Source organism: Nocardia otitidiscaviarum NBRC 14405, from assembly GCF_000308635.1.
Classification (GTDB): Bacteria; Actinomycetota; Actinomycetes; order Mycobacteriales; family Mycobacteriaceae; genus Nocardia; species Nocardia otitidiscaviarum.
Map to the genome: position 1 here is coordinate 57,672 of NZ_BAGD01000100.1, position 41,705 is coordinate 99,376.

Sequence of the window (41,705 nt, forward strand, 5' to 3'; positions counted from 1 at the left end):
GCCATGGTCGCCATGCCGAACAGCACCGCCGCGTCCACCTCGCGATCGGAAACGGTCAGCCGCACATCGGCCTGGCGCAGACCGGTTTCGGCGCACGCCCGCCCCGCCAGCCATACCGCGCGGGACGCGGCGGCCATGCCGGCGGCCACCCGGGGGCCGCGCGGATGGGCGTGCTCGTAGTCGGAATAGGGTCCATACCACAGGGCGGTACCTTCGCCATCACATACCGCGAACGTTCCGGATCTCGGATCCCCCGCGGCGGCGACCGCGATATGCGGCACCAGCCTGATCATTCTCGACATCGGTGACTCGCTTTCGAAACACGGCCGCCCCGCAAAAGATGACGTGACCGCCCGGATCATCGAAATGCATTCTGGTGAACCGCTTCTGGTTGCGGCTTCAATGCATGTGATTGATCTAAAAGCGACAAGACCGACTTGTCCACCCGCAGCCAAGGTTTGAGCAAACCCCTAGCAGTACCCACACTGACCAGTGGTGGTACCGATGCGAGTAGCCACTCGAAGGAGAACCGCACTCTTTCGGCAAACACTGTCGCGCACCGCGTTCAGACCTTACGGTCTCCTCATGCCATATGTGCACTCGGGTTCGGCAACCGTCCACTTCCGCACGTCAGAGGTATCGGGACCCACCCTGGTGGGCGCGCACGGATTCTTCCTGGACGGGTCCGCGTTCGAACCGCTGCGCAAACCCCTGGCGGCGGCCGGGATAAACCTCGTCACGATCGACGCGCGCGGCCACGGCCGCACTCGGACGCCCGACGGTGAAATCTTCAGCTACTGGGATCTGGCCGCCGATATCCTGGCGGTCCTGGATGAACTCGATATCGACGGGGCCGTGATCGGCGGCATGGGTCAGGGCGGATTCTCCGCATTGCGCCTGGCCCTCGCCGCACCGCATCGGATTCGGGGCCTGGCGCTGATGGACACCGAGGCGGGTGAGTGCACACCGGCGGAATTGGCCTGGTACCGCGTATTCTTCGAACGCTGGTGCGGAAGTGAACCGCTCGCACCGCTCATCGCGGAATTGGCCCCGCAGCTCATCGGCGGCCAGGATCCGCGCGCCTGGCGGGAATGGACGGTGCGCTGGAGCGAATCCGATCGCACGATCGTGGGCGCGGCGGCGCGATGCCTGATGGATCGCCGCTCACTCCTGCATCGACTGCCCGAGATCACCGCACCCGCACTGGTATTGCGCGGCAGCCACGACGGCGTCAGCACCGCGCAGAAATCGGAGGCACTGGCGGCGGGGTTGCCGGGAGCCGACGGCGTGGTCACGATTCCCGGCGCCGGGCACGGCGCGGTGTGGACACATCCGGAATCGATCGCACCCCTGCTGATTCAGCTGGTGCGCCGGGCGGAGGGCGATATCGATTCCGTGCGGACGCCGCGCACCGCGCCGGGCCGCGGTGCGCGAGTCGCCGTGCCGCCCGCCGCGATCGCCATGTGACGCGCGGCCGCACCGGAACGCGGACGCGGCGGCGCGGGCGGACTCAGGAACGCACGTCGACGGGATGCGTCCGCTCCGAACACCAGGTGGGCAGTCCGAGGAAGATCTGAATCTGGTCCGGATTGCTGGCGCTGTAGACCTTGAACAGTTGCACGGCGATGGAGCGGCAGCGCCCGGTCTCGGCGTCGCGCACATGCATGATGGGCCGGTCTCGCCCGTAGGCCGCCACCCCTTCGTCCCACAGCTCGCGGAACAGGTCGTAGCGGCCGAGTTCGGCGAGGAATTCGGTGGACCAGGCGGTGTCGCCGGTGCTGCCGATGAGCCCGCGCAGCCAGCGCACCGTGGTGCGCACCTCGGCTTCCCATTCCACCATGACCTGCCGGGATCTCGGATTCGCGAAGAACCAGCGCAGCATGTTCACGTCCTCGGCCAATCCCGGGAATGCGCGGTTGTAGCTGTCATTGCAGGCCAGCACATTCCAACGGGTGTCGATATAGGCTGCCAGGTGCGGTTCGTGCAATTCCAGCGCGCGGCGCATATCCGGGCCGACCTCGTCGCGCAGTCGATCGACGGAGGGAAATTCCCCGGCACCCAGTCCGGCCAGGTCGAGCAGATGTCGGCGCTCCACCTGGGAGAGAGCGTCGATGCGGTCGAGATAGCGCACCAGCGCGTCGACCACCTCACGGGTGGGGTGGTCGCGGTCGCCCTTTTCCAGATGGCTGATATAGCTGGCGCTGACTCCGGCGTTGAAGGCGAGGCGTTCCCGGGATACTCCTCGGTCGTCGCGCAGGCGACGCAGCAGCAGGCCGAACGACGGCGGGCGCACATTCTCCGAATCACGTCTGGGTTTCGCGCTCGTAACCACGACTATCCCCTTCCACAAACTCTCAGCAATCACGTTCGATGCCTGCGCGGACCCGGCGGCGCATACAGCCGGACACCCGAACCACAACGTCGAAGAACTGCGGTGATTGCCTCACCCGTCGTCAGTTCCGCTTCGGGATAGTGCCACATTTTGTTGTACATAAGACCAAAACATGGCTGTTTCTTTACTGTGTCGCCGCTGGCAAGCCCACGTCGAACAGTAGCCCGCGAACATAGGGCAATCGAAAATCCGGGACCGTCGATCCGCGTCGGGTTCGGGTCCGCCACCGCCCGCCCGCTACCATCGGCAGCCATGACCAGCCTCGTTCCGGACCGCGCCCCGTGACGACCGTCGACGCGATCGTGCTCGCCGGCGGGCGCGCCACCCGGATGGGCGGGGTGGACAAACCCGCCATCGTGGTCGGCGGGCAGTCCATGCTCGACGCCGCCCTCGGCGCGGTCGCCGACTGCGCGCGCACGGTGGTGGTGGGGCCGCAGCGGCCGGAGCTGCCACCGGAAATCCTGCAGGCGCAAGAGATTCCGGCCGGGGCCGGACCGGTCGCCGCCATCGCCGCTGGCCTGGGCGTATTGGCGGACTGCGACTTTCCCGCCGGGCTGATCGTGGTGCTCGCGGCCGACATGCCCTTCCTCACCGCGCCCGCGGTCGACGAACTCCTCAGGCACGCACTCGAATCCGGCAGTGACGCGGTGTTCGCGGCAGACGAGTCGGGGCGACCGCAGTACCTGGTCGGCGTATGGCGGCGCGTGGCGCTGACCGCGGCGGTGAGCCGACTGGAGTCGTTGGTGAACCAGCCGATGAAGGCGCTGGTGCCGGTGGACACCGTCATGGTGCCGCTGGCGGGGGTGGCCGATTGCGATACCCCCGACCAAGTGCGCCATGCGCGCGAGGCGGTCGAGCAAACCGCGGCAAACACTCCGATGACCCTGGACGAGGCGCGTAGTGTGTTGCGCCACACTGTATCCCAGCTCACTCCCCGCAGCGCCGCGATCCGGGCGGCACGCGGCGCCGCGCTCGCCGAACCACTGCTGGCCGCCGACGCTCTACCGCGCTTCGACGTCTCGGCCATGGACGGTTACGCCGTCTCGGGGGACGGGCCGTGGCAGGTACGCCGCGACATCGGCTTCGCGGGCGGGCAGCGGCCGGTCGGGCTGCTGGCCGGTGAGGCCGTCCGGATCGCCACCGGCGCGCATGTTCCCGACGGCACCACCACCGTGGTGCGCGACGAGTTCGTCCGGGTTGACGAGAGCGGCGTGCTGCATCGCCTGCCGGACGCTCCGGTGCGCGACGATGTGCGCCGCCGCGGCGAGGACTGGTTGCCGGGGACCGAGATCGCGCCCGCCGGGACACCGGTGCACGCCGCGCTGGTCTCGGCGGCGGCCAGCGCCGAGGTGCGCACGGCGCTGGTGCGCGGCCCGGTGCGGGCGCGAATCGTCATGACCGGGGACGAGATTCGCAGCGAAGGGCCGCTGCACGCGGGACAGACCCGCGATTCGATCGGCCCGATCCTGCCCGACCTGCTGGCCTGGCACGGCGTGCAGACCCAGGACCGGGTGCATCTGCGCGATGCCGCCAACGCCTTCGACGAGGTGCTGGCCGCCGCGTCCGACTGCGATCTGCTGGTGATCGTGGGCGCGACCGGCGGCGGCGCGGCCGATCAGCTGCGCGCGGCCTTGGGCCGGGCGCGGGCCGGCGTGCTGGTGCGCAGGCTGCGGCTGCGGCCGGGCGGATCCACGGTGGTCGCGCAACTGCGTTCCGGCGCAGTGGTTCTCGGTCTACCCGGCAATCCGTTCGCCGCCGTCGCGACACTGCTGGCGCTGACCCCGGCCCTGGTGTCCGGCCTCACCGGCGCCACGCACGAGCGCGTACTCCTGGGGCCGCTCGCCAACGCCGGTGAGATCTCCGGCCCGGTGGCGCGCATCGTCCCCGCCCGGGCGGTGCCCGCCGGAGGCTGGGTGGGCGACGCGAGCATCCGCACCGCGCACCTGGCCGGACTCCTGCACCGCGACGGTCTCGTGGTGGTGCCCGCCGAGGCCCGCGACGGCGACCCCGTGGAGTTCATTCCGCTGCCCGGCTGAACCGCGTCACGCGCCGCCGCGTCCGCACCACGCGGGCCCGAATTCGCACATCCCGATCCGCGACGCGCTCCCCTGCTGCACGCTGTGACTCCGCCCGGCGGGCCATCACCTCGCCCGCATCGAGTCCCGACCTTGCGCCGCCATCACCTCTCCCACACCGCGGTCCCGATCGCGCGCCGCGGTCGCCGACTTGGAATGACCGGGTGGCCGGGTGACGCGCACCGTCGAGCGCGATCGGATCGCCTCGGGCGCAGTGAGTTCGACCACTCCGGTGGGGGCGGGCCGACGGGCGGCGCACCCGCCGGTATGGGGCGCGGCCCGTGCCTTTGCGGCCTCGTACGCCGAGAAACCTATTGCAAACCAACCGGTTTGCGAGTGGTTGGACGCCGGGCGAATATGGTCGGGTAGTGCTCGTGGGAGACGAGCACTACGGCACAGTCGATGGTGACGGCGCGAGTACCGAGCCGACCGACCTCCCCTTCCTCGCGGGCCGGGTCTACGACACCGAAGACAGACTGATGCAGCGCGCCTACACCTTCGCCTGCCCGGTCCCCGGCTGCCCCCATCTCCACGAGGACCGCACCGACAGCCCCCCGGAGGTCTGGCAGGCCCGCGTCAAGTCGGCCCTGGCGCGCCACCTCGCCGCGGCACACCCGGATTGGCGTCCCAGCGCCGACGACTGACAACCCGTCGACCTCCGGGGGAATGGGGATATACACCCCGCCACCTCGGGCGAGCCGGATCGTCCCGTGGAATCGCGGCGGGAAATCCACGACATCGAGCAGTCGTCGAGAAGTGGCCGGATTATGCCCGCGATCCCGCAGCAAACCGATCGACCGGGGCGGGAACGGGCCCGTTGGAAAGGCGCACATAGTTAGCCGGAATGGCGGATAATCGCGTGTCACCGGTCACCATCAGTGTGTTAACAAATATTAAGCGGCCGAGAACCGAACGTTTCCAAAGCATCACCGGCACCGTCCCGAAACCCCCTCGAGGCGAGGCGTTTCGGCCGGTCATCACGGATTCGCGCAGGTCGAACGGGGCCGACCGGAGGCGGGTCGCTATCGCACAGTGACCGCCACGTTGCGGCGATCTCACAACTCACAACGGCGGTTCGCGCACTGTGAGAGAATCGTTTTGACGCCCGCTATGACGTCTTTACAGTCGATGCAGCAGCCCAATTTCCACAGCTCGAAGGGGGCGTCATGGCAAACCCGGGGACCGATAGCTCGTCCGCCGATGCACTGCTTCGACTGGGGAAGTATTTCAACCGCGGTGAAGTGTCCGCGGACCTGCGCACGGTCCACAAGGTGGGCGGACGCGATGCCGACGAGTTCTACCGGGATCGCTGGGCGCACGACAAGGTGGTGCGCTCCACACACGGCGTGAACTGCACCGGCTCGTGCTCGTGGAAGATCTACGTCTCCGACGGCGTGATCACCTGGGAATCGCAGCAGACCGACTACCCGTCCGTCGGCGCGGACAAGCCGGAGTACGAACCGCGCGGCTGCCCGCGCGGCGCGTCCTTCTCCTGGTACACGTATTCGCCCGCACGGGTGCGCTACCCCTATGTGCGCGGCGTCCTGCTCGAGCTCTACCGCGCCGCCAAGGCCGAACTCAAGGACCCGGTGCTGGCCTGGGAGTCCATCGTCGAGGATCCCGAGCAGGCGAAACGCTACAAGCACGCCCGCGGCAAGGGCGGCTTCGTGCGCGCCGAATGGTGGGAGGCCGCCGAGATCGCGGCCGCCGCCCATGTGTACACCATCAAGAAGTACGGGCCGGACCGGGTCGCCGGGTTCTCCCCCATTCCCGCCATGTCCATGGTCAGTCACGCGGTGGGCGCGCGGTTCATCTCGCTCATCGGCGGATCCATGCTGTCGTTCTACGACTGGTACGCCGACCTGCCGGTGGCCTCGCCGCAGGTCTTCGGCGATCAGACCGACGTACCGGAGTCGGCCGACTGGTTCGACGCGGGCTACCTGATCATGTGGGGCTCCAATGTGCCGGTGACCCGAACCCCGGACGCGCACTACATGACCGAGGCCCGCTACCGGGGCCAGAAGGTGGTCGTGGTCTCCCCCGACTACGCCGACAACACCAAGTTCGCCGACGAATGGGTGCCCGCCCGCCCGGGAACCGATGCGGCACTGGCCATGTCCATGGGCCACGTGGTGCTCAAGGAGTTCTTCGTCGAGCGCGACACCCCGTACTTCCGGGAGTACGTCAAGCGCTACACCGACCTGCCGTATCTGATCACGCTGGACGACAAGGACGGCGTGTGCGTACCCGGCAAGTTCCTGACCGCCGCCGATCTCGGGCACACGGGCGAGGGCGTCGAGTTCCAGACGGTGCTGCTGGACGCCGACGGGAACCCTGCCGTGCCCAACGGGTCGCTCGGTCACCGCTTCACCGAGGCGGGCAAGGGCAAGTGGAACCTGAATCTCGGGGATGTCGATCCCCTGCTGACTCTGCACGGCCGCGTCAGTGACGCCGCGGCCGTGCAGCTTCCCCGCTTCGACGACGGCACCGCCGGGGTCATCACCCGCGGCGTTCCCACCGCCGTGGTCGCTGGCAAGCGCGTGACCACCGTCTTCGATCTGCTGCTGGCCCAGTACGGCGTGGCGCGCACGGGCCTGCCCGGCAGCTGGCCGACCGGCTACGACGATGCCAGCGAGCCGTACACCCCCGCCTGGCAGGAGACCATCACCGGCGTTCCGGCCAAGCAGGCCGAGCGCATCGGCCGCGAATTCGCCGACAATGCCGAGAAATCCCAGGGCCGCTCCATGATTCTCATGGGCGCGGGCACCAACCACTGGTTCCACTCGGACCAGATCTACCGCGCCTTCTTCACCCTGACCCTGCTCACCGGCTGCCAGGGCGTGAACGGCGGCGGCTGGGCGCACTACGTGGGCCAGGAGAAATGCCGTCCGGTCACCGGTTGGTCCACACTGGCCTTCGGCCTGGACTGGCAGCGCCCGCCGCGGCAGATGCAGGGCACCGTGTTCTGGTACCTGGCCAACGACCAGTGGCGCTACGACCCGTTCACGGCGGAATCGTTCGCCTCGCCGCTGGGTGCGGGGCGCTTCGCCGGGCGCACGGCCGCCGACAATATCGCGCTCGCCACCCGGCTGGGCTGGATGCCCAGCTACCCGACCCTCAACCGCAACCCGCTCGATCTGGTGGACGAGGCCGAGGCCGCGGGCAAGGCCCCAGCCGACCACGTGGTGGACGGCCTCACCTCCGGTGAGCTGCGCTTCGCCTGCGAGGACCCGGACGCGCCGGAGAACTTCCCGCGCGTGCTGACCGTATGGCGCGCCAATCTGCTCGGCTCCTCCGGCAAGGGCAACGAGTACTTCCACAAGCATCTGCTGGGCGCGGACTCCAACCTGCAGACCACCGACACCACGGGTGTACGTCCGCAGGAACTGGTGTGGCGCGAGCAGGCCGCCACCGGCAAGCTGGATCTGCTCATGTCGCTGGACTTCCGGATGACCAGCACCACGCTGTTCTCCGATATCGTCTTCCCGGCCGCCACCTGGTACGAGAAGCACGATCTGTCCTCCACGGATATGCACCCGTTCGTGCACGCCTTCTCCCCCGCCATCTCCCCGCCGTGGGAGGCCAAGACCGACTTCGACGCCTTCCACCGCATCGCCCGCGGGTTCTCCTGGCTGGCGGAGAAGCATCTGGGCAAGCGCAAGGATCTGGTCGCGGTACCGCTGCAACACGACAGCGCCGACGCGCTGGCCCAGGCCGGTGGCCGCGTCCTGGACTGGAAGGCCGGGGAATGCGACCCGGTCCCCGGTAAGACCATGCCGAAACTGGTTGTGGTCGAACGCGATTACCCCAGCGTGGCGGAGAAGATGGCCGCGCTCGGACCGCTGGTCGAGACGGCCGGGCTCACCGTCAAGGGTGTCACCACCCTGCCCGATGCCGAGGTGGAGTACCTGAAGGGTGTCAACGGGACCGTGGTTTCCGGTGTGGCGCAGGGACGTCCGTCGCTGGCCAAGGACACCCACGCCGCCGAGGCCATCCTGGCGCTGTCCGGAACCACCAACGGCCGACTCGCCGTGGAGGGGTTCCACGCGCTCGAGCAGCGCACCGGCACCCGGTTGGCCGATCTGGCCGCCGAACACGAGGGCAAGCGGATCTCCTTCGCCGACACCCAGGCCCGGCCGGTGCCGGTGATCACCTCACCGGAATGGTCGGGCAGTGAGACCGGCGGGCGGCGGTACTCGCCGTTCACCATCAATACCGAACGTCTCAAGCCGTGGCACACGCTGACCGGGCGGCAGCACTTCTACCTCGACCACGACTGGATGATCGAACTCGGCGAGCAGCTGCCGATCTTCCGGCCGCCGCTGGATATGACCGCGTTGTTCAGTGAGCCCGGCGTCGGCAATGTGAGCGAGAACGGCGTCACCGTGCGCTATCTGACGCCGCACTCCAAGTGGTCCATCCACTCCGCCTACCAGGACAACCTGCATATGCTGACGCTCTCGCGCGGCGGGCAGTCGATCTGGATGTCGGACAAGGACGCCGCCAAGATCGGTGTCGCGGACAACGACTGGATCGAGGCCGTCAACCGCAACGGCGTCGTGGTGGCGCGCGCCATCGTGTCGCACCGCATGCCCGAGGGCACGGTGTTCATGTATCACGCGCAGGACCGCGCGGTGGACGTGCCGCGCATCGAGGGCACGCCGAACGGCAACGGGGCCAACGGCTCCGGAGCTGACGGCTCCGGCTTCGTCGGCAAGGGCAAGCGCGGCGGCATCCACAATGCGCTGACCCGCATCATGATCAAGCCCTCGCATCTCATCGGCGGCTACGCACAGCAGTCCTTCGCCCTGAACTACCACGGCCCCACCGGAAATCAGCGCGACGAAGTGACGACCATTCGAAAGCGCTCGCAGGAAGTGGAGTACTGACATGCGCGTCATGGCACAGCTCGCCATGGTCATGAACCTGGACAAGTGCATCGGCTGTCATACGTGCAGCGTCACCTGCAAGCAGGCGTGGACCAATCGCGGCGGCACCGAGTACGTCTGGTTCAACAATGTGGAAACCCGCCCCGGGCAGGGGTACCCGCGGCAGTACCAGGATCAGGAGAAGTGGAAGGGCGGCTGGACGCTCAACCGCAAGGGTCGCCTCACATTGAAGTCCGGGTCGCGAATGAAGAGGCTGCTGAACATCTTCGCCAACCCGGACCTTCCCACCGTAAGCGATTACTACGATCCGTGGAGCTACGATTACGACAATCTGCTCTCCTCACCCCAAATCGATACCACTCCGGTGGCGCGGCCCAAATCGCTGATCACCGGCGAGGACACCAAGGTCACCTGGGGCGCGAACTGGGACGACGACCTCGGCTCCGGCCCGGAGCAGGTCGGTAGGGACCCGCTGCTGTCCAAGCTGTCCGACCAGGTCAAGCTGGAATTCGAGCAGACCTTCATGTTCTACCTGCCACGCATCTGCGAGCACTGCCTGAACCCGTCGTGCGCGGCATCCTGCCCCTCGGGCGCCATCTACAAGCGCGCCGAGGACGGCATCGTGCTGGTGGACCAGGACAAGTGCCGCGGCTGGCGGCAGTGCGTCACCGGCTGCCCGTACAAGAAGATCTACTTCAACCACAAGACCGGCAAAGCCGAGAAATGCACCTTCTGCTATCCGCGCGTGGAGGTCGGCATCCCGACCGTGTGCTCGGAAACCTGTGTGGGGCGGCTGCGCTACATCGGCGTCATGCTCTACGACGCCGACGCGGTGCAGGAGGCGGCCTCGGTCGAGAACGACAAGGATCTGTACCCGGCGCAGCTGGGCGTCTTCCTGAATCCGCACGACCCGCGGGTGGTCGCGGAGGCCGAGCGGGCGGGCATCTCCACCGAATGGATTCAGGCGGCGCAGGATTCACCCGTCTACAAGCTCATCGTCGACTACCAGATCGCGCTGCCGCTGCATCCGGAGTACCGGACCATGCCCATGGTCTGGTACGTGCCGCCGCTGTCGCCGGTGGTGGACGTGCTGTCGGAGACCGGGCACGACGGGGAGGACCATTCGAATCTGTTCGGCGCGATCGACGCGCTGCGGATTCCGGTGGAGTACCTGGCGGAGCTGTTCACCGCCGGTGAGGTCGGACCGGTGCGGGCGGCGCTGCAACGGCTGGCCGGGATGCGGTCGTTCATGCGGTCGATCAATCTCGGGCAGGAGCCGGATCTCTCGATCCCGGAGGCGGTGCGGCTGGAGCCCGAGGAGATCGAGGCCATGTACCGGCTGCTCGCCATCGCCAAGTACGAGCATCGGTACGTGATCCCCAGCGGCGCGACTTCCCGTGCGCACGAACTGGATTCGCTGGCCACCGGATGCAGTCTGGACACCGACGGCGGACCGGGCATGACGGCCTACGACTACATGGCGGACAAGTTCCACCTGAGCGATACCAATGGCGCCGCGCCGGAGGAGAAGTCGAACCGGATCAACCTGCTCAACTGGGACGGCAAGAAGACCGACGGGCTGGTGCCGACCCGCGACGGTGCCGCTGCCGACGGCAACGGCGTTTCGAACGGCGGCGTCGGTTCGAACGGCGGCGTCGGTTCGAACGGCGGCGTCGGTTCGAACGGCGGCGTCGGTTCGAACGGCAGCGGAGTCTCGAACGGCAACGGGCACAACGGCACCGAGGCCCACGGCGATGGCGCGCACGCCGCCACCGACGCTGACCCCACACCCGAGCCGAGCGGAGTTCGTCGATGAAGCTGCTCACCCTGCGGCGACGGCCGGAGCCGACGGTACGGATGTCGGAGCGGGACCGCCGCCTGGTCTGGCGGATGGCGGCCCTGTGCCTGGACTACCCGTCCGAGGACATGCTGCGCACCGTGCACGAGTTCGGCGGGGCCGTAGACGAACTGCCCGCCGAGGTGCGCGACCGGCTCGGCGAGTTCCTCGCCCACCTGCGCGAGACCGATCCGCTCGAATTGGCCCAGCGCTACGTCGAGACCTTCGACATGCGCCGCCGCGCCAGCCTGCACCTCACCTTCTACGCCTACGGCGACACCCGTAAACGCGGGATGGCGCTGCTGCGCTTCAAGCACGCCTACCGGCACGCGGGCGTCGAACTCGGCGACGAGGAACTGCCCGACCATCTCCCGGTGCTGCTGGAATTCGCGGCCACGGTGGATCCCATCGGCGGGGAACGGCTGCTCGGCGAGCACGTGCCGGTGCTGGAATTGCTGCGACTGTCGCTGTCGGACAACGGGTCCCCGTATGCGGCCGTCCTCGCCGCCGTGACGGCCACGCTGCCGCCGGTGACCACCGCCGACCGCCGCCGCATCGCCGAACTCGCCGCCCAGGGCCCACCGGAGGAAGAGGTCGGGCTCGAGCCCTTCGCCATGGACCCCATGATGTTCGCCGGATCGGAAGGCCGCCGATGACCACCACCCTCTGGATGACGCTGCCGTACGTGGCCTTCACCTCGTTCCTGCTCGGCCACCTGTGGCGCTACCGGAACGACCAATTCGGCTGGACCACACGGTCTTCGCAGATCTACGAATCGCGCCTGCTGCGGCTGGGCAGCCCGCTGTTCCACTTCGGCATGCTCGGCGTCATCGGCGGACATGTGGTGGGCGTGCTGATTCCCGCGTCCTGGACCGCCGCCATCGGCATCTCCGAGCACCTGTACCACGTGGTCGCCGTCTCCGCCGGCACGGTGGCCGGTGTCGCGGTGATCGTCGGCATCGCCATCCTGCTCTACCGCCGCGTCACGGTGCCCGCCGTCCGCAAGGCCACCACCCGCAACGACAAGCTCATGTACGTCCTACTGGCGGGTGCGCTCATCACCGGCATGCTCAATACCGTGGGCAGCAACCTGCTGTGGGGCACCTACAACTACCGCGAGACCGTATCCCCGTGGTTCCGCAGCCTTTTCACGCTGCACCCGCAGCCCGAGCTCATGGTCGGCACCCCCTGGACCTTCCAGGCGCACGGCCTGATCGTGCTCGCCCTCATCGGCGTCTGGCCCTACACCCGCCTGGTCCACATGTTCAGCGCCCCGATCGGCTACTTCGTGCGCCCCTACGTCGTCTACCGCAGCAAGCCGGACACCGCCCCGGACAAGCGCCGCTACGCCCGCGCCTGGGACTCCCCGGTCCTGCCGCCGCGCTAGTTCGGCGACAGGACCCTCGTCCGGCCCACTTCAACTGGCGGCGCGCAGCGGTTCGAGCCGAACCTCGAGTCGCAGTTGCAGCGCGGCGGCCAGACGTTCGAGCACGGGAATCGTCGGCATCGTGCCCCCCGCCTCGAACCTGGCCACCGCCGGTTGTTTCAGTCCGGCGAGCTCCCCCAGCTCCGCCTGTGTCAAACCGAGTTCCTCACGGCGCTGTCGCACCGCAGCACCGAGTTCGAATCGAATACGAGCCGCGTCATACGCCGCGCCCGCTCCCGGGCGTCCCATGATCTCGGCGCGCTTCTCGGCCCAACTCCGTCGTTCGCCCATGGATCTCACTCCTCCTCCACGGTATGAGCCTCGGCAATGCAGCGCTCCATAGCCCGCACAGCCCGCTCGATCTCAGCGGTCTCCCGCATTCTCCGCTTCCGGAAAACCGTCAGCCAGAATGATCCGCCTGTCCGACCCGACCCAGTAGGTAATCCGCACAGCGTCACGGGCGAGATGGAATCGAAGCTCACGTAGCTTCCCGTGCAATTGCCTGGTGTACGGCTCGCCCAGCAGGACTCCCCGCTCAGCCAGGAGATCGACGTAGAACGCCACCGTCTCCTGATCGTCTTGGTCGAGCGAGTCGAACCACTCGTCGACCTCCGACTCCAGTTCCACCTCTCCCCAATTCATAACACAGACGTTATATCAGCGGCAAGGGTCGGATCGGCAGTTACGTTGGTACAGGTCGTTCGCCGCGGTGGGGGCGGGTCACCCGGGGGCGGTCATGGCTTGCAGGCGTTCCCTGGTGAACCGCTCGGCCAGCAGGGGGAGGAAGGTCTCCACCTTGGCCTGCCGCGCCACCCGATTGTAGGTGGAGTACAGGAGGTGGTCGATGGTGTGCTCGTCGGTGTGGTCGCCGAATTCCCGTAGTAGGCGGGCGGCGGCGGCCTCGAGTGCGAGTTTCTGATCGAGAGGGAGATCACCGCGCGGATGCGCGGCATGATCGACAGGACTCTGTGTCATCGCGAACTCCGGCAGGTGAACAGTTCGGAGTCGGCGCCCACCGTGGCGGTGTACGCCATGAATAGAGATTGCCGCTGCCGCCTTGCCGGAAAACGAACACCCGGTGAACGGCCGGTGCGCTCACCAGCGGGCGGCGCGGGCCAGCCGATGCGCCTGCTCGTTGAGCGCATGACCGCCGTGGCCCTGAATCCACTGCGCGCGGAAGGGCAGTGGCCTGCCCAGGGCGCGATCGACATGGTCGAGCACCCGGTCCGACACCGGGAAGGGCAGCCCTGCGGCGGCACGTCGCCGGATCGCGGCATTGACGGCGGCCACGGCCTGCTCGCAATCGGAGAGGATACGCAGTTCCCGCTCGAACAGCTCGGGCGCGGCGGCGGTTTCGCAGATGGCGATGATCTCCGATTCCACCGAACTCCGGCCGTCCACGCAGCGCCCGCCGCGGCTGCGCCCGTCCTCGGCCGCCCAGCCGTACCCACCCACCTCACCGTATCCGGAGGCGTCGGTGGCCACGGTGAGCGGTCCCGACGGTATCCCGCCCGCCGGGCGCGGGGCGATCGGCTCGCTGCCGGGTCCGGGCGGCGCCGTCGACCGCACGGCCAGCCGCAGCCGGTCCGCCAGCTCACCGCCGCCGGTGCCGAACAGCGTGAATCCGGTTCGGTCCCAGCTGTCGCGATGCTCCCACACCACCCGCCGCACGCGGTCCCACAGCGCCCGGTGCGCCCGCCCCACCTCGTCGGCGGCGGCGGTACCGCACCATTCCCGCACGGAATCGGTTGCGGCGTCGACCAGTTCGACGATGATGTCGCGCGAGTCCAGATACCGGCGCAGCGCCTCCCGCCGCTGCACGCGCAGTTCGGCCAACTGCTCGTACCCCTCGACCACGCGCGGCAGCGCCGCCTCGAGCGCGGCGCCCGACAGCGGGCGCGCCGCCGCCACCGCGTCGTCGAGTTCCGCCCGCAGCGTGAGCTCCAACGCCTTGAAGGTGGCGTACCAGCGCTCCGCCACCGCCGGATGGTCCGATCCGGGCACCCGCGCCCCGCCCAGCGCGCGCCGCACCACGGCCACGAATCCCGGCTCGTCCAGGGCCAGCAGGCGCAGCGCCGCCGGAGTCGGCGTATCGGTCAGCCAGCCGTGTGCCACGGCCCATCGCCACCAGTCGCGCGACGGCAGCCGGGTGCGCAGCGGATCGAGTCCGCAGGCGCGCATGGCCGACGCGAACGCCGCCTCGTACTCGGTCGGCAGCAGCAGCGACAGCACCCAGGCGCACACCTGTTCGTAGCCTTTCGGACCCGTGCGCCGCGGCGTGCGGCGGCCCGCCCGCAGCCGGGCCAGGGCGGCGACGCGCAGTGCCTGTGCGCGGTGCTCCAGCTCGGCGAGTTCGGCACGCTCCCGGCGGCTTCCGCCCCGCAGCTTCAGCAGGCACAGGTCCCGCATGAGCAGCGTTTCCCAGTAGTAGAGCGCGTTGACGCGAGGTTCGCGCAGCGCGTCGGCGTGCAGGGCGGTGAGCAGCTCCGGCGCGGCCGTCTCCTCGATCTCCGCCCAGCAGGCATCCAGCAGCGCGTCGAAATCGCTTCGCAGGGAATCGATTACGCTTTCGGAGGCGACGTTCTCGGCCACCTTTCGACGGTAGCCGCCACCCCCGACAGATCGGAGGTCCGCGCCGGTGACACCGTTCAGGCCGACGACAGTTTCGCCAGATTGGGAAAGTTGCTGATCTCCCAGCCGCCGTCCACCACCAGTTCGGTGCCGGTGATGTAGGAGGCGTCGTCACTCGCCAGGAACAGGCACGGCGCGGCGATCTGCTCCGGTGTCGCCGCCACGCCGAGCGGAATCCGTTCCAGGAACATGCGTTCGGCGGGTTCGTAGGCCAGCACCGGGGCCACCAGGGGTGTGTCCACGAGTCCGGGCAGCACCGTATTGACCCGAATCCGGTACGGGGCCAGTTCCAGCGCGGCGCTCTTGGAGAACATGACCACCCCCGCCTTGCCGGTGGAGTAGGCGCTGCCCGCGGGCATGGGGATGCGCCCGTCCAGTGACGAGATGTTCACGATGCTGCCGCCGCGCCCGGTGTCGCGCATGAGCCGGGCCTCGTGCTTGGTGCACAGGAAAACGCTCTTCTGCACCAGGTCGACGGTGAAATCCCAGTCCTCGACCGCCATATCGGTGATCGCGCCGATGCGGGAGCCGCCCGCCACGTTGAAGGCCATGTCCAGGCCGCCGAACCGCGCCGACGCCTCGGCGATCCCGGCCTCGACCTGCTCCTCCACCGTCACATCGGCGGTGACGGGTACGAAGGCGTCGCCGAAGTCGGCGGCGCGCTCGCGGAGCCCGTCGGTGTCGATATCCAGCCCGACCACCCGCGCACCGGCGCTCAGCAGGGCGGCCGCGACGGCCGCCCCGATACCGGAGGCGGCACCGGTCACCACCGCCGTGCGGTCGTCGAATCCACCGTCGCTCACGCCTGTTCCTTTCGTCGTCCGGCGCGCAGGAAGCGGCCGGTGCGTTCGACGCCGAGCGCCGGTGACCGCTGCCCCGCGCCGAAGACGTACCGTCCGTTCACCAGGACCGCCGTGACGGTGTCGTCATTGCGGTTCACCATGCGCGACAGGCCGTCGTACTCCGGGACCGCCTGCTCGGCGTACTCCTCGAGACCGGCGTCCAGCCGTTCGGGATCGACGACGAGTACATCGGCGCGGTCACCCACCCGCAGATGCCCGGCGTCCAGGTCGTACCAGTCCGCGAGCTCGCCGGTCACCCGGTGCACCGCCTGCTCGACGGTCATGAACGGCCGCCCGGCCCGCTCGTGGTCGCGCACCCGCCGCAACAGCCGCAGCCCGAAGTTGTAGAAGGCCATATTCCGCAGGTGCGCGCCCGCGTCCGAGAATCCCAGCTGCACACCGGGATCGGCGGCCAGCCGGTTCAGCACCTCGGGTCGATGATTGGAGATGGTGGTGCGCCAGCGCACCTTGGAGCCGTACTCCACCAGCAGATCCAGGAACGCGTCCACCGGATGCACGCCACCGCGCTCGACGCCCACTTGGCCGAAGGTTTTCCCGATCACGCTGTCGTCGGGGCATTCGGTGATCTCGGCGTCGAAGAAGTCGCGGTGCCACACCCGCGGCCCCCACTTCTTCTCGTAATCCGTGCGGAACCAGCGCCGATACTCCTCCTGCGCGAACAGCTCCTGCCGCCGCTCCAGCTGATCGGACAGGTGCAGTGCCGCGGCACCGGAACCGAACTCCTCGAACACCGGCAGGTCGATGCCGTCGGAGTACACCTCGAACGGCACCGGCAGATGCTGCCAGCGGAAGTCGCCGCCGAGTGCGTTGAGCACCCGCGCGATCCACGGGAAGATGTGCACCACACCCGGAATGGCCTTGATATCGGCCGCCGACAGCAGACTGACCTTGAGGCGGGGCCGGAGGATACCGAGGGTGCTCACCGCCATGGCCACCAGGCTCCGAGGCCGCGCCACATCCGGACCGCCCTGCAGCGCCCGCTCGCGGCGGCGCAGAACCGCGTTGAGCCGCCGCCGTTCCCGGGTGGTGGCGTAGGTGGAGGGCAGTGTGCGGGAGCGGCAGACCTCGCCGTCGAGTTTGTCGAACAGCAGTTGCTGCGAGGACATTCCGACGAAGCCCGCGTCCAGGGCCTCGGTGAGTCGATGCTCCATGGCGCGCAGTTCCGCCTCAGTGGGCCGCACATCGGGCCGGGTGGCCCGGTCCAGCCCCATGAGCGCGACCCGGATGTCGGAATGCCCGATGAAGGCCGCGAGATTCGGGCCCAGCGGCAGCGCTTCGAGGGCCGCCACATAGCCGTGCGCGCTGTTCCAGGTCTTGGCCCCGTCGACGGCGGCGACCACGTGCCGCCGCGGAATGGCCTCCACCCGGCCGAACAGATCACCGGCCTGCGAGCCGTTCACATGAATGGTGGACAGCGAGCAGGAGCCGAGCAGAATCGTGGTCACCCCGTGCCGCACCGATTCCGACAGCGACGGATCGAGCAGCACCTCCACGTCGTAGTGGGTGTGGATGTCGATCATGCCGGGCATGACCCAGTGGCCGGTGGCGTCGATGACGGTGCCGCAACCGGTTTCGTCGAGCGGTTCGGCGCTGACGGCGGCGACGCGGCCGTCCCGGATGCCCAGATGCCGGACGGCCGAGGGCGCGCCGGTGCCGTCGAACCAGCGCCCGCCCTTGATGACGGTGTCGAACACGGAACTCACCCCACTGTCACATCGCGACGCAGCACCTTGCCGGTCACATTGCGCGGCAACGGCTCCGAGCTGATCCGCCACACCGCCGGAACTTTGAAGTACGCGAGGCGCCGCGCTACGAACTCGCGCAGCTCCTCCTCGGTGACGGCGGCCGGATCGGCGACCACCACCACGGCGGCGACCTGCTCACCCAGATCGTCGTGCGGCAGTCCGACCACCACCGATTCCAGCACCGCCGGATGTTCGTCGATGACATTCTCGATCTCGGTCGGGTAGACGTTCTCCCCACCGCGCAGAATGAGATCCGAACGCCGACCGGCCATCTGGAGTCTGCCCTCGCTGAGGAATCCGAAGTCGCCGGTGCGCAGCCAGCGGTGTTCGTCGATGGCGGCGGCGGTGGCGGCCTCGTCGTTCCAGTAGCCGAGCATGACGTAGGGGCTGCGTACGCAGATCTCGCCCGACTCCCCGTCCGGCAGCGCCTTGCCGTCGGGATCGCGGATCTCCACCGAGACGCCCACGATGGGCCGGCCCACCGTCTCCGGATGCGCGGCCAGTTCCACCGGATTGGCCACGGTGGCGGCGGTGCCGCTCTCGGTACAGCCGTAGCTGGTGGTCAGCGCGACCTGCGCGACCGGCAGCCGCTCCCGCAGCCGCGCCTGCAGGGCCGGTGAGGAGGGGGCCGTATTGAGCGAGAAGGCCGTGAGCGAGGACAGGTCGTAGCGCGACAGATCGTGGTGCAGCATGCGGCTGGCCATGGTGGGCACCGCCGCCCAGTGCGTGACCCGCTGGGCCTCGATCAGCCGGCACAGCCGGTCGACGTCGTACGCGCCCTGGTAGATGACCACGGTGTCACCGGTGACGATGCGCGGCACCGCGAGGTTGTGCAGGCAGGCGATGTGGAACAGCGGCGAGGTCATGAGGTAGCGGCGACCGCGCGGCGCGGGATCGTAGTCGCGGCCCAGGAAGCCGTCCACCATGCCGTCGGTGAAGCGGTGATAGTTGCTGATGGCCACCAGGTTCCGGTGCGTGTGCACCACGCCCTTGGGGCGGCCGGTAGTGCCGCTGGTGTAGAGGATCACCGCCGGATCGTCTTCCGCCACGGCCGTTCTCGGGAACTCGCCGCGGTATTCGTCCACCAGCACGGGCAGATCGCGCTCCATGGTGAGCACCGGGATGCGGGTTCCGTTCTCGGCCAGCAGTTCCGCGCGTTTGGCGTCGGCGATCACCACCACCGGCTGCGTGTGCTCGAGCCCGTAGGCGATCTCGCGCGGGGCCCACCACGCGTTGTAGCCGACCGGGATCGCACCCAGGCACTGGGCGGCCCAGAAGGTGAGCACCCAGTCCGGATCGTTGGCGGCGAGAATGCCGATGCGGTCACCCTTGCCGATGCCGTAGCGCTGTGCCAGGGCGGCGGCCAGCGCACCGGCCGCCTCGGCGTGCTCGGCGAAGGTCACGGAGCGCTCGGCGGTGACCAGATAGTCGCGATCGCCGTGGGCGCGTGAGCCTTCCAGCAGTTCCAGCAACGACCGGGCCCGGTCCGCGAGCAGCGGGACGGGTGCGCCCAGCACCTCTTCGACGGTCAGCTCGAACGGTCCGCCCGGACCGGTCAGCTTGGCGGCCACCTGGGCGGCGAGTGCCTGGAGATCGACGGCATTCGTCATGTGTCACGTCCTCGACTGTCGTTCACGGCCGCGTACACGGCTCTCAGATAGGCGTCGCAGCGCTCCGACCCGATCAGGCCGGTCGCCATGCGGTTCATGGCGTAGGCGACGGTGATGCGGTGGTCGAGGTCGTTGACGACCATGGCCCCGCCCAAACCTCCCCACCAGCACACCCGGCCCTCCGGAACGAAGGGCGCGGTCTGCGGTTGCGGCAGACCGTAGCCGATGCCGAAGCGCAGCGGCAGCAGAATCGCCTGATCCACGCCGTCGGACTGCTGCCGGAAGATGAGGTCGATAGTGCTGGGCGACAGGAACTTCCGGCCGCCGAGTACGCCGCCGGTGCTCACGATGGACTGCACGCGGGCGATGGAACGGGCATTGCCGTGCCCGCCCACGCCGCCGATCTCGGCCTGCCGCCAGGCCGGGGTGGCGACCGCGTCGAAATCCAGCAGCGGTTGGAACAGTGTCTTGTAGAGCACGCTGTCCCGTGGCAGCTGGGACTGGTCGAACTGCATCCAGTCCGGCGGTACCAGGGTGGCGATTCGGTCGAAATGCTCCGGGGCCGTGCCGATGTGGAAGTCGGCCCCGAGCGGGCCGGCGAGTTCCTCGGCGAAGAAGCGGCCCAGGGTGCGGCCGTCGATACGGCGGATGAGCGCGTCCACCAGGTGCCCGTAGTTGAGGGCGTGATAGCCGGAGGCGGTGCCCGGCTCCCACCACGGCGGCTGTGCGGCCAGCCGCTGCTGCGACGCCGCCACATCGTAGATATCGGTGAGCGCGATGGGCGCTTCCCAACCGGACACCCCGGAGGTGTGCGACAGCAGGTGGCGCACCTCAATATCCGCCTTACCCGCGGCGGCGAACTCCGGCCAGTAATGCGCCACCTTCCGGTCCACGTCCAACTCACCGCGATCGACCAGGAGCAGAGCGCACAGCGCGGTCATGGTCTTGGTGATGGAGAAGGTGTTGACCAGGGTGTCCGCACCCCAGCGGCGGGTTCGCCCGGGGTCGGCCCAGCCGCCCCACAGATCCACCACCGGCGCACCGTCCACCGTGACGCACAGGGAGGCGCCCAACTCCGCGCCGGATTCCACCTGTTCGGTGAAAGCCGCTCGCACACTCTCGAATTCGTCCACACAGAAACCGGCGACAGTGCCCATTTCCGTCCTCCTAGACCCGGATCGCGGCGCGCGCCGGTACCGGCAGCGCGTATCCCGAGGCGGCGGCGCGCTTGGTTCCCCGCTCCATTTCCTTCATGAGATCGCGCACGTACGGCTCGAATTCGATCTGGATCGTGTGCCGTGGTGAGTCGTAGTAGCGCCCGGTGCGGCGGGCCTCGGCTGCCTCGATATCGGCGTGCATCTCGGCTTGCGAGGGCAGGTGGTAGTTGCCGGTGAGATAGGCGGCCACCAGCTTGGACTGCTGTTCGGCGAAATTCACCAGGGTCGGCAGCGGCTGCGCCAGGCCGAGGTAGAAGAGATTGTCGACGCCGGGCTTGATCATCTGCCGGAACAGCGGGAAGACGTTGCGCTCGTCGGGTTTCAGCGCCGGATCGGCGAAGAACGGGAAGGAGATGTGATAGCCGGTGGCGCACACGATCACATCCACCTCCGCCACGCTGCCGTCGGCGAAGTGCACGCGCGGGCCGTCCAGCCGGGTGATGGCCGGTTTGAAGACGATGTCACCGCAGCCCGCCCGGTGCAGGAATTCCTCACTGGCCGACGGATGCGCCTCGAACGGCAGGTGATCCGGCTCGGGCAGTCCGTAGTTCCGCATATGGCCGCGGTTCTTGACGACGAAGCGCTGCTTGAGCTTCAGGCCCAGCTTGGGCGGCATCCACGCGGGCATGGACGACTTGTCGCCGACCTTGCCGTTCACGTACTTCGGCAGCACCCAGACGCCGCGGCGGGCGGAGAGATAGAACTCCGAGGCGATGAATCGCTGCGACAGTTCGGTGGCGATGTCCAGGCCGGAATTGCCCATGCCCACCACCACGATGCGCTTGCCGCGCATGTCGATGGGGTCGAACGGGTCGTTGTAGGCGTGCGAATGCATCAGCACGCCGTCGAATTCGCCCGGGTAGTCGGGCATGCGGGGATCCCAGTGGTGGCCGTTGCAGACCACCACCGCGTCGTAGACCTCGGTGCGACCGGTGTCGGTGGTGACGGTCCACAATCCGTCCGCGTCGCGGCGCGCGTCGATCACCTTGGTGTTGAAGATGATTCGGTCGCGCAGCCCGAAATGGTCCACGTAGTCCCGGAAATACCGGTGCAGCTGCGAATGGTGCGGGAAATCCGGCCATTCCGCCGGGGCCGGGTAGTCCTCGAAGGCCAGCCGGAACTTCGAGGTGTCGATGTGCAGGCTCTGGTAGCACGCCGACATGCCGTTGGGGTTCTTGAAGTACCAGTTGCCGCCCACCTCGTCGGAGGCTTCGTAGCAGTCGAAGGGGATGCCGTACTCCGCGAGCCGCTTGGCGGCGGTGATTCCGGACGGGCCCGCGCCGATCACACAGACCCGGGGCAATGCGCGTGTATCCAATTCACTCTCCCTGTTCGGCCGCGGGTCACACCGTCGGGCCGGACGTGATGTGCCACACACGCTAACACTCACTTGACAGCGTGTCTAGTGAGTGAACGTACGTCTATCATGGGGGCGTGACCCGGACCGATGAGCACACCCCCGCACCCGCCCGGCGCACCTCGCTGCGCGACGAACAGAAGCGACTCACCCGCAACCGACTGATCGAGGCGGCCACCCAACTGTTCGTCACCCAGGGCTACGCCCAGGTCCGGGTGGACGACATCGCCGCCGCCGTCGGCTGTAGCCGCGCCACCTTCTACCTGCACTTCACCGGCAAACCCGACGTGCTGCGCGCCATCGCCGAACAGGGCACGCTGCCCAGCGTCCAGCACTTCTACGAGGACCTGGACCATGTGCTCGACAGCGGTTCGCGCGCCGAATTCGCGGCCTGGATGCGTCGGGCCATCGCCTGGTTCCAGGAATACAAGGACCTACTGCCCGCCTGGGACGAGGCGACCGCACTGGAACCCGAATTCCGGGAGATCGCCCGCGCGGGCATCCTCGCCCTGCCGAATGTGATGACGTCGTATCTGTCCCGCTGGCCCGAGGCGCAGCAGGACGAGGCGCGGTTGCGCATCGAGTTGCTGGTGGCGCAGCTGGAACGATTCTTCACCCGCTGGGCCATGCAGGGCACCATCGACGTGACCGCCGAGCAGGCGGCCGAGGTGCTCACCGACATCTGGTTCCCGGCACTGCGCACGCCGGGGGCGTGAGCTACGGCGCGCTGGCGCGCGCCCGCTCCAGCTCCCAGAACGCCCGCAGGGCAAGGATTTTCCCATCCGCGTCGACCCGGTAGGTGACGACGGCGTCCACCTCCACCACGATGTCGTCGCGAGTGCTGCGAATGGTGGTCACGAACGCCACCTCGTCACCGCAGGCGAAGGAGTCGGTGTGCCGGAACTCGATCGCACTGCGCGCTATGGCCCTGTCCCAGAACGCCGCGATGGCGCCCCGGCCGCGATGCCCCTCCCCCACCGGATCGTACGGCGACACTCCGATCGGATCCTCCACCCGGGCATCGGCCGCGAACAGCGCGAGCCACTCGTCCCGGCGATGCCCGCGCACGGCGGACTGGGAGGCGAGACCGGCACGGCGGGCGGGATGTTCGGCCATATCGTCATCCTCGCCGCTCCCGGCGAGCACTCGACGCCGCGACTCCGGCTGCCGGACAATCGCGTCCATTCAGTGGGGACGCCCCTCGACACGGCGGCGACACCGAACGCGACCACGAGCGTACGGCGGCGACACCGGACGCGACCACGTACGTGCGACGGCGGGTGACAGTGCGCGAGCACCGCTTTCCGGACGACGGTCGGGAGCGGATCAGCACGTACACCGATCTGGATCCCGCGCGTGTGGCTGGGTCGCGCGCCCCGCGTCGACAGCATCGCCGTGGTGGTCGCGGCCGATCGCCACTTCTGGTGAGCGCCCGGTCCGCCCGCTCAGCGCGGGGTGGGCCGGGTGGCCGGGCCGTCGAGGATCTCGCGGCATTCGGCGGCGGTGTGGCCGGATTGCAGGCAGTTGGCCCAGTCGATCTGGTCCTGTACCCAGGGGTTGGGTTGCGGGGCGGGGCCGGGCTGCTGCGCGGCGGTGGTGGGTGTCAGGGCGGCGGCGGTGGCCACGAGGAGAACTGCGGTGGCCGCGAACCTCTTCATGGCTGTCCCCTCCCGGTGCGCACGATCGTGTTCGCACTCCAGGATGCCAGGAATATGCCGGATTTGCTGGTGGATCGCCGGATCAGGCCACGCGGGCGGCGGTGAGGGTGCGGGCCGCGGCGCGGTAGCGGTCGGCGATGAGGCGAACCACGGCCGGGTGGACGCCGATCGGGTCGGCCACGCCGTCCGCGCCGCACTCGTGCAGGCGCTGGTGGAACAGGCCGTGGGCCAGCAGGTAGGAGGCGATGAAGACGCGGCGCGCACCGGACTCGCGGACCTGTGCGACCACCTCCGGCACCCGGGGCGCGCCCGTGGCGATGTAGGCCGTGCGGACCGGGCTGCCGATCTGCTCCGCGAGCAGCCCCGCGGCGCGCCGCACATCCTGACGGGCGCGGGCGTCCGACGAACCGGCGGCCGCGAAGACCACCGCGTCACCCGGCCGCCACCCGGCCGCCCGCAGCCGCATCCGCATGATCGCCGCCAGCGCCGGATCCGGACCCATCGCGTGGGTGACCGCGACCGCGTCGTGCGCACTCGCGGCCACCTCTCGCGGCACATCCTGATACACGTGGTACCCCGACGCCAGGAACGCCGGAACCACCACGGCGGGAACCGAATCCAGATCCCGCAACACCTCGGCCGGAGACGGCCCGAGCACATCCACGAACGCCGTCCGCACCCGCGGCGCCTCGACGCCGAACCGAACCGGCGCCGCACTCCGCGCTCCGCAGCCGCACGACGGCGCGCCACCCGCACGCGATGCGGCGGACGCACCGGTCGGCGCGGCCCCGCGCACCACGTCGGGAACCGTCGAGTCGTGGGCCATGGCGGCGACCGGGCCCACCCCGTGGCCCACCCGATCGAAGTCGAGGTAACCCGTCCGGTCGCCGTCGGCTCCGTCGCCTACCGCTGCGCCACCGATCACCGAGTCGCCGACCACCGGGTCGCCGACCACCGCACCGAAGGCGGCTCGGCCGCAGGTGTCCGGATCGTGCGCCGACGCGCCTCGCACCACCGAACCCCCCGGCACGGCGACCCCGCGCTGCACCGTGCCCACGCCCGGCGCGGTGACCCGTGCCGGGTGAGTGGAACGCGCCGCGGCGGCGGTGGTTTCGGTCAGCGGTGCCGGTGCTGCCCCGAAAACGGCACCGGCACCGGTCTCGGGGGGCGCGCCGAGTTCGCGCGCCACGGCCTCCGCCAGGGAGGCGATCATCTGGACGCCCTTGGTACTGCGGGTGCCGTGGGCCACCAGCACCAGGGCCGGGGTGTTCACCACGCCCCCAGACTGGGTGCGGGGCGGGTGGGGCGGACCGGCACACCGGAACCCGTGACCGGCGGATTCCCTTGGGCCGGCACGGTCGGACGACCTGCGGGCCGCAGCGCACGGGATGCCGCTGAAGGATCGACCGAACGAGCCTGAGTATCCGCGGGGCGGGCCGAATCCGACGACGCCGATGTGGCAGCCGCATCCACGGCACGCACTGCCTGGGCAGTCCGAGTATTCGCGGCGCGCGCCGAGCGCGAGGAAGCCGGGGCGACTGGCGAATCCGCAGCCGGCACCGGTCGGCCCGCCGCCTGGGCATCCACCGGACGAGCCTGGGGAACCGCTGGGCGGACCGACCCGGACGAAGCCGGTGCGACAGCAGAATCGGCGACACGCACGGGTCGGACCGGAGCCGGGGCGGCGGGGAATTCCGTGTGGGCGGTGACGGAGTGGGCTTGGCGGAAGCTGGCCGACGCGGAGGATTGGTCCGGTCCCGGAGCACGGGGCGGGAAGACCGGGCGCGCACCGGGATTCGTGCCGCGGCCCGGGTAGGGCTGGCGGGGGGCCGAGGTGGCCGGGCGCGGGTTGTCGTAGCTCTCGGTGGGGTCCAGAGCCAGGCGGTAGCCGCGTTTCACCACGGTCTGAATGGCTTTCGGGGTGCCCAGGCCCGCGCGCAGGCGGGCGATGGCGGTCTCCACGGCGTGGGTGTCCTCACCGCCGCCGGGCAGGGCCGCGAGCAGGTCCTCGCGGGAGACGACGCGTCCGGGCTGGCGGGCCAGCGCGCGCATGAGCGCCATCGGGGCGGGGGCGAGCTGGCGCACCTGGCCGTCCACCACCACGCAGCCGCCGCGCACGCTCAGATTGTGGCCACCGGCCTGAATTCGATTGGCGCGCCGGGGAAGTTCCTCGGCCACATGCCGGGCCAGCGCGCCCAGACGGGCGCGACCGGGCATGGAGGTGGGCACGCCCAGCTCCTCCAGCGGCGCGGCGGTGATCGGTCCGACACAGGCGGCCAGCACCCGCCCGCGCAGCGCGTGCAGCACCGCCTCGAGCAGTCCGGTCTCCTTGGCGCGCATGAGCAGCGACGCCACGGCGGGCGCACTGGTGAAGGTCACGCAGTCCAGGCCGGAGGTGACGATCGCCTCGATGAGCCGGTCCATGGGGGTGCGGTCCTCCGGCGGAATCCACCGGTAGACGGGCACCGGCACCACATCGGCCCCGGCCATGCGCAGCACCTCGCAGAAGTCCGGCACCGGCTCCCATTCGGTGGTCGCACCGTGCAACTGCACCGCGATGCGCACCCCCTCGACGCCCTGGGCGAGCAGGTGATCCAGCACCTCGGCCGAGGACTCCGACGCCGGCGACCACTCCTCCCGCAGCTCCGCGGCGCGAATCGCGCCCTTGGCCTTGGGTCCGCGCGCCAGCATGCGGGTGGCCGAGAGCGTCTCGCGCAGTTCCTCGGCCAGACCCCAGCCCTCGGCGGCCTCCATCCAGCCCCGGAAGCCGATGCCGGTGGTCGCCACCGCGATCTGCGGCGGCTCGGCCACCAGCTGGCGCGTCACCCGCTCCAGTTCGGTGTCGTCCGACAGCGGAATAATTCGAATCGCCGGTGCGGTAACGATATTCGCGCCCCGACGCTGGAGCAGGGTGGCGAGTTCCTCGGACCGTCGCGCGGCGGTGATGCCGATGGTGAACCCGGCCAGCGGGGTAGGTGAATCGAGCTCGGTCATGCGGTACCACCGGGAATGTCCAGCGGCTCGTTCGACACCGCGACCACACCCTCGGCCACCCGCACCGCGTACACCGGCAGCGATACCGACCCGTCGTCCAGGCAGCGCCCGTCGATCAGCGAGAACGCCTGCTTGAGCAGCGGCGACGCCACCACCGGCACGCCACCGCGGTCACCGACGATGCCGCGGGACATGACCGCCGCGCGGCCGAAGGGGTCGATATTGCCCACCGCGTACAGCGAGCCGTCGGGCAGTAGGAACAGGGCCGCCTGTCGGCCACCCTTCAACAGAACCGCCACGCCGCGGCCGGGGATGAGGTAATCCAGTCGGCACGCCTGCGTCCAACCGGCAATGGTGGTGGTGACTGCTGAGCTGGGTGTGTCGATCACGGTCATCGGTAACTCTCCTCCGAACGCCTTACCCATTGGTACCGGCGTCCTGTTTCCATGCGGTTAAGCAGTCATTTCCCCGACGTGGCGGTCGAAGATTCCGGCGCGATCTCCGGCATACCCAGCAGGACGGGCACCTTCCGCTCGCCGCTGTCGTCGAAGGAGATGGTCGGATCGGCCTCGTCCGGGGCGTTGACGAAGGACACGAAGCGCGACAGCTTCTCCTCGTCGTCGAGCACCGCGGCCCACTCGTCGCGGTATCCGGCGACATGGGCGGCCATGGCGGCCTCCAGGTCGTCGGCGATGCCCAGGCTGTCCTCGCAGATGACCTGCTTCAGGTAGTCGATCCCACCCTCCAGGGCTTCCTGCCACGGCGCGGTGCGCTGCAACCGGTCCGCGGTGCGGATGTAGAACATGAGGTAGCGGTCGATGTACTTGATCAGGGTCTCGTCGTCGAGGTCGCCCGCCAGCAGCACCGCGTGCTTGGGCGTGAGACCGCCGTTGCCGCCCACGTACAGGTTCCAGCCGTGCTCGGTGGCGATGACGCCGACGTCCTTGCCGCGCGCCTCCGCGCACTCGCGGGCGCAGCCGGAGACGGCCAGCTTCAGCTTGTGCGGGGAGCGCAGACCGCGGTAGCGCTTCTCCAGCAGCACCGCCATGCCCACCGAATCCTGCTGACCGTAGCGGCACCAGGTGGAGCCGACACAGGACTTCACGGTGCGCAGCGACTTGCCGTAGGCGTGACCGGACTCCATGCCCGCGTCGACCAGCCGCTTCCAGATCAGCGGCAGCTGCTCCACGCGCGCGCCGAACAGGTCGATGCGCTGGCCGCCGGTGACCTTGACGTAGAGGCCGAATTCCTTGGCCACCTCGCCGATGGTGATGAGCTGCTCGGCGGTCACCTCACCGCCGGGCATGCGCGGCACCACCGAGTAGGTGCCGTTCTTCTGGAGATTGGCCAGGAAGTGGTCGTTGGTGTCCTGCAGCGCGGCCTGCTCGCCGTCGAGAATGTGATCGCTCGAGGTGGATGCCAGGATGGAGGCGACGGTCGGCTTGCAGATATCGCAGCCGGTGCCGGTGCCGTGCTTGGCGATCAGCTCCGAGAACTTGCGGATACCGGTGGACTGCACGATGTGGAACAGCTCCGCACGCGACTGCGTGAAGTGCTCGCACAGCGACTTCGACACCTCCACGCCCGACTGCTCCAGCAACTTCTTGAGCATGGGAACGCAACCGCCGCAAGAGGTTCCGGCATTGGTGCAGCTCTTGATGGCGGGCACGTCGCAGGCGCCCTCGGCGATCGCGCCGCAGATCGCACCCTTGGACACGTTGTTGCAGGAGCAGATCTGGGCGTCGTCGGGCAGCGCGTCGGCACCCAATTCCGCACCGGCCGGGGAGATCAGCGCGGCCGGATCGGCGGGCAGCGGGCTGCCGACCAGCGGGCGCAGCGCCGCGTACGCCGACGCGTCACCGACCAGGATGCCGCCGAGCAGGGTCTTGGCGTCGTCGGAGACGACGAGTTTGGCGTAGGTGCCCTTGGCCGCGTCGTGCAGCACCACCGACAGCGCGCCCTCGGTGGTGCCGAAGGCGTCACCGAAGCTGGCCACGTCCACGCCGAGCAGCTTCAACTTGGTGGACAGGTCGGCGCCCGGGAACTCGCCCGCACCGCCGAGCAGCCGGTCCGCCACGATCTCGGCGGTGGTGTAGCCGGGAGCCACCAGGCCGTAGCAGACGCCCTCCACGGCGGCGACCTCGCCGACGGCGTAGATGTGCGGATCGGAGGTGCGCAGACCCAGGTCGGTGATCACACCGCCGCGCGGGCCGACCTCCAGCCCGGCGTCGCGGGCGATCTGGTCGCGGGGCCGGATACCGGCGGAGAACACCACCAGGGAGGCGTCGATGACGGAGTCGTCCGACAGCGTGACCTTCAGACCGGCACCGTCTTCCGCCTCCGCGATGGAGGCGGTGCCGACACCGGTGTGCACGTGCAGGCCGAGATCGGTGACCAGGCGTTCCAGGATCGCGCCGCCGCCCTCGTCCACCTGCACCGGCATCAGCCGGGGGGCGAACTCGACCACGTGCGGGGTCATGCCCATGAGCCGCAACGCGTTCGCGGCCTCCAGACCGAGCAGACCACCGCCGACCACCACGCCGACCGCACCCGGACCGGCGGCCTCGGCCGCGGCGCGGATACCGTCCAGATCCTCGATGGTGCGGTAGACGAAGCACTCCGGGCGATCGTGGCCCGGCACCGGCGGCACGAAGGCGTAGGAACCGGTCGCGAGCACCAGCGCGTCGTAGGCGATCACGTCGCCGGTGGAGGTGACCACCTTGCGGGCATCGCGGTCGATGGTGTCGGCGCGCACCCCCAGGCGCAGATCGACCAGCACGTCACCGTCGTAGGTGTTGCCGGGTAGCGCGAGTCCCTCCGCCTGCCAGCTGCCCACGTAGGAGGACAGACCGACGCGGTCGTAGGCGGGCAGCGCTTCCTCGCTGAGCACGATGACCTGCCAGGTCCCGGCCTCGTCGCGGGAGCGCAGGGCCTCCACGAAGCGGTGTCCGACCATGCCGTGGCCGACGACCACCGCGGTCTTGCGTTCGACTGTGTGCGTCATGACAGTCTGTCCTTTCGGTGGGTGGTTTCCGGTCAGGCTCGCGCCGACGTGGACGTGGAAGCGGTGGTGGCGGATTCGGATTCGGCTTTCAGCACCAGCGCCTCGGCCTCGGCGACCACATCGCCGCCGCGGCCGGAGGTCGGACGGCGCAGGAAGACGGCCCAGCAGACCGCCGCGCACACCACGTAGAAGACCATGAACGCCCAGAACGCGGTGGTGGCGGAGTTGGTGGCCGCGTACGAGGAGCGCAGCGCCAAGTTGATGCCGACGCCGCCGAGCGTGCCGATCGCGCCGACGAAGCCGATGAGCGCGCCCGAGGTGTTCTGCGCCCACTGCGTGCGGGATTTCGCGTCACCGGGCAGGCTGCGCGACTTCGCCTCGAACACCGACGGGATGATCTTGGTGACCGCGCCGTTGGCCAGACCCGAGATGATGAACAGCGCCACGAAGCCGAAGATCATGGCCCCGAGCACGCCGCCGGTCAGGCCGCCCGCGCCGTCGCCGATGGCACTGGAACTCGCCACCACCACGGTCGCGGCCGTCATCGCGCCGAACATGTACAGGGTGACCCGGCTGCCGCCGATGCGGTCGGCCCACTTGCCGCCGTAGGGGCGGGCCAGCGAACCCAGCAGCGGACCGATGAAGGCGATGGACGCGGCATGCAGCGCGGCCTGCGCGGGGGTGGACCCGCCCGCCTTGAAGTTGATCTGGAGCACCTGCGCGAAGGCGAAGCTGTAGCCGATGAACGAGCCGAAGGTGCCGATGTAGAGGAAGGCGATGGCCCACGACTGCGGCACCTTGAGCGCCGTGATCATGAAGGACATGTCGGCCTTCTGGTTCTTCACGTTGTCCATGTAGAGCGCGGCGCCCAGCGCCGCCACCACGACCGCGATCAGGTACACCGCGCAGACCACCGAGGCATTGCCGTAGGCGTTGCCCAGGGTCGCGATGACCGCCAGACCGATCACCTGGATCACCGGCACACCGATATTGCCGCCGCCCGCGTTCATACCCAGCGCCCAGCCCTTGAGTCGCTGCGGGTAGAAGACGTTGATATTCGACATCGACGACGAGAAGTTGCCGCCGCCCAGGCCCGCGAACGCCGCCACGATCAGGAACGTGGTGTACGAGGTGCCGGGCTGGTTGATGAAGTACAGGGTCAGCAGCAGCGGCACCAGCAGCGCCAGCGCGCTGAAGATGGTCCAGTTGCGCCCGCCGAACTTCGCGGTGGCGACGGTGTACGGGATGCGCATGATGCCGCCCACCAGCGTGGGGACCGCACCGAGGAAGAACTTGCCGGCGGTGTCGATGCCGAACTGCTCGGTCGGCATGAACAGGACCATGACCGACCAGATCGACCACACCGAGAACCCGATGTGCTCGGCGAAGACCGACCAGATCAGATTGCGCTTGGCGATGTCCTTGCCGCCTGCCTCCCAAGCGGCGACGTCCTCGGCATCCCAGTGCTCGATGTCGTGATTGCGCGTCAACGTGCGGAACAAGGGGCCTCCTGAAATCTGGATAGGCCCCAAGGTAGGAAACCGGTATTGCGCGAATGCTGCGCCAAATGACCGGAGAATCAACGGTTGCTCACGATTCTCCGGATTCGGCCGTGAGAACTACCGCTATGTTTCGTCCATGTGACACAACGGTTTCCGCGTGTCACAGAACGCAGAAATCCCGAATGGCCGACCGTGAGGTGAGATGGCCGTCACCAGCATCTCCGATACCTCACGAGTCGGCAACTCGAACGGTGAATCAATTCCAGCTGTCTTCGAGCATGCGCGGCTTGCAGGCGTGCCAGGCACCGGCCAGCATGACGAACACCGCGACCGACAGCATGGCGAACGGAATCTTCCAGCCCCCGGTCGCCGAATGCAGCAGGCCGAAGACCACCGGGCCGACGCATGCCACGGTGTAGCCGACGCCCTGGGTGAACCCCGACAGCGAGGCCGAACCGGCGGCGGTGCGGGTGCGCATATTGATCAGGGTCAGCGCCATCGGGAAGGTCGACGGGCCCAGGCCCAGCAGCAGCACCCACACCAGTGTGGCGGTCATGGGCGCGATCAGCAGACCGGCGAAACCGACGAAGTAGCACAGCGCGCAGGCGACGGCGACCGGGAAGGGATTCGCCACCCGGCCCACCACCAGCGGCGCGCCCAGCGCCGCCACCAGGCCGATGAGGGCGAAGATACCCACCATGCTGCCGCCGTAGGCCAGGCTGGCCCCGGCGTCGTGCAGGATGGTCGGCAGCCAGGTGAACACCGAATAGGTGATCAGCGAGGTCATGCCGAACATGAACGCCATACCCCAGGCCACCGGTGAGCGCCACACCTTGCCGTCGGGTTGCGCGGTGGTCGGCAGGGCGGTGACATCGGCCTTGGCGTGGCCGCGCCGGTCACGCAGTACCCCGAGCCAGGGCAGCGCTGCGGCGAAGCCGAGCAGCGCCCACAGGCCCAGCGAGATGCGCCAGCCGTGCGCCTCGGCCACCGGGACCGCGACCAGCGCCGGAATCACCGTGCCCAGCTGCACCATGACGATGTAGACCGAGGACAGCAGCGCCAGCCGATCCGGGAAGTAGCGCTTGACCAGCGGCGGAATCACCACATTGCCGATGCCCATCCCGGTCAGCGCCAGCGCGGAGAAGGCCAGCAGCTCCCAGGTCTGCGGCACCAGCGCGCGAATGGCCGAGCCGACGCCGGTCATGAGCATGGCGATGAGCGCGGTGCTCTCCAGGCCGAAGCGGCGCACCAGCACCGGGGTCAGCAGTCCGGCGACGGCGAACATGGCGGTCGGGATCATGCCGAAGACGCCGATGATCGCCGTCGAATAGCCGATGTCCTCCCCGATCTGGGTGGCCAGCGGCGTGAAGGCGGTGACGGCGACCCGCAGCGTGAGCGCCGACATGACAATGGCCGCCAGCACGAGCAAGCGCCCCTCGGTGAGGTGGCGCTTGGCGATGCGGTCGATTGTCGGTCGGTCTTTGACCTCGAGGGTCGTCTCATCCAGGGTCGCAGTCACCGAGAAATCATAGGATGACCCGATGATGTGATGCAACGAATGTGAGGCACGGTACGCTGTCATGCGTGCAACCAGTCCGGCGCACGAGCCTCATCGCCCAGGTGACCGAGCAGCTTCGTGCCGAAATCCGTTCCGGCCGTTGGCCCGTCGGCTCCCGCATCCCCACCGAACCGGAGCTCACCGAGCTCACCGGAACCGGCCGCAATACTGTGCGCGAGGCCGTCCAGGCGCTCGTGCACGCGGGCATGCTGGAGCGCCGCCAAGGCTCCGGGACCTATGTCATCTCCACCTCGAACCTCGGCGCGACGCTCAACCAGTACTTCGCCGACGCCCAGGAACGCGACATCCTCGAGCTGCGCCGCGCCCTGGACACCACCGCGGCCGCGCTGGCCGCCAAACGCCGCGACGAGGCCGATATCGCCGACCTGCGACGGCTACTGGAGGAACGCCGACTGTCCTGGGACGACGACAATCCCGTCGCCATCGAGGCCGATCTACAGCTGCACCGCGCCATCGTCGCGGCCAGCCACAATGCCGTATACCTGGAGTTCTACGATTCCCTGCTCCCGGTCATCGAGGCCGGAATCCGCTCCCGGACGGCCAAATCCGGCGGCTCCTTCGAGGCCGAGCACGTCGAGCTGGTGGAGGCCGTGATCGCGGGCGATCCGGACCGCGCCGCCGCCGCGGCGGACTGCTTCCTGTCGACCCTGCTCGCGGAGTACCCCGACGCCAGGTAACCGACAGGTCACCACTGCGATGTGCGAGAAGTGAGCCGGAATTACTCCGGTTGTCATCGAAAGCGACGTCGTTGTAACGGGCGATTCGTACGGTGGATGCGACCGCGAGGAACCTTTCCGGGCCGATTTTCTTCCAGGTATCCGGAGTTCCCGATGAGGGCTGGTCACATCTCGAGAGGAATGCGTCCATGACATCCACAGCCGCGCCGGAAACGCCGGAAACGACCACTTTCCAGTATCAGAAGCGAGGCCGTTGGCTCGATCATTGGGATCCGGACAATACAGAATTTTGGGAGAAGGGCGGCAAACAGACCGCCCGGAAAAATCTGATCTTCTCGGTATTCGCGGAGAATCTCGGATTCAGCGTCTGGGTGATCTGGGGCAGCATTGTCACCGCCATGGGCGCGGCCGGATTCGGCTTCCTCGAAGGACTCGGCAAAGGCAATCCCGTCGCGGTCAGCAACGCGCTGCTGCTGACCTCCACCCCCACCCTGGTGGGCGCGGCACTCCGGGTGCCCTACACCTTCGCCATCCCCAAGTTCGGCGGGCGCGCCTTCACCATGTTCAGCGCGGCCATGCTGCTGCTGCCCACGCTGGGCGTCGCCTTCTTCATCAACCAGCCCGATACACCCATGTGGGTGTTCATGGTGCTGGCGGCGCTGGCCGGTGTCGGCGGCGGCAACTTCTCCAGCTCGATGGCCAATATCAACTTCTTCTTCCCCGAGGGCAAGAAGGGCGCGGCGCTGGGCATCAATGCCGCGGGCGGCAATATGGGCGTCGCGCAGACCCAACTGCTGGTGCCGCTGGTCATCACGCTGGGCACCCATCTGCTGGCCAAGGACCCGGCCGGTTACCGCTTCGGTATCACCCTCGCCGTACTCATGTGGGTTCCGTTCATCCTCGCCGCCATGTTCGCCGCGATGCGCTACATGGACTCGATCTCCGGCGCGAAGTCCGACGGCAGCTCCTACCGGATCGCCCTCACCAACCGGCACACCTGGGTGATGGCCTTCCTCTACATCGGCACCTTCGGCTCGTTCATCGGCTTCTCCTTCGCCTTCCCCACGCTGCTCAAGGCGAATTTCCCACACCTGGCCGGAATCGGCTGGATGAGCACCCTGGGCAACCTCGCCTTCCTCGGCGCCTTCGTCGGTTCCTTCAGCAGGCCCTTCGGCGGCTGGATCTCCGACAAGGTCGGCAGCGGTGCCCGCATCACCACCTTCGTCTTCACCGGTATGGCCGTGGCCACCGCGCTCATCATGCTGTCGCTGTCGGCCAAGAGCTTCCCGCTGTACCTGGCCTCGTTCCTGCTGCTGTTCGTGCTCACCGGTATCGGCAACGGCTCCACCTACCGCATGATCCCGTCCATCTTCGGTGCCCAGGCCCGCCGCTACGCCAGCGAACACGGCCAGGACACGGCCGTGGCGCTCGCCTCCGCCAAGCGACAGGCCGGCGCGGCCATCGGCGTGATCGGTGCGGTCGGCGCGGGCGGCGGCTGGCTGCTCCAGCAGGCGCTGCGCCTGTCGAACACCAACTTCGGCACCATGGCGCCCGCCTTCTGGGGTTACGCGGTGGCCTTCCTGGTCATGGCCGGGGTGACCTGGTGGTTCTACCTGCGGTCATCCTTCGCGGTGAGCCGGGTGCCCTCCCTGGCCTACGCGAGCGTGTAGTCGCCTGTCCCAGCGTGTGATACGAAGTGCGTCCGTATCACATATCCGGGCGCGGTGGCGACCGTCGCCTCCCCCTCGTGGCCGCCATCGCCCCGTGATTCGCGATGCCCGTCCCGTCGACACCGGCGGGGCGGGCGTCGCGGTGTCCGGTGAAACCCGCTGTGCGACGGCTCAGAGCAGCAGGCGGATCATGTCGGCGGTGCGGTTCAGGCCCGGGAAGGCCTCCGGGGTGGAGCGCGGGTGCAGGGCGTGCACCGCGAGGCGGAACATGACCGCGCGGACCAGCATCTGCGGCCATTCGGGCAGGCTCGACCAGCGTTCCAGCAGGCCGTCGTCCGCTCCACCCCAGGACAGCGCGTCCACCACGATGACGGCGGCCGCCCAGGACGGGGGTCGCCAGTAGGGCGTGATGTCGGTCAGACCCGGCGCGAAGGAACCGGAGAACAGCACGGTGCCGAACAGGTCGCCGTGCACCAGCTGCGGCGCCGCGGTCACCGGCTTGCGGAGGGTGGCCAGCTGGCCGATCAACTCCAGGCTGCGCTCCCCGTCCGGGGAGGTGGCGGGCAGCATGCCGCCGATCTTCAGGCTGCGCAGCGGCACCGCCTCCCAGGCGGCGCGGTCGGCGGCCACGAAGACGTCCACGTCCACCCAGGGCGCGATCGGAGGCTGCGCCAGGAAACGCGGGCGCTCCAATTGCGCGGTCGCCTGATGTAGTCGCAGCGAGACCGACACCACCTCGTCGTGCCGCGGTTCGGGCACCCCGTCCAGGAAGGTGTCCGCGCGCCATCCGGAGACGACGTAGCGGCCATCGGTGGCGCGCACCGGCCGCGCCAGGCGCAGCCCGTCCACGCGCAGCCCCTCCCGCACCTTCGCGCTCCAGGCCGCCCGCGCGTGATCGGTCACCGGACTCAGCACCACATCCGCGCAGCGCCAGCCGCCGTCCCAGGTCCCCAGCGGAACCGGCATCACCTCGCGCAGCCCGAAGGTGGCGCGCACATGCTCGGGAGGTTCCACAGCAGTCATGGTCACGCGCGTACCGTACCCGCGCAATGGAACCGAAAATCGGAGCCACACCGGACACACCGCCCGGTCGGAACCGGCACGCAATCGCACTGTGACCGCAATGTCCGCCATTGCGCGGTCAGCGCCCGCTACCGGCCCGGATAGCGCCGAACCGCTGGAGACCGCAGGATGGAGGATGCTCGCGCACGATCGGCAGACGGGAACGCAGGTGCGCAACGGACGATACGGCGACCACCGGGCGACCACAGCCGCCGCCCGGCCCGCGAACGGCCACGACATCGGTTCGGACGGTGACAGCCTGGTCTGGTACGCCGCCTACGGATCGAATCTGCTGACCGCGCGGTTTCGCTATTACCTCGAGGGCGGAACGCCGGACGGCACCACCCGGGTGTACTCGGGCTTCCGGAATCGGCGGCCGCCGGTGCGCAGCGCACCGCTGACGCTGCCCGGGTGCGTCTACTTCAGCGGTGAGTCGCGGGTGTGGGGCGGCGGGATGGCGTTCTACGCGCCCGAGCGCTGCGCGGGCTGGCCCGGGCAGGCCGCCGCGCGCGGTTATCTGCTCACGGCGGGCCAGTTCGCGGATCTGGTCGAGCAGGAGATGCACCGATCCGCGCGCGCGGAGCTGGATCTGGCGCGGGTGCTGCGCGACGGCCGCGACACTCTCGGCCCCGGCCGCTACGAAACCCTGGTCCGTGTCGGCGACCTCGACGGCCACCCGATCCTTACCTGTACGGCCCCCTGGACCCCGCCCACGATCGAGCTGCGCCCGCCCAGCGCGCGCTACCTGGGCCTGATCGCGACAGGCCTGCACGAAACCCACGGCTGGCCCCACCACCGCGTCCGCGCGTACACCGCCGAACTGCCGGGCATTCGGGACCACTGGAACCACACGGACCTGGACACGGTGATCACGACCGCCCTGGGAATCGTCACTCGGCGCACAGCCGCCCTGCGGGCGCCCGGCCCGGACTGATCGCCGCAGGGGTCTGCGGGGTTCGGCGGGCCGGGCGGGCGGGTCAGTACACCGGGAGGGAGGTGTCGACCTGGTTGGCCCAGGCGACGATGCCGCCCTGGAGGTGGGTGGCGTCGGAGAAGCCCGCGTTCTTCAGAGCGGCGAGGGCTTCGGCGGAGCGGATGCCGGTCTTGCAGTAGAGGGTGATGGGGGTGTTCTGCGGGAGTTCGGCGAGGGCCTCGCCGGAGAGGATGCGGTCCTTGGGGACGAGGGTCGCGCCCTCGATGCGGACGATGTCCCACTCCACCGGCTCACGGACGTCGACGACGGCGACGGGCTTGCCCGCGTCCAGCATGTCCTTGAGTTCGCGGGCGGTGACGGTGGAACCGATCGCCGCCGCCTGGCCCTCCTCCGACACCACACCGCAGAAGGCGTCGTAGTCGATGAGCTCGGTGATCGGCTGCCGGTCCGGGTCGCGGCGCAGCTTGATGGTCCGGTAGGTCATATCCAGTGCGTCGTAGACCATGAGGCGGCCCAGCAGCGGATCGCCCATACCGGTCAGCAGCTTGATGGCCTCGGTGACCATGATCGACCCGATGGAGGCGCACAGCACGCCCAGCACACCGCCCTCGGCGCAGGAGGGCACCATGCCCGGCGGCGGCGCTTCCGGGTACAGGTCGCGGTAGTTGATGCCGCGCCCGTCGGGGGCGTCCTCCCAGAAGACCGATACCTGGCCCTCGAAGCGGTAGATCGAACCCCACACGTAGGGCTTCCCGGCCAGCACGGCGGCATCGTTGACCAGGTAGCGGGTGGCGAAGTTGTCGGTGCCGTCCACGATCAGGTCGTAGTCGCGGAACAGTTCGATCGCGTTCTCGGGTTCGAGGCGGATCTTGTGCAGATTCACCGTGATGCCCGAGTTGATCTCCAGAATGGAGTCACGCGCCGAATCGGCCTTGGACCGGCCGATATCGGACTCACCGTGGATGATCTGCCGTTGCAGGTTGGAGGCATCGACCTCGTCGAACTCCACGATGCCGAGGGTGCCCACACCCGCGGCGGCGAGGTACAGCAGCGCCGGGGAGCCGAGCCCGCCCGCACCGATCACCAGCACCTTGGCGTTCTTCAAGCGTTTCTGCCCGTCCACGCCCAGATCCGGGATGATCAGGTGGCGGCTGTAGCGGGCGACCTCGTCCCGGGTCAGCTCCGCGGCCGGCTCGACGAGCGGCGGCAGGGACTTGGTGGATGACACGTCCTGGACTCCTCGAATCGAATTCACCGATCACGCCTGCCGCGACACGGCAGCACACCGTAGTGCAACACGGCGGACCGGGGCGTTCTTCCCCAGCCTAGGCGGCGTCAGCCGCGCGGATACGGCCAGGGGTTGAAGCGGCACTTCTTGCCGTCCATGGGCACCACCCCGTGCGGATCGAGCGCGGCGATCTCGTTGTTCTTGGTGCCGAAGGTCTGCTGCATCATCACCGGGGCCAGGCCGCCGTCGGACTCACACGGCTGATGCTCGTGGTAGCCGATGGCGTGGCCGACCTCGTGGTTGACCAGGTACTGCCGATACGAGCCGATATCGCCCTCGTAGGACAGCGCGCCGCGCACCCAGCGCACCTCCGACAGCACCACCCGGCCCAGATCGGAGTTGTAACAGGAGGAATCGATGGGGATCTCGAATCCGCATGCGGTGCGGGTGGTTTCGCGGGAGGTGAGCGATATGCGGAAATCCGGTTCTCCGGAATCGACGCGGCGGAAGCCGAACCGCGGATCGTGGGTCCAGCTCTTGGGATTGGCGAGGGTGGCCTCCACCATCGCGGCCACCGATGCGTCGCCCCCGATTCCGGAGGTGTCCATTCCGTCCTCGATTTCGACGGTGTAGGTGAATACCCGTTCGGTGCCGGTGCCGACCTGCTGTGTGGTGCCCGGAACCACATGCCAGGTGCCCGCACCGGTCACCGCATAGGGGCCGCCGTCGGGCAATGCGCCGGTGGGCAGGTCGGCGGCGAATTTGCCGTCACCTTTGGGCGGTGCGCCGTAAATTCCCGTTTCTTCGGAGCGCTCGCTCAATCGCCCGAAACCGGGCGCCGACCCGGCACTCTGTCCGCCGCCGCGCACCGCGTCCCAGACCACCAGAATCGTGACGAACAACAGCACCGGCAAGGCGTAGGCACGCCAGCCGTAGGTGGAGACGAATCGCCCCAGCGCGCTCTGTTTCTTGGTCTCACGCTGCGGTCGGGAGCGATTGCGGGTGTCCTCGGGCGGCGCGGTCGGATCCCAGCGGGCCCGTAGCGGCTGATGTGGATGCGGGAGCTGCGGCCCCGCACCGTCGTCGGTGCGCGCGGCGACGCTGCCCGCGTCGGTGTAGAGCCCCAGCGGGTCATAAACCGGCCCGGTCGGTTTGCCTTTGCGTTTCGAGCCGCCGAGAGCGCGCGGCGTGGCAGTTCCCAGGGGGCGGCGTGAATCGCGCCCGCCGGAATATCTGCCCCCATGGTCGGTCACGCACTCCAGCGTCTCACAGTGACGCAACCCGGCCGGACGGGCCGCGCGGCCCCCGGTGACGCTGCGATATATCTCACCCGAACATTGCGGCGGATCTCACAAAGCGGTAGTCGTTCTTACATACTGTGACGCGCGACAACATCCAGCACACCAAAAATCGGAACCAGGATCGCCCGCGGTGTCCCGTGCGAGTATCGTTCGATGGATACCCGGCGCACATCCTCCACGTCCGGGAATCAACTGGGAGATCGGATAATGACAGACCTCGTGGACCGGATGACTGCGCGCCGCAGTTCGTCCGAGGCCATGGCGCCGAGTAAGCGCGGAACCCGCCTGCCCCGTGACGCCCGCCGCGCTCAGCTACTCGCCGCCGCCAGTGAGGTCTTCGTGCTGCGCGGCTATCACGCCGCGGGCATGGATGAGATCTCGCAATGCGCGGGCGTCAGCAAACCCGTGCTGTACCAGCACTTCTCATCCAAGCTGGAGCTGTATCTGGCGGTCCTGCAGAACTATGTGGACGCCCTGGTGTCGAGCGTGCGGCAGGCGCTGCGCTCCACCACCGACAACAAGCAGCGGGTGAAGGCGGCCGTCCAGGCGTACTTCGACTTCGTCGACCACGAGACGCAGGGCTTCCGACTGGTCTTCGAATCCGACCTCACCAACGAACCGCAGGTGCAGCGGCGGGTCGAGCAGGCCACCGAGGCCTGTGTGGACGCGGTGTTCGACCTGGTCGCCCACGATTCCGGACTGGACCCCTACCGCGCCCGCGTACTGGCGGTCGGCCTGGTCGGCGCGAGCCAGTTCAGCGCCCGCTACTGGCTGGAGGCGGACCGGCCCATCCCCAAAGAGGAAGCGGTCGACACCACCGTCGCACTCTGCTGGGGCGGCCTCAAGCACGTCCCACTCCACCCCATCGACTGACGATCTCCCCCCGACGAAAACGAGTGCCCCGTTGAGCGATTCAACGGGGCACTCGTCGTTTCAGGGTTCTCACACGGCGGCGAAGCCGACGCGGCCGCTGGTGGAGGTGCCGATCTCGACGTAGGCGACCTTCGCGGCCTGGATCAGGTACTTGCGGCCCTTCTCGTCGACCAGCGCGACCACGCCGCCGTCGCCCTGCAGCGCACCGGTCACCAGCGCCTCGACCTCTTCGGGGGTCTGCGAGCTGGCGATCACCAGTTCACGCGGGCTATCCGAAATACCGATCTTGACCTCCACGGCCAACCTCCGAACGTAGTGTCCTGTGCTGTCTCCGACCAGGCTAATGCAGGGCGCGGCGGGTCCGTCAGCGACCGCCCTGCGCTGACAGCGAACAGTGCGCGCCACCGCGACCGGCCCCGCTCGGGACCCGGTTCCCCGCTCAGCCGGTATAGGTCCGGTAGCGCAGATTCGCGCGCAGCCGACCGACCAGACCGGCGGTGTGCATGATCCACAGCCCGGGCGGGACCAGACGGCGGGTGAACGGGTTCAGCGGATGGCACAGCACCGCCACCACGAGCGAGGTCAGGGCGGCGCGCATCGGAATCCGCGGACAGCCGAGGGGCCGATGCTTGACGCACACCTCGGCGTAGCCGTATCCGTAGCCGACACACTGTCGCCACGCGGCCCGCCACTCCGTGCGCAGGCGGTAGGCGATCAGCGCGTCCGGCGCGTGCCCGAACGACAGCCCGGCCTGCTGCACCCGCCACGTGATGTCGACGTCGTCGCCACCGGTGATCAGAGCCTCGTCGTACCCGCCGATCTTCTCGAAGGCCGTGCGCCAGTAGGCCGTATTGTTCCCATTCGCGAACGGCAGCCAGTGGGTGGCGAAGCCCTCGGCGGGTGCGGGCACCGGCCGCCAGGTGGCGGACGCGCGGTCGTTGAGCGTATCCGACTCGATCGCCCCGCCCACCGCGTCGTACTCCGCGGCGGCCCGGACCAGTGCGCTCAGCCAATGGGGGTATACACGGTCGTCCTGGTCGATGAACACCAGGAAGTCGCCCGCGGCGACCGCCGCCGCGTTGTTGCGGGCGAACGGTGCACCCGCGGTGGCGGAGCTGTCGATATAGCGCACAGTGAGCCGTTCGCGCACCGGATGATTCGCGATGTGCGCGCGCAGGCCG

At 68.8% G+C, this 41,705-nt stretch carries 35 protein-coding genes and 1 pseudogene (1 of these 36 only partly in view); 12 read left to right on the forward strand and 24 right to left on the reverse strand.

Annotated elements, in window-relative coordinates:
- Nucleotides 1-302 carry the 5' portion of a hypothetical protein gene (locus ON31_RS22520; RefSeq protein ID WP_143979680.1) on the reverse strand. It extends 181 nt beyond the left edge of the window, so only the first 302 of its 483 coding nucleotides appear in the window; it begins with the start codon at nucleotides 300-302; its stop codon lies off the left edge, out of view.
- Between the two features lie 283 nt (nucleotides 303-585).
- Here ON31_RS22520 and ON31_RS22525 point away from each other — a divergent pair, with 283 nt between their 5' ends.
- The gene (locus ON31_RS22525; protein WP_081592656.1) at nucleotides 586-1,467 is read left to right on the forward strand and encodes an alpha/beta fold hydrolase; all 882 of its coding nucleotides are present in this window, start codon (nucleotides 586-588) and stop codon (nucleotides 1,465-1,467) included.
- Nucleotides 1,468-1,510: 43 nt separating this feature from the next.
- On the opposite strand, the gene ON31_RS22530 is transcribed toward ON31_RS22525, so the two are convergent.
- Entirely contained in the window at nucleotides 1,511-2,332 is an 822-nt protein-coding gene (locus tag ON31_RS22530; RefSeq protein WP_235204524.1) for a helix-turn-helix transcriptional regulator, read from the reverse strand.
- A 341-nt stretch (nucleotides 2,333-2,673) separates the two neighbouring features.
- On the opposite strand from ON31_RS22530, the gene ON31_RS22535 reads away from it, so the two are divergent.
- The 6 genes from ON31_RS22535 to narI all read left to right on the forward strand — a co-directional run bounded on the left by ON31_RS22535 (nucleotide 2,674) and on the right by narI (nucleotide 12,580).
- Nucleotides 2,674-4,428 carry an NTP transferase domain-containing protein gene (locus ON31_RS22535; protein WP_039816547.1) on the forward strand — a complete coding sequence of 585 codons (1,755 nt, stop codon included), beginning with the start codon at nucleotides 2,674-2,676 and terminating at the stop codon, nucleotides 4,426-4,428.
- 407 nt (nucleotides 4,429-4,835) lie between these two features.
- Nucleotides 4,836-5,111 (forward strand): hypothetical protein, encoded by a 276-nt coding sequence (locus ON31_RS22540; RefSeq protein WP_039816549.1) that lies wholly within the window; start codon nucleotides 4,836-4,838, stop codon nucleotides 5,109-5,111.
- Between the two features lie 522 nt (nucleotides 5,112-5,633).
- Complete coding sequence (locus ON31_RS22545; protein WP_039816551.1) at nucleotides 5,634-9,356, forward strand: nitrate reductase subunit alpha; 3,723 nt, start codon at nucleotides 5,634-5,636, stop codon at nucleotides 9,354-9,356.
- Between the two features lie 10 nt (nucleotides 9,357-9,366).
- Nucleotides 9,367-11,172, forward strand: coding sequence for a nitrate reductase subunit beta (gene narH, locus ON31_RS22550; RefSeq protein ID WP_081592661.1), 1,806 nt, complete (start codon nucleotides 9,367-9,369; stop codon nucleotides 11,170-11,172).
- Complete coding sequence (narJ, locus tag ON31_RS22555; protein WP_039816556.1) at nucleotides 11,169-11,849, forward strand: nitrate reductase molybdenum cofactor assembly chaperone; 681 nt, start codon at nucleotides 11,169-11,171, stop codon at nucleotides 11,847-11,849. The genes narH and narJ overlap by 4 nt, the downstream gene beginning before the upstream one ends.
- Nucleotides 11,846-12,580: a respiratory nitrate reductase subunit gamma gene (gene narI, locus ON31_RS22560; protein WP_039816558.1), complete on the forward strand. Its 735-nt coding sequence runs from the start codon at nucleotides 11,846-11,848 to the stop codon at nucleotides 12,578-12,580. Before narJ ends, narI begins: the two co-directional genes overlap by 4 nt.
- A gap of 30 nt (nucleotides 12,581-12,610) precedes the next feature.
- On the opposite strand, the gene ON31_RS22565 is transcribed toward narI, so the two are convergent.
- The 9 genes from ON31_RS22565 to ON31_RS22605 form a co-directional block, all read right to left on the reverse strand.
- Nucleotides 12,611-12,910, reverse strand: a complete 300-nt coding sequence (locus ON31_RS22565) for a helix-turn-helix domain-containing protein (protein ID WP_039816560.1) — start codon at nucleotides 12,908-12,910, stop codon at nucleotides 12,611-12,613.
- 72 nt (nucleotides 12,911-12,982) lie between these two features.
- Nucleotides 12,983-13,261: a type II toxin-antitoxin system RelE/ParE family toxin gene (locus tag ON31_RS22570; RefSeq protein ID WP_218007375.1), complete on the reverse strand. Its 279-nt coding sequence runs from the start codon at nucleotides 13,259-13,261 to the stop codon at nucleotides 12,983-12,985.
- A gap of 78 nt (nucleotides 13,262-13,339) precedes the next feature.
- Entirely contained in the window at nucleotides 13,340-13,594 is a 255-nt protein-coding gene (locus ON31_RS22575) for a three-helix bundle dimerization domain-containing protein (RefSeq protein WP_029931646.1), read from the reverse strand.
- 120 nt (nucleotides 13,595-13,714) lie between these two features.
- Nucleotides 13,715-15,211 carry an RNase H family protein gene (locus ON31_RS22580; RefSeq protein ID WP_039816562.1) on the reverse strand — a complete coding sequence of 499 codons (1,497 nt, stop codon included), beginning with the start codon at nucleotides 15,209-15,211 and terminating at the stop codon, nucleotides 13,715-13,717.
- A 56-nt stretch (nucleotides 15,212-15,267) separates the two neighbouring features.
- Complete coding sequence (locus ON31_RS22585) at nucleotides 15,268-16,053, reverse strand: SDR family NAD(P)-dependent oxidoreductase (protein ID WP_039816564.1); 786 nt, start codon at nucleotides 16,051-16,053, stop codon at nucleotides 15,268-15,270.
- Entirely contained in the window at nucleotides 16,050-17,807 is a 1,758-nt protein-coding gene (locus ON31_RS22590; RefSeq protein WP_039816624.1) for an N-acyl-D-amino-acid deacylase family protein, read from the reverse strand. Before ON31_RS22590 ends, ON31_RS22585 begins: the two co-directional genes overlap by 4 nt.
- 5 nt (nucleotides 17,808-17,812) lie before the next feature.
- On the reverse strand, nucleotides 17,813-19,468 hold the full coding sequence (gene casG / locus ON31_RS22595; RefSeq protein WP_039816566.1) for a steroid-24-oyl-CoA synthetase: 1,656 nt from the start codon (nucleotides 19,466-19,468) through the stop codon (nucleotides 17,813-17,815).
- A complete protein-coding gene (locus ON31_RS22600) occupies nucleotides 19,465-20,625 on the reverse strand; it encodes an EstA family serine hydrolase (RefSeq protein WP_039816569.1) in 1,161 nt (386 codons plus the stop codon). Before ON31_RS22600 ends, casG begins: the two co-directional genes overlap by 4 nt.
- Nucleotides 20,626-20,635: 10 nt before the next feature.
- Nucleotides 20,636-22,003, reverse strand: coding sequence for a flavin-containing monooxygenase (locus ON31_RS22605; protein WP_039816572.1), 1,368 nt, complete (start codon nucleotides 22,001-22,003; stop codon nucleotides 20,636-20,638).
- Nucleotides 22,004-22,119: 116 nt separating this feature from the next.
- On the opposite strand from ON31_RS22605, the gene ON31_RS22610 reads away from it, so the two are divergent.
- Entirely contained in the window at nucleotides 22,120-22,758 is a 639-nt protein-coding gene (locus ON31_RS22610) for a TetR/AcrR family transcriptional regulator (protein ID WP_039816574.1), read from the forward strand.
- A 1-nt stretch (nucleotide 22,759) separates the two neighbouring features.
- On the opposite strand, the gene ON31_RS22615 is transcribed toward ON31_RS22610, so the two are convergent.
- From ON31_RS22615 to ON31_RS22650, 8 genes and pseudogenes are all read right to left on the reverse strand, one after another.
- Nucleotides 22,760-23,158, reverse strand: a complete 399-nt coding sequence (locus ON31_RS22615; protein WP_039816625.1) for a nuclear transport factor 2 family protein — start codon at nucleotides 23,156-23,158, stop codon at nucleotides 22,760-22,762.
- A 329-nt stretch (nucleotides 23,159-23,487) separates the two neighbouring features.
- A complete protein-coding gene (locus ON31_RS22620) occupies nucleotides 23,488-23,700 on the reverse strand; it encodes a hypothetical protein (RefSeq protein WP_039816576.1) in 213 nt (70 codons plus the stop codon).
- 82 nt (nucleotides 23,701-23,782) lie between these two features.
- Nucleotides 23,783-24,526 (reverse strand): sirohydrochlorin chelatase, encoded by a 744-nt coding sequence (locus ON31_RS22625; RefSeq protein WP_081592662.1) that lies wholly within the window; start codon nucleotides 24,524-24,526, stop codon nucleotides 23,783-23,785.
- 1,022 nt (nucleotides 24,527-25,548) lie between these two features.
- Nucleotides 25,549-26,694, reverse strand: a pseudogene (locus tag ON31_RS22630) (uroporphyrinogen-III synthase); the annotation flags it as partial.
- Nucleotides 26,691-27,089 carry a nitrite reductase small subunit NirD gene (gene nirD, locus ON31_RS22635; RefSeq protein WP_039816579.1) on the reverse strand — a complete coding sequence of 133 codons (399 nt, stop codon included), beginning with the start codon at nucleotides 27,087-27,089 and terminating at the stop codon, nucleotides 26,691-26,693. The pseudogene ON31_RS22630 and the gene nirD, both read right to left, overlap by 4 nt.
- A 65-nt stretch (nucleotides 27,090-27,154) precedes the next feature.
- Complete coding sequence (nirB, locus tag ON31_RS22640) at nucleotides 27,155-29,698, reverse strand: nitrite reductase large subunit NirB (RefSeq protein ID WP_039816581.1); 2,544 nt, start codon at nucleotides 29,696-29,698, stop codon at nucleotides 27,155-27,157.
- Between the two features lie 32 nt (nucleotides 29,699-29,730).
- Nucleotides 29,731-31,200, reverse strand: coding sequence for a nitrate/nitrite transporter (locus tag ON31_RS22645; protein WP_085996471.1), 1,470 nt, complete (start codon nucleotides 31,198-31,200; stop codon nucleotides 29,731-29,733).
- Between the two features lie 256 nt (nucleotides 31,201-31,456).
- On the reverse strand, nucleotides 31,457-32,719 hold the full coding sequence (locus ON31_RS22650; RefSeq protein ID WP_051037625.1) for a CynX/NimT family MFS transporter: 1,263 nt from the start codon (nucleotides 32,717-32,719) through the stop codon (nucleotides 31,457-31,459).
- A gap of 65 nt (nucleotides 32,720-32,784) precedes the next feature.
- Between ON31_RS22650 and ON31_RS22655 the strand changes: the two genes are divergently transcribed.
- Both ON31_RS22655 and ON31_RS22660 read left to right on the forward strand, forming a co-directional pair.
- Nucleotides 32,785-33,456: a FadR/GntR family transcriptional regulator gene (locus ON31_RS22655; protein WP_029931630.1), complete on the forward strand. Its 672-nt coding sequence runs from the start codon at nucleotides 32,785-32,787 to the stop codon at nucleotides 33,454-33,456.
- A 188-nt stretch (nucleotides 33,457-33,644) separates the two neighbouring features.
- Nucleotides 33,645-35,126: an MFS transporter gene (locus tag ON31_RS22660; RefSeq protein ID WP_039816584.1), complete on the forward strand. Its 1,482-nt coding sequence runs from the start codon at nucleotides 33,645-33,647 to the stop codon at nucleotides 35,124-35,126.
- Nucleotides 35,127-35,297: 171 nt separating this feature from the next.
- On the opposite strand, the gene ON31_RS22665 is transcribed toward ON31_RS22660, so the two are convergent.
- A complete protein-coding gene (locus ON31_RS22665) occupies nucleotides 35,298-36,149 on the reverse strand; it encodes a TIGR02569 family protein (RefSeq protein ID WP_039816634.1) in 852 nt (283 codons plus the stop codon).
- Between the two features lie 175 nt (nucleotides 36,150-36,324).
- Here ON31_RS22665 and ON31_RS22670 point away from each other — a divergent pair, with 175 nt between their 5' ends.
- The gene (locus ON31_RS22670) at nucleotides 36,325-37,122 is read left to right on the forward strand and encodes a histone deacetylase (RefSeq protein ID WP_174385115.1); all 798 of its coding nucleotides are present in this window, start codon (nucleotides 36,325-36,327) and stop codon (nucleotides 37,120-37,122) included.
- A 43-nt stretch (nucleotides 37,123-37,165) separates the two neighbouring features.
- Here ON31_RS22670 and moeZ read toward each other — a convergent pair whose 3' ends face one another.
- A complete protein-coding gene (gene moeZ / locus ON31_RS22675; RefSeq protein ID WP_039816586.1) occupies nucleotides 37,166-38,350 on the reverse strand; it encodes an adenylyltransferase/sulfurtransferase MoeZ in 1,185 nt (394 codons plus the stop codon).
- 107 nt (nucleotides 38,351-38,457) lie between these two features.
- The gene (locus tag ON31_RS22680) at nucleotides 38,458-39,603 is read right to left on the reverse strand and encodes a DUF3152 domain-containing protein (protein ID WP_039816588.1); all 1,146 of its coding nucleotides are present in this window, start codon (nucleotides 39,601-39,603) and stop codon (nucleotides 38,458-38,460) included.
- A gap of 255 nt (nucleotides 39,604-39,858) precedes the next feature.
- On the opposite strand from ON31_RS22680, the gene fasR reads away from it, so the two are divergent.
- Nucleotides 39,859-40,524: an HTH-type transcriptional activator FasR gene (gene fasR / locus ON31_RS22685; protein WP_039816589.1), complete on the forward strand. Its 666-nt coding sequence runs from the start codon at nucleotides 39,859-39,861 to the stop codon at nucleotides 40,522-40,524.
- A 69-nt stretch (nucleotides 40,525-40,593) separates the two neighbouring features.
- On the opposite strand, the gene ON31_RS22690 is transcribed toward fasR, so the two are convergent.
- Nucleotides 40,594-40,821: a DUF3107 domain-containing protein gene (locus ON31_RS22690; RefSeq protein ID WP_029931622.1), complete on the reverse strand. Its 228-nt coding sequence runs from the start codon at nucleotides 40,819-40,821 to the stop codon at nucleotides 40,594-40,596.
- 142 nt (nucleotides 40,822-40,963) lie between these two features.
- Nucleotides 40,964-41,705: glycosyltransferase family 2 protein (locus tag ON31_RS22695; RefSeq protein WP_039816590.1), on the reverse strand; the 742-nt coding region annotated here is incomplete at its 5' end.

What these genes read in the sequence shown, in the direction of transcription:
- ON31_RS22525 (WP_081592656.1), top strand. Translation starts at nt 586, where the DNA reads ATGCCATATGTGCACTCGGGTTCGGCAACCGTCCACTTCCGCACGTCA.
- ON31_RS22545 (WP_039816551.1), top strand. Translation starts at nt 5,634, where the DNA reads ATGGCAAACCCGGGGACCGATAGCTCGTCCGCCGATGCACTGCTTCGA.
- narH (WP_081592661.1), top strand. Translation starts at nt 9,367, where the DNA reads ATGGCACAGCTCGCCATGGTCATGAACCTGGACAAGTGCATCGGCTGT.
- narJ (WP_039816556.1), top strand. Translation starts at nt 11,169, where the DNA reads ATGAAGCTGCTCACCCTGCGGCGACGGCCGGAGCCGACGGTACGGATG.
- narI (WP_039816558.1), top strand. Translation starts at nt 11,846, where the DNA reads ATGACCACCACCCTCTGGATGACGCTGCCGTACGTGGCCTTCACCTCG.
- ON31_RS22565 (WP_039816560.1), bottom strand. Translation starts at nt 12,910, where the DNA reads ATGGGCGAACGACGGAGTTGGGCCGAGAAGCGCGCCGAGATCATGGGA.
- ON31_RS22570 (WP_218007375.1), bottom strand. Translation starts at nt 13,261, where the DNA reads ATGAATTGGGGAGAGGTGGAACTGGAGTCGGAGGTCGACGAGTGGTTC.
- ON31_RS22575 (WP_029931646.1), bottom strand. Translation starts at nt 13,594, where the DNA reads ATGACACAGAGTCCTGTCGATCATGCCGCGCATCCGCGCGGTGATCTC.
- casG (WP_039816566.1), bottom strand. Translation starts at nt 19,468, where the DNA reads ATGACGAATGCCGTCGATCTCCAGGCACTCGCCGCCCAGGTGGCCGCC.
- ON31_RS22600 (WP_039816569.1), bottom strand. Translation starts at nt 20,625, where the DNA reads ATGGGCACTGTCGCCGGTTTCTGTGTGGACGAATTCGAGAGTGTGCGA.
- ON31_RS22615 (WP_039816625.1), bottom strand. Translation starts at nt 23,158, where the DNA reads ATGGCCGAACATCCCGCCCGCCGTGCCGGTCTCGCCTCCCAGTCCGCC.
- ON31_RS22620 (WP_039816576.1), bottom strand. Translation starts at nt 23,700, where the DNA reads ATGAAGAGGTTCGCGGCCACCGCAGTTCTCCTCGTGGCCACCGCCGCC.
- ON31_RS22625 (WP_081592662.1), bottom strand. Translation starts at nt 24,526, where the DNA reads ATGGCCCACGACTCGACGGTTCCCGACGTGGTGCGCGGGGCCGCGCCG.
- nirD (WP_039816579.1), bottom strand. Translation starts at nt 27,089, where the DNA reads ATGACCGTGATCGACACACCCAGCTCAGCAGTCACCACCACCATTGCC.
- nirB (WP_039816581.1), bottom strand. Translation starts at nt 29,698, where the DNA reads ATGACGCACACAGTCGAACGCAAGACCGCGGTGGTCGTCGGCCACGGC.
- ON31_RS22660 (WP_039816584.1), top strand. Translation starts at nt 33,645, where the DNA reads ATGACATCCACAGCCGCGCCGGAAACGCCGGAAACGACCACTTTCCAG.
- ON31_RS22665 (WP_039816634.1), bottom strand. Translation starts at nt 36,149, where the DNA reads ATGACTGCTGTGGAACCTCCCGAGCATGTGCGCGCCACCTTCGGGCTG.
- ON31_RS22670 (WP_174385115.1), top strand. Translation starts at nt 36,325, where the DNA reads ATGCTCGCGCACGATCGGCAGACGGGAACGCAGGTGCGCAACGGACGA.
- fasR (WP_039816589.1), top strand. Translation starts at nt 39,859, where the DNA reads ATGACAGACCTCGTGGACCGGATGACTGCGCGCCGCAGTTCGTCCGAG.